51 protein-coding genes (1 of these 51 running past the window's edge) are annotated in these 57,671 nt (G+C 40.0%); 21 read left to right on the top strand and 30 right to left on the bottom strand.

Annotation, left to right across the window (positions count from 1 at the left end; genetic code table 11):
• The 7 genes from I6F54_RS16550 to I6F54_RS16520 all read right to left on the bottom strand — a co-directional run.
• Positions 1-181 carry the 5' portion of a CDP-alcohol phosphatidyltransferase family protein gene (locus tag I6F54_RS16550; RefSeq protein WP_197142356.1) on the bottom strand. 500 nt of this gene lie to the left of the window's left edge, so 181 of the gene's 681 nt are visible here — the first part of the coding sequence; the start codon lies at positions 179-181; the stop codon falls past the left edge of the window.
• Positions 182-225: 44 nt separating this feature from the next.
• Positions 226-864, bottom strand: a complete 639-nt coding sequence (locus tag I6F54_RS16545; RefSeq protein WP_165740875.1) for an ATP-binding cassette domain-containing protein — start codon at positions 862-864, stop codon at positions 226-228.
• Positions 865-936: 72 nt separating this feature from the next.
• The gene (locus I6F54_RS16540; protein WP_197142354.1) at positions 937-2,691 is read right to left on the bottom strand and encodes an ABC transporter permease; all 1,755 of its coding nucleotides are present in this window, start codon (positions 2,689-2,691) and stop codon (positions 937-939) included.
• Complete coding sequence (locus I6F54_RS16535; RefSeq protein WP_197142352.1) at positions 2,688-4,022, bottom strand: ABC transporter substrate-binding protein; 1,335 nt, start codon at positions 4,020-4,022, stop codon at positions 2,688-2,690. Before I6F54_RS16535 ends, I6F54_RS16540 begins: the two co-directional genes overlap by 4 nt.
• The gene (locus I6F54_RS16530) at positions 4,009-4,827 is read right to left on the bottom strand and encodes a DUF547 domain-containing protein (RefSeq protein WP_197142350.1); all 819 of its coding nucleotides are present in this window, start codon (positions 4,825-4,827) and stop codon (positions 4,009-4,011) included. The genes I6F54_RS16535 and I6F54_RS16530 overlap by 14 nt, the downstream gene beginning before the upstream one ends.
• 2 nt (positions 4,828-4,829) lie before the next feature.
• Complete coding sequence (locus I6F54_RS16525; RefSeq protein ID WP_197142348.1) at positions 4,830-6,983, bottom strand: FAD-dependent oxidoreductase; 2,154 nt, start codon at positions 6,981-6,983, stop codon at positions 4,830-4,832.
• Between the two features lie 10 nt (positions 6,984-6,993).
• Complete coding sequence (locus I6F54_RS16520; RefSeq protein ID WP_197142340.1) at positions 6,994-9,354, bottom strand: TonB-dependent receptor; 2,361 nt, start codon at positions 9,352-9,354, stop codon at positions 6,994-6,996.
• A gap of 425 nt (positions 9,355-9,779) precedes the next feature.
• Between I6F54_RS16520 and I6F54_RS16515 the strand changes: the two genes are divergently transcribed.
• Both I6F54_RS16515 and I6F54_RS16510 read left to right on the top strand, forming a co-directional pair.
• Entirely contained in the window at positions 9,780-10,193 is a 414-nt protein-coding gene (locus I6F54_RS16515) for a hypothetical protein (protein ID WP_007581772.1), read from the top strand.
• Between the two features lie 287 nt (positions 10,194-10,480).
• A complete protein-coding gene (locus I6F54_RS16510; protein ID WP_197119646.1) occupies positions 10,481-12,997 on the top strand; it encodes a plasma-membrane proton-efflux P-type ATPase in 2,517 nt (838 codons plus the stop codon).
• A gap of 117 nt (positions 12,998-13,114) precedes the next feature.
• Here the strand turns inward: I6F54_RS16510 and I6F54_RS16505 are convergent, their stop codons facing one another.
• Positions 13,115-13,540, bottom strand: coding sequence for a hemerythrin domain-containing protein (locus I6F54_RS16505; protein ID WP_007581776.1), 426 nt, complete (start codon positions 13,538-13,540; stop codon positions 13,115-13,117).
• 348 nt (positions 13,541-13,888) lie between these two features.
• On the opposite strand from I6F54_RS16505, the gene I6F54_RS16500 reads away from it, so the two are divergent.
• Genes I6F54_RS16500 through I6F54_RS16490 form a run of 3 tightly spaced genes read left to right on the top strand, consistent with a single transcriptional unit; the run spans position 13,889 to position 14,705 of the window.
• A complete protein-coding gene (locus I6F54_RS16500; RefSeq protein WP_197142332.1) occupies positions 13,889-14,143 on the top strand; it encodes a hypothetical protein in 255 nt (84 codons plus the stop codon).
• A 59-nt stretch (positions 14,144-14,202) separates the two neighbouring features.
• The gene (locus I6F54_RS16495) at positions 14,203-14,457 is read left to right on the top strand and encodes a hypothetical protein (RefSeq protein WP_197142330.1); all 255 of its coding nucleotides are present in this window, start codon (positions 14,203-14,205) and stop codon (positions 14,455-14,457) included.
• A gap of 29 nt (positions 14,458-14,486) precedes the next feature.
• Complete coding sequence (locus I6F54_RS16490) at positions 14,487-14,705, top strand: DUF6500 family protein (RefSeq protein ID WP_197142328.1); 219 nt, start codon at positions 14,487-14,489, stop codon at positions 14,703-14,705.
• A 36-nt stretch (positions 14,706-14,741) separates the two neighbouring features.
• Here I6F54_RS16490 and I6F54_RS16485 read toward each other — a convergent pair whose 3' ends face one another.
• Positions 14,742-16,661 carry a tetratricopeptide repeat-containing diguanylate cyclase gene (locus I6F54_RS16485; RefSeq protein WP_197142326.1) on the bottom strand — a complete coding sequence of 640 codons (1,920 nt, stop codon included), beginning with the start codon at positions 16,659-16,661 and terminating at the stop codon, positions 14,742-14,744.
• A gap of 178 nt (positions 16,662-16,839) precedes the next feature.
• Positions 16,840-18,495: an RluA family pseudouridine synthase gene (locus I6F54_RS16480; protein WP_165740159.1), complete on the bottom strand. Its 1,656-nt coding sequence runs from the start codon at positions 18,493-18,495 to the stop codon at positions 16,840-16,842.
• A 321-nt stretch (positions 18,496-18,816) separates the two neighbouring features.
• On the opposite strand from I6F54_RS16480, the gene poxB reads away from it, so the two are divergent.
• The 3 genes from poxB (at position 18,817) to I6F54_RS16465 (ending at position 21,640) form a co-directional block, all read left to right on the top strand.
• Positions 18,817-20,541 (top strand): ubiquinone-dependent pyruvate dehydrogenase, encoded by a 1,725-nt coding sequence (poxB, locus tag I6F54_RS16475; protein ID WP_165740157.1) that lies wholly within the window; start codon positions 18,817-18,819, stop codon positions 20,539-20,541.
• Between the two features lie 198 nt (positions 20,542-20,739).
• The gene (locus I6F54_RS16470; RefSeq protein WP_197142324.1) at positions 20,740-21,213 is read left to right on the top strand and encodes a hypothetical protein; all 474 of its coding nucleotides are present in this window, start codon (positions 20,740-20,742) and stop codon (positions 21,211-21,213) included.
• A 16-nt stretch (positions 21,214-21,229) separates the two neighbouring features.
• Positions 21,230-21,640, top strand: a complete 411-nt coding sequence (locus I6F54_RS16465) for a hypothetical protein (RefSeq protein WP_165740153.1) — start codon at positions 21,230-21,232, stop codon at positions 21,638-21,640.
• Between the two features lie 107 nt (positions 21,641-21,747).
• On the opposite strand, the gene I6F54_RS16460 is transcribed toward I6F54_RS16465, so the two are convergent.
• The 3 genes from I6F54_RS16460 to I6F54_RS16450 all read right to left on the bottom strand — a co-directional run bounded on the left by I6F54_RS16460 (position 21,748) and on the right by I6F54_RS16450 (position 25,312).
• Entirely contained in the window at positions 21,748-22,974 is a 1,227-nt protein-coding gene (locus I6F54_RS16460; protein ID WP_010553647.1) for a threonine/serine ThrE exporter family protein, read from the bottom strand.
• 116 nt (positions 22,975-23,090) lie between these two features.
• Entirely contained in the window at positions 23,091-24,320 is a 1,230-nt protein-coding gene (locus I6F54_RS16455; protein ID WP_165740151.1) for a glycosyltransferase, read from the bottom strand.
• On the bottom strand, positions 24,317-25,312 hold the full coding sequence (locus tag I6F54_RS16450; protein ID WP_010553649.1) for a LacI family DNA-binding transcriptional regulator: 996 nt from the start codon (positions 25,310-25,312) through the stop codon (positions 24,317-24,319). The genes I6F54_RS16455 and I6F54_RS16450 overlap by 4 nt, the downstream gene beginning before the upstream one ends.
• A 166-nt stretch (positions 25,313-25,478) precedes the next feature.
• Here I6F54_RS16450 and I6F54_RS16445 point away from each other — a divergent pair, with 166 nt between their 5' ends.
• The 4 genes from I6F54_RS16445 (at position 25,479) to I6F54_RS16430 (ending at position 29,464) form a co-directional block, all read left to right on the top strand.
• Entirely contained in the window at positions 25,479-27,941 is a 2,463-nt protein-coding gene (locus tag I6F54_RS16445) for a S9 family peptidase (RefSeq protein WP_197142322.1), read from the top strand.
• Between the two features lie 71 nt (positions 27,942-28,012).
• Positions 28,013-28,630 carry a LysE family translocator gene (locus I6F54_RS16440; RefSeq protein WP_197142321.1) on the top strand — a complete coding sequence of 206 codons (618 nt, stop codon included), beginning with the start codon at positions 28,013-28,015 and terminating at the stop codon, positions 28,628-28,630.
• 79 nt (positions 28,631-28,709) lie between these two features.
• Positions 28,710-28,982, top strand: coding sequence for a DUF2798 domain-containing protein (locus tag I6F54_RS16435; RefSeq protein WP_231609699.1), 273 nt, complete (start codon positions 28,710-28,712; stop codon positions 28,980-28,982).
• A 293-nt stretch (positions 28,983-29,275) separates the two neighbouring features.
• Positions 29,276-29,464: a DUF2798 domain-containing protein gene (locus tag I6F54_RS16430; RefSeq protein ID WP_231609700.1), complete on the top strand. Its 189-nt coding sequence runs from the start codon at positions 29,276-29,278 to the stop codon at positions 29,462-29,464.
• A 52-nt stretch (positions 29,465-29,516) separates the two neighbouring features.
• On the opposite strand, the gene uvrA is transcribed toward I6F54_RS16430, so the two are convergent.
• The gene (gene uvrA, locus I6F54_RS16425; RefSeq protein WP_197142320.1) at positions 29,517-32,081 is read right to left on the bottom strand and encodes an excinuclease ABC subunit UvrA; all 2,565 of its coding nucleotides are present in this window, start codon (positions 32,079-32,081) and stop codon (positions 29,517-29,519) included.
• Positions 32,082-32,282: 201 nt separating this feature from the next.
• Between uvrA and I6F54_RS16420 the strand changes: the two genes are divergently transcribed.
• Positions 32,283-32,699, top strand: coding sequence for a hypothetical protein (locus I6F54_RS16420; protein ID WP_165728956.1), 417 nt, complete (start codon positions 32,283-32,285; stop codon positions 32,697-32,699).
• A gap of 57 nt (positions 32,700-32,756) precedes the next feature.
• Entirely contained in the window at positions 32,757-33,302 is a 546-nt protein-coding gene (locus tag I6F54_RS16415) for a DUF7010 family protein (RefSeq protein WP_165728955.1), read from the top strand.
• 380 nt (positions 33,303-33,682) lie between these two features.
• Here I6F54_RS16415 and I6F54_RS16410 read toward each other — a convergent pair whose 3' ends face one another.
• The 7 genes from I6F54_RS16410 to I6F54_RS16380 all read right to left on the bottom strand — a co-directional run bounded on the left by I6F54_RS16410 (position 33,683) and on the right by I6F54_RS16380 (position 39,017).
• Positions 33,683-34,090, bottom strand: coding sequence for a hypothetical protein (locus tag I6F54_RS16410; RefSeq protein ID WP_165742160.1), 408 nt, complete (start codon positions 34,088-34,090; stop codon positions 33,683-33,685).
• A gap of 393 nt (positions 34,091-34,483) precedes the next feature.
• Positions 34,484-35,383: a haloalkane dehalogenase gene (locus I6F54_RS16405; RefSeq protein ID WP_165728953.1), complete on the bottom strand. Its 900-nt coding sequence runs from the start codon at positions 35,381-35,383 to the stop codon at positions 34,484-34,486.
• Positions 35,384-35,403: 20 nt separating this feature from the next.
• Entirely contained in the window at positions 35,404-36,102 is a 699-nt protein-coding gene (locus I6F54_RS16400) for a DNA alkylation repair protein (RefSeq protein WP_165728952.1), read from the bottom strand.
• 79 nt (positions 36,103-36,181) lie between these two features.
• Positions 36,182-36,826 (bottom strand): SDR family oxidoreductase, encoded by a 645-nt coding sequence (locus I6F54_RS16395; RefSeq protein ID WP_165741145.1) that lies wholly within the window; start codon positions 36,824-36,826, stop codon positions 36,182-36,184.
• An 80-nt stretch (positions 36,827-36,906) separates the two neighbouring features.
• Positions 36,907-37,647, bottom strand: a complete 741-nt coding sequence (locus tag I6F54_RS16390; RefSeq protein ID WP_165728950.1) for an SDR family oxidoreductase — start codon at positions 37,645-37,647, stop codon at positions 36,907-36,909.
• Between the two features lie 10 nt (positions 37,648-37,657).
• Entirely contained in the window at positions 37,658-38,569 is a 912-nt protein-coding gene (locus tag I6F54_RS16385) for a haloalkane dehalogenase (RefSeq protein WP_110924242.1), read from the bottom strand.
• Between the two features lie 67 nt (positions 38,570-38,636).
• Positions 38,637-39,017 carry a hypothetical protein gene (locus I6F54_RS16380; protein ID WP_165728949.1) on the bottom strand — a complete coding sequence of 127 codons (381 nt, stop codon included), beginning with the start codon at positions 39,015-39,017 and terminating at the stop codon, positions 38,637-38,639.
• Positions 39,018-39,170: 153 nt separating this feature from the next.
• On the opposite strand from I6F54_RS16380, the gene I6F54_RS16375 reads away from it, so the two are divergent.
• The 4 genes from I6F54_RS16375 to I6F54_RS16360 all read left to right on the top strand — a co-directional run bounded on the left by I6F54_RS16375 (position 39,171) and on the right by I6F54_RS16360 (position 42,063).
• A complete protein-coding gene (locus tag I6F54_RS16375) occupies positions 39,171-39,779 on the top strand; it encodes a TetR/AcrR family transcriptional regulator (protein ID WP_165728948.1) in 609 nt (202 codons plus the stop codon).
• Positions 39,780-39,859: 80 nt separating this feature from the next.
• Positions 39,860-40,291: a hypothetical protein gene (locus tag I6F54_RS16370; RefSeq protein ID WP_165728947.1), complete on the top strand. Its 432-nt coding sequence runs from the start codon at positions 39,860-39,862 to the stop codon at positions 40,289-40,291.
• Positions 40,292-40,372: 81 nt separating this feature from the next.
• Positions 40,373-40,753: an MmcQ/YjbR family DNA-binding protein gene (locus I6F54_RS16365; protein WP_197142319.1), complete on the top strand. Its 381-nt coding sequence runs from the start codon at positions 40,373-40,375 to the stop codon at positions 40,751-40,753.
• A 56-nt stretch (positions 40,754-40,809) separates the two neighbouring features.
• The gene (locus I6F54_RS16360; RefSeq protein ID WP_197142318.1) at positions 40,810-42,063 is read left to right on the top strand and encodes a winged helix-turn-helix domain-containing protein; all 1,254 of its coding nucleotides are present in this window, start codon (positions 40,810-40,812) and stop codon (positions 42,061-42,063) included.
• 469 nt (positions 42,064-42,532) lie between these two features.
• Here I6F54_RS16360 and I6F54_RS16355 read toward each other — a convergent pair whose 3' ends face one another.
• Positions 42,533-44,116 (bottom strand): tetratricopeptide repeat-containing sulfotransferase family protein, encoded by a 1,584-nt coding sequence (locus tag I6F54_RS16355; protein ID WP_165741147.1) that lies wholly within the window; start codon positions 44,114-44,116, stop codon positions 42,533-42,535.
• 87 nt (positions 44,117-44,203) lie between these two features.
• On the bottom strand, positions 44,204-46,621 hold the full coding sequence (locus tag I6F54_RS16350; RefSeq protein ID WP_165740024.1) for a TonB-dependent receptor: 2,418 nt from the start codon (positions 46,619-46,621) through the stop codon (positions 44,204-44,206).
• A 477-nt stretch (positions 46,622-47,098) separates the two neighbouring features.
• On the opposite strand from I6F54_RS16350, the gene I6F54_RS16345 reads away from it, so the two are divergent.
• On the top strand, positions 47,099-48,193 hold the full coding sequence (locus I6F54_RS16345) for an NADH:flavin oxidoreductase/NADH oxidase (protein ID WP_197142317.1): 1,095 nt from the start codon (positions 47,099-47,101) through the stop codon (positions 48,191-48,193).
• A gap of 74 nt (positions 48,194-48,267) precedes the next feature.
• The gene (locus tag I6F54_RS16340; protein ID WP_197142316.1) at positions 48,268-49,464 is read left to right on the top strand and encodes an MFS transporter; all 1,197 of its coding nucleotides are present in this window, start codon (positions 48,268-48,270) and stop codon (positions 49,462-49,464) included.
• 73 nt (positions 49,465-49,537) lie between these two features.
• Here I6F54_RS16340 and I6F54_RS16335 read toward each other — a convergent pair whose 3' ends face one another.
• The 4 genes from I6F54_RS16335 to I6F54_RS16320 form a co-directional block, all read right to left on the bottom strand.
• Complete coding sequence (locus I6F54_RS16335) at positions 49,538-50,401, bottom strand: EamA family transporter (RefSeq protein ID WP_197142315.1); 864 nt, start codon at positions 50,399-50,401, stop codon at positions 49,538-49,540.
• A gap of 255 nt (positions 50,402-50,656) precedes the next feature.
• A complete protein-coding gene (locus I6F54_RS16330; RefSeq protein WP_165729530.1) occupies positions 50,657-51,400 on the bottom strand; it encodes a FadR/GntR family transcriptional regulator in 744 nt (247 codons plus the stop codon).
• A 452-nt stretch (positions 51,401-51,852) separates the two neighbouring features.
• Positions 51,853-52,839 (bottom strand): Gfo/Idh/MocA family protein, encoded by a 987-nt coding sequence (locus I6F54_RS16325; RefSeq protein WP_197142313.1) that lies wholly within the window; start codon positions 52,837-52,839, stop codon positions 51,853-51,855.
• Positions 52,840-52,877: 38 nt separating this feature from the next.
• A complete protein-coding gene (locus I6F54_RS16320; protein WP_197142311.1) occupies positions 52,878-53,888 on the bottom strand; it encodes an AraC family transcriptional regulator in 1,011 nt (336 codons plus the stop codon).
• Positions 53,889-53,990: 102 nt separating this feature from the next.
• On the opposite strand from I6F54_RS16320, the gene I6F54_RS16315 reads away from it, so the two are divergent.
• The gene (locus I6F54_RS16315) at positions 53,991-55,595 is read left to right on the top strand and encodes a GMC family oxidoreductase (RefSeq protein WP_197142309.1); all 1,605 of its coding nucleotides are present in this window, start codon (positions 53,991-53,993) and stop codon (positions 55,593-55,595) included.
• Positions 55,596-55,622: 27 nt separating this feature from the next.
• Here the strand turns inward: I6F54_RS16315 and I6F54_RS16310 are convergent, their stop codons facing one another.
• The 3 genes from I6F54_RS16310 to I6F54_RS16300 form a co-directional block, all read right to left on the bottom strand.
• On the bottom strand, positions 55,623-56,438 hold the full coding sequence (locus tag I6F54_RS16310; protein WP_197142307.1) for a class I SAM-dependent methyltransferase: 816 nt from the start codon (positions 56,436-56,438) through the stop codon (positions 55,623-55,625).
• Between the two features lie 3 nt (positions 56,439-56,441).
• Positions 56,442-56,840, bottom strand: coding sequence for a hypothetical protein (locus tag I6F54_RS16305; RefSeq protein ID WP_197142305.1), 399 nt, complete (start codon positions 56,838-56,840; stop codon positions 56,442-56,444).
• A 67-nt stretch (positions 56,841-56,907) separates the two neighbouring features.
• Complete coding sequence (locus I6F54_RS16300; protein WP_165729525.1) at positions 56,908-57,327, bottom strand: DUF3429 domain-containing protein; 420 nt, start codon at positions 57,325-57,327, stop codon at positions 56,908-56,910.
• Positions 57,328-57,671 lie beyond the last annotated feature (344 nt).

The raw sequence follows: 57,671 nt of genomic DNA, 5'->3' as shown, positions 1-57,671 counted from the left end.
TTAAAGCAATGGCCACTAATGCGCCGTACCACATTTCAAACGCCAGTAATGGCACCGCTAATAATCCAACTAAAAAGCCAACTACGGTAAGCTGGTCGGGCGTTATACCGCGCTTGTGCATTAATGCTACAACCGGTGTTAACAGCGGCTTTATTACAGGGGTAATATATTTGTCTAACATGTTTGGTGCCTTATGCGTTTAAAGCTATGTATTAAAATCATGTATTAAAGTGCGCTACTTAGAGTAATGAGTGTGCCATTTGCAGCTTCTGCGTCGCTGTGGTCGTGGGTTACCATTATTGCGGGTAGTTTGTGATCCCGTATTTGGCTAAACACGAGCTCGCGTGTATCAACACGCAGTTGTGTGTCGAGTTTGCTAAAGGGTTCGTCGAGTAAAATGGCTTTAGGTTCGCTCAGCAGCATACGTAATAATGCAACACGGGCTTGTTGTCCGCCAGAGAGGTTATCGGGATGGCGATTGCCCATGTCTTTAAGACCTACTTGCTCAAGTGCGTGTTCTATTTTTTCAAGGCGTTGTTTTTTATTACCTTTGGGCATTGCAAAGGCAATGTTACCAGCAACCGTTAAATGCGAAAACAATAAAGCGTCTTGATAAAGCACTCCAATATGGCGCAAGTGTGGAGGGGTGTTATCGATATTTTGACCGTTAAGCCATACTTCACCATTGGCCTTAAAGCTACTTGGTAAAGTACCTGTAAGCCAATTTAATAAGCTTGATTTACCACTGCCTGAAGGGCCCATAATAGTTAGAATTTCACCGCCATTAACTTGCTCATTTAAGCTAAGTAGCAACTCATTTTGGCGATAAAGCTGACAATTTTTAATCTGTAATGATGACTGCATTAAAAAAACCTTAACCCTGATAATGTTAAACATGGGTGCTTTAAATATGTGCACTTTTAAACTTGCGTACTTTTAAACACGTGCACTTTTGAAAAAATATTTAGGTAAACCCCATGCCAGTATAAATCCACTAAGTGGCAACGCCATTTGCATAATAGCGTACACGGCACTGGTGCGTCTGCTTGCGCCATTGGCAAGCGTAACAGCTTCGGTTGTTATTGTGGCTATGCGCCCGCCGCCAGCTAAAAGCGTGGGGAGGTATTGTCCAAAACTAATTGCTAAGCCCAGTGCGGCTGCAATTAAAATAGGGGCAAACAACTGAGGTAGTTTTACTTTAAAAAACACCTTGCATGGCGCTGCGCCTAGGCTTGCTGCAACATGAGCAAAACGAGGATCTAAGCGCCTATAGCTGCTCGCAAGTGACAAAAACACATAAGGCAACACAAACAGTAAATGCGTAAGTACCACATTAAAAAATGCGGCTTGGTTATTTACCAATTGTTGTATCCATACTAGCCCAAACAAAAAGGCAATACTGGGTACTAATAACGGTAAGTAAATAATTAAACTGGTAAAACGAGAAATAGGTTTGTCATTCAACTGCTCTGATTCTAAACACAGTAAAGTAAGAATAATGGCAAATAGTGTGGTTACTAAACCGATTGCTAGCGTATTAAAAAGCGGGCTGCCCATTTGCATTAGCGCACTTTTAAAATGCAGTAGTGTAAATTGCTCAGGCATTGCATCTGGAAAACGCCAAAAACCTGCAACCGACCACATAACTAAACCAATAAGCGACAATAGTATAAAGCTAATTACTAATGCGGTGAGTACGACCGTTATTTTTTGCCAATAAAATCCGCCGTATTCGCGCACTCCATTAGTGAGAGAGTCGCTAAATAGCACTTTTACGGCCTTTTCCCCGCCAAGCCAAAGGGCTAACAAGCCGCCTGTAACAGCCAGTTGTAATAAAGCTCCTGCAGAGGCTTTAATACGCAGGTTTAAATCAACATCGTTAAACCAATGCATTATTGCAACGGCCAGCGTGGGTGGTGTATTTGGGCCTAAAATGAGTGGCATTTCGACACTGGCACTGGCATAAGCCAGCACTGCTAAAAGCGGTAAACGCAGTAGCGGATAAAGGCTGGGCAGTATTACTTTAAAAAAGGCGGTCATTGGGCAATAGCCCAAGTTAAGCGCAACCTTATGTTGTTGGCGTAATTTTTTGCCAAGCTCAGGTTGAGCAAGTACGCCCAGTGCCATTAATAATAAAAAGGGAAGCTCTTTGAGTGTTAAGCCTAAAATAATACTAATACCGAACGAATCATGCGGAAACATGCCGTTTGGCGCAAGTTCCCAGCCGCTTAACCAAGGCGACGCTAAGCGTGAAATCATACCAGAAGGGGCAATTAAAAACCCTACTGCAATAGCTGCGGCGGCATGAGGTATCACTAATATAGGGCTCAATAAACGCTGAATTCGGTTAAGCCAAGGGCTATTAAAAAACGCAGCTAAAATCATTAAGGTAATGATAAATGCAAGCAAAGTACTTATTAAGCCTGTTGCAACGCTTAGGGTAACCATTTGGGTAAGGCCTGGTGTTTGCCAAAGGGCATTAAAACCTTGCAAGCTAAACGTTGTTTGCTCAAGTACGGGCGCATAACCAAAGGCAGGCAGCAATACGCTAATTAAGCCACCAAGTACGGGTAGTATAAGTAAAGCGAGTAAAAATCGCGGGCTAAATTTTACAATGCGCGTAAACATATCGGTGCTGCACTGTGTTGTTGCTTTGGTATTTACCGGAACACTTTTTGAAATAACGCTCATTGGCTTACTCCATAACGGGTTTGCCAACCTTGCATTATGGCGTTTACCCAGCTTGGATGAGGTTCACTCAATGTGCGTTTAATACTGTTTAAAGGCAGTGCACTTGGATGCGGTTTAGCTGTTTTAAATAAGGCTTGCTGATCAGGCGTTAACATTGATTGAATAAGTACGCTTTTATCGCCCCATATATGCGCTTTTTGTTTTTCAGCTTGTGCCTCTGGGCTCATTAAAAAATTAGCCACTAATTGCGCACTTTGCTGGTGGGTTGCATTGTAAGGGATTGCCACAAAATGGGTATTACTTAAACTGCCATCACTCATTGCATAGCTGCGAATGCTGTTTGGTAAATCATAGCGTTTTACAGCTGCCGGTACTTCTGGTGCAGAAAAGGTAAAGGCTAAGCTCAGCTCTGTATCGTCTACTAAGCGGCGCATTTGAGCACCACTTTGCATAAAATGAGTGCCGCCGCGCCAAAGAGTTGGGTGTAGTTTATTTAAAAACTCCCACAAAGGGGTTAACACTTGCGCCGTGTTTTTAGTAGTAGCTGGTTGGTTTAGCTGCGCTTTAATGTTTTCGCTGCTTTGCTGATGAAGTACAACTAAGGCGTACTTTAAAAAGCTCATGCCTAAAAAGTCAGGCGGCTTTGGGTAACTAAAGCGACCAGGATTTTGCGCGCTCCAGTTTAATAATTCGTTTAATGTAGTCGGCAATTTGTTGTTTGCATTACCATTTATTGCAATGCTGTCGTAATAAAACGTAAGTGACGCTTGCCCCCATGGCGCTTCCATTCCATTGGTGGGTAGTCCAAAATCAAAGGTTACAGCAGGGTTGTTAGCCGGATCAGTTAATGCAAAGTTAGGTAATTTATTCGCCCATTCTTTTAAAAGAAGAGAGTGCTCGCTCATGGTGGCAAAGTTAGCCCCGTTGATCCACATTAAATCTACGCTGCCTTGGTTGTTATTGTTTGCTGATTTTTCGGCAAGTACACGGCTTACTGCTTCGCTGGTGTCACTTAATTTTACATGTACTAAGTTTATGTTGTACTTAGTTTTAACTTGTTTTGCAGCCCATTGAATATAGGCATTTATTTGCGCGTCGCCGCCCCATGCATAAAAGTATACATATTGATTGCTACCAAGTGTTTGAACTTGTTGCCAGCGAGATCCCTGTTGTGTGTTTATTACTAAATTACTTTTACTATTTGAGTTAATAACGGTATTAGCAAACGCAGTGCTCGAAAAAACAGCTAAATTTGCGATTGTACAAACGCAAAACGCGACACAGCAAAAGCTGTATCGCGTCAGTGTTTGCCAAAACTTAATGGCGAACATTTAAATCCCAGTTGTAGTCTAAAAATTCAACTTTCATGTCATCATTTTTAAGTGCTTTTTGCTGAGCGGGTATCAGTTTAAGAGCGTCAGGATACTGCAAGAAAAACTGCTGTAACGTATTTGCACCTCTAAAGCCATTTTCAAAGTCATCACCGTACCACTTAAATATTGAAGACACGCTTAGCGTATTTTCTTGAGCCATATTACGTGTCATATCTGATAAAAAGCGCACCGTTTGCTCTTGCAATTGGCTTTCTAAATCAGTGGCTGTATACGCTTCTTCTCGAAGCGCTGGGCAACCTATACTCGCGCAATTTACCGCAAAGTGAATGCGTGGGTCGTTGTATTTACCACTGCCACGGATTAAACCATGCTCTATATCATCAAGGCTGCGAGTTTTACCAAGTAATGGCACAAACTCTTTACTCCAAGGTGAGCTAAAAAAGCTCCCTAAGTCTTTAATTGATTTAAGATCTGGGTACTTAGTCAATATAAGCTCAACAGTCCACGCATTATAAGCATTGATTAAAAACGCAAGTTGCTTAGGCTTTTCCCACGCATCAAATTCGCTTTGCGTTACAGCCGTTAACGAATCTAAATACGTTTTTAGCTGTGCATGCTCACGTTTTATGGCAGCGTAATCAACCTCAGTACTGTGATTATGGTTAATAGCGACAACATGCTTATTTAACAATGCATTCCAGCTATCGTGCATGTTTTGGGCTTGGGCCGAAAATGATGTTGCAAACGATGTTACAACTAAAGCCGAACCAAGTAGCAATGCTTTTAGAGGTGTTTTAAACATAATTAACCTCTGCGCCAAGTGTGGTATTTTTCAAGTAAGTTAAGTACTTTTTCAGGAGCATGAGCGCGTTTCCACTCACCGGCTGCGTACTTATTGCCTTCAGCCCATGTAGGGTAACTATGAATAGTACCGAGTATTTTGTTAAGCCCTAAGCCGTGCTTCATTGCCAGTACAAACTCAGCAATTAAATCGCCAGCGTGTTCAGATACCACGGTAACGCCCAATATTTTATCTTTGCCTTTGGGTGTAATCACTTTAATAAAGCCTTTTGTAGCGCTGTCGGTAATTGCACGGTCTAGCTCTTCAAATTCAAAGCGAGTAATTTCGTAATCTATGCCTTTGTCTTTTGCGTCTTGCTCGTTTAAACCAACACGTGCAACTTCTGGGTCAATAAATGTAGTCCACGGGATAACACGGTAATCTACTTTAAACTTTTTAAGGTGACCAAATAAGCCATTTACCGCTGCGTACCAACCTTGATGGGCTGCCACGTGTGTAAACTGGTATGGACCTACAATATCGCCTGCTGCAAAAATATTTGGGTACAGTGTTTCTAGGTATTCGTTAGTTACTACTGTGCGGTTTGTTTCTATGCCTAGCTCTTCAAGACCGTAACCTTTAAGGCGCGCACTTCTACCAACGGCACATAATAGCTCGTCATATTCAATATCTATTTCTTTGTCGTTATGTTTAACAACAATATATTTTTTACCATCGCGCGTTTCACAACGAAGTGCTTGGTGCGATGTTAAAATATTAACGCCACTTTCGGTTAACGCTTCGTGAGCAAAAGTAGACACTTCAAGATCTTCTTTGATCATGATGCGTTCGCTCATTTCAATTTGCGTAACACTTGAACCTAAACGTGCAAAGCTTTGTGCTAATTCGCTACCAATTGGACCGCCACCTAGTACTACAAGTTTTTTAGGTGCCTCATCTAATTCTGCAAATTTATTCCACAATGTATCGCTTGTTACATAACCTGTTTCTTCAATACCAGGTAGTGGCGGTACAAATGGGCGTGCGCCAGTGGCAATCACAATAGTACGAGCGGTGAGTGTTTGCGTGCCGCCATCGTTAAGTTTAATTTCTACAGTCCACGGGTCTATTAATTTACCGTAACCTTTTACTACATCTACGCCTAGGTTGGTGTAACGCTCAACACTGTCGTGTGGTGCTACATCGGCAATAACTTTATGTACACGTGCCATTACTTTTTTGAACGAAAACTGTGGTGTTGCGTTTTCTAGACCGTAGTTTTCACCGTGGCGAATTTGCTCTGCAATTTTAGCGCTTTTAATGACTGCTTTACTTGGAACACAACCATAGTTTAAACAGTCGCCGCCCATTTCGCCCGCTTCAATAAGGGTTACTTTTGCTTTAACAGCAGCAGCAATATAACTTGTTACCAAACCACCTGCGCCTGCACCAATAACAATCATGTTACGGTCGAATTTTTTAGGCTTAGTGTAGTTTTTGTATACGCGACGTTTTTTAAACACGTTTAAGATTCCTTTTGCAATGAAAGGGAATATACCCAATAAAGCGAATGATAAAATTAAGTTGAATGATAAAATTCCAGATAAGCTCTCTATTTGTGCCAGTTGTGTACCTGCGTTAACAAATACAAATGTGCCTGCTAGCATGCCTGCTTGGCTTACCCAGTAATAAGTCCATGACTTTATTGAAGTAACACCCATTAGTAAGTTGATTAAAAAGAACGGAAACACCGGTACTAAACGAAGAGTAAATAAGTAAAATCCACCTTCTTTTTCAACGCCTGCGTCAATTGCAGCTAAGCGCTCAGGAAAACGTTGTTTAATAGTGTCACGTAGTAAGTAGCGCGATACTAAAAAGGCAAGTGTTGCGCCAATAGTTGATGCAAAAGAGGCAACCAATAAGCCTTCAACTAAACCAAACAATGCACCTGCTGCAAGTGTTAAAATAGCTGCGCCCGGTAAAGAGAGAGCCGTTACAACAACATATAATAAAAAGAATCCACCAATAACGAGTAGCGGCGATTGCTCTTTGTAATCGCTAAACTGATCCATTGACCCTTTTAAACCATCAAGCGTAAGTAGTTGGTGTAAGTCAAAATGAAAGAACAGGCCGACGGCGGCCGCTGCAATCAATAATAAAAATATTTTTTTAATCATGTTCTCTCTCTTAAAAATTATGGGTAAGCGTTAGCTTGGCGTTTATTGGCAACTCAGGAAAAGCCAATGTTGCACCAAAGTAACCGCCTTCAAACACAGGGCGCCAATTTTTTTGATTCGTTACATTGTTTACATCTAAGCGTAGTTTAGTACTAGGCGTAAAAGCATAGCTAGTATTAACGTTTAGTGTGTACTGATCACGAATTTTTACTGTCGCTAAAAAGTCTAAAGGATAACTCTTTGTATATAGACCCGAAAAACCCGTTTGCCATTTCGAATTAATTGAATAACTTCCGTTAAAACTGAACGACTGCTCAGGAATGCCTTGAACTTGGCGATTAGAGCGTGAAAATGGAGTAAAACTAGGTGCACCAACACTGGTGCCTACAATAATATCTGGGCGTGAGTTGTCAAATGCATCTGCTACTTGCGCTGAATCTTGGCTGCTTGCAGAGTTATCGTAGCGAGCATCAATATAGCTGTAGCCGGCACTTAACCAATAAGGGTAGGTATCGTAAAATACTTGGCTTTCAAAACCGGTAGTACGAATGCCGGTATTACTCCCATCGCGATTACGCAAACTACGGCGTTGGCTAAACACCGCTCCATCGGCGTACCAATCGCTGTTGGTTGGCGCGTATTTTAAGCCAAATTCAACAAGGGTATTTTCGGTTGAAAAGTTTTGCGCGCTAATCGTGTTGTCGCCACCAAGAGATGTACCGCCAGCCATACTATTTGATGTCGCTTCGTTGTAACTTGCCGCACCATAAGTGGTGTAATCAGCGTTTAATCGGTAGTTAAAGCTTACTTGCCCAGAATGTAGCTTGTCGTTAATGCTATCGCGAGCTGCAATTTCACCCTCTGGTGCTATTGGGTCGTGTGCGTTTACGTCATAAAAATCAATACGGTAGCCAACACTTGTATGAAATTTATCGCTCCAATCAGAGTCTTGCTGAATAGCAAAGCCTGTTTGCCATGAACGTGAATCGGTCGTGTCTGATAAGTTAAAGTCGCCGCTGCCATCGTTATTAATATCGTACTGGCCACCTGGAGATACAAATACACCTGGACTAATTTCAATTAAACGCGCTTGTTGTTCTGTTGTTAAAGGAATGCGACGGTTTGAAAGTGGACCTGTTAAGTCAATAGGTAAGTCGGCTTCGGTTGTAAATTGGCTGTAACCTAATACACGGTTGTAGCGTACATCAAATGCAAAAATGGTTTGCTGTTCGCTATTCCAAAGGTAAGTAAGCTCAGTACGGTTTTGCGCCGTGTCTGCACCGTCTATAATTTCAACAAAACTGTTTTGCGCAATTTCTTCACGTTGTAGGTGTTGAAAATAAGTAATGTTTTTAATCGATGCATTGCTAGAAAGCTCACGCTTATAAATACTGTGTAGTAAATACGTGGTGGCTTCGTTTTGATTATCAGGATCGGTAAGTACTGTGCTACGGTTAATTTTTACTTGCCCAGTAGGTGAAATAATTGAACCTGCTGCTGGTACCGTGCTGCCGTTTGCTTGCACGCCTTGGCCGGTAATATAAAGGCCACTATCTATTAGCGCTTGAGTAGGGCGGTTAATTCCGGCGTTATCGGTAAATTCAACTTGGTATAACTCAAAGTTAATATCCCAGCTGCTTTTGTCATCGGGTAATACACGTAATGATGCAAATAAGCTGTCGCTTTTAGTTCCCGAAAAATCGTAGTAACTGCCGTTATCAATATGTTCAGCGCTGACTCTAAAACCTACTTTGTCTTTTACAATGGGTGCACTGTAATCAACTAAGACACTGTATTGATCCCATCGACCTGCAGATACAGTTGCTTTGCCTTTGCTTTCATCCGTAGATGCTTTTTTAGAATGTAAGTTTACAAAACCACCGTTGCGTTGGCTTGAGCCAAATAATACTGGTGGCGCGCCTTTTACTACATCTATCTGTTCTATAGAGTTGAACGATAACGGCACACCAAAGCCATTATTACCAGCTTGACGGCGTGTACCATCTTGAAAAAGCTCACCCAGTTGCCCACGAATAGTAGGTAAACTGGGTGCCCCAAAACCACTGGCTGAATAGGTATTAGGGCTTACTGCGAGCACGTCTTGTAAAGTCGTAATATTGAGTTGCTCTATTAACTCGCTTGAAATTGGTGTTACTGATCGGGCTATATCTTGTAGGGCTAAGTTGTCGCCAAACGGGCCGTCTACAGTGGCGTTTTTAACCGAAAGACCTTGAGATTTAATAACTTGGCCTGCCACCTCAATGCGCTCTATTGCGCCATCTTTTGTTGTTTTTGATTCTTCGGCTGCAAAAGCATTAAGTGGTGTATTTAATATGGTGGCTAGGGAAAGTGCTAAATATGCGTGTTTCAAACGTTTTCTCTCTACGGTTAAAATGTTGTTGGCGATAAAGACCGAAAGGATTAAAAATAAATTTCAGTAAATTTCGATTCTTTTTGTTTTTTAGAACATAACAAAACGGATGCATTATAAAGGTGGTAATTAAGTACTATTGTTTTATTAGTTGATAAAATATTAATAGAGCGATTGTATTAGAGTGAATGTAAATATTTGCTTTTAATGGGCTTTTTTAATTATAGACTACTTTTTACCTGCTAACATTTTAAAATTGTTAACTTTTACGCAGCATTTTAAAATTCCTAAAATAAGCTTCACTTTTATTGCTACAAGGCTTAATTACTTTTTTATTTAAAATAATTAAATTTTTTTGAAATAAAAAATAACTTATACGGTCTAGGTTACTTCAACGTTTATTAATATTCATTTAAGGAAATTTTATGACAGGTTCAATGAGTTCTGATGTGCAAAACCGTTTGCAATGGTCACTTTTATCTTTGCGTTTAGGCGTATTTATTGTAATGGTTATGTGGACGTTCGATAAATTCGTAAACCCTGGTCATAGCGCACGTATTTTTGAACATTTTTACGGTATTAGTGGCTCATCTGACATAGTTGCTTATGTTATCGGTGCTCTACAACTTGTATTAGTATTGGCATTTTTAGCGGGTATTAAAAAGCGCATAACTTACGGTATCATTTTTGTAATGCATGGCTTATCTACGCTTTCTTCGTACAACCAGTATATAGATGGCTTTAACAACTTATTATTCTTCACTGCATGGCCAATGTGGGCTGCGTGTTTTGCACTTTACTTATTACGCGACCAAGACGTGAAATTTACTGTAAAGTAATAGAACAATAGCTATACCCTTAAGGTTGTAGCTAAAAATACATTGGGCTGAGTTATTTACTATTTCAGCCCAATGTATAGCCTTTGAGCACTTCTTCTAATAATCCAATCTCTTTGTCATCTTCTAAAAATAATCCTTTTTATATTATTTCATCTTAAATATTGCGTTAGATCAAAGTTAATATATTTGTAAGAACAATATCGACAGCTTTAGTTTATGTTAGCTATACGGTTAGTAGGTTTTAATTACCTCAAGTTATTCAACTCAATGTTGTATAGAAGGCTCGTATGGAAAAGGTTAAAATTTCGTCAGCGCATCAGTCATCAAATCGTTCAGTAAACAAGTCTTCACATAATCAAAATTGCGATGAATGGAGCAAGCTCGATTTAGCACAATTACAAGCAAAGCTAAAAACATCATCCGACGGGTTAAGCCAAACTGATGCCACACAAAGATTGGCACAATATGGACCTAACGAACTAGTTGAAGAAAAAACAAACCTACTACTCAAATTTTTATCTTACTTTTGGGGACCAATACCGTGGATGATCGAGGCTGCTATTATTTTATCTGCGCTTGCTAAGCACTGGGCTGATTTTTTTATTATTCTTGTATTATTGTTGTCCAACGTATTGGTTGGCTTTTGGGAAGAGCATCAAGCGGGTAATGCAATTGCCGCATTAAAAGCAAAATTAGCTAACAAAGCACGCGTTCGCCGCGATACTCAATGGCAAAATTTAAATGCCAGCGAGCTTGTACCAGGTGATGTTATTAGAATGCGGATGGGCGATATAGTGCCTGCAGATGCGCGTTTGCTCGATGGTGATTCAGTAGAAGTAGATCAATCATCACTTACGGGTGAGTCGTTACCGGTTGTAAAGTCGGCGGGTGAAACTGTTTATTCGGGCTCTATTATTCGCCAAGGTGAAATAGAGGCAATAGTATACGCAACCGGCGCTAATACCTTTTTTGGTAAAACAGCACAGTTAGTGCAAGGGGAGCGAACCGCAAGTCATTTTCAGCGTGCAGTGCTTAAAATTGGTAATTATTTAATAATGCTTGCTGCGGCTTTAGTACTGCTTATAGTTATTGTTGCTTTGTTTCGCGATGATCCAATGATCACCACATTACAGTTTGCACTCGTATTAACTGTTGCTGCAATACCAGTTGCAATGCCAACAGTGCTATCAGTTACTATGGCTGTAGGCGCTCGTTTATTGGCTAAAAAGCAAGTGGTTGTAACACGTTTAGCTGCAATTGAAGAGCTAGCGGGTGTTGATATTCTTTGTTCTGATAAAACCGGCACATTGACACAAAACCTATTAACGTTGGGTGACCCGTTTTATATCGAAAACTCAATAAATAAAGGCTCTGCTGAGCAAGTTATATTGTACGCGGCATTAGCATCTCGCTCAGAAAATAACGATCCGATTGACTTAGCAGTATTACAAAGTGTAAAAGCTGAGCAGCATCTAGATTCTTATCATATAGAGCATTTTCAGCCATTTGATCCTGTGAGCAAACGTACTGAAGCAATCGTTAAAAATGATGATGGCAAAACATTTAAAGTGACCAAAGGTGCACCGCAGGTTATTTTAGCTTTGTCGGCTAATATTGAGGCAGTTAAAACTCAAGTTGAGGCATCAATAGATGAATTTGCAGCACGTGGGTTTCGCTCTTTAGCGGTTGCTAAAACAGACGAGCAAGGTAAATGGCAATTTATAGGCGTATTGCCACTTTTTGATCCACCGCGTGAAGAAGCAATACAAACCATTGCCGATGCAAAAGAAATGGGTATGAGTGTTAAAATGGTCACGGGCGACCAAGTGGCCATTGCGCGCGAAACTGCAAGTAAACTGGGTTTAGGGACAAACATTCTTGATGCTAGTGGATTTGGTGCAACTGAGTATCATCAAGCCACACAGTTAGATGATTCTATCGAGAGTGCTGACGGATTCGCACAAGTATTCCCTGAGCATAAATACCATATTATTGATGTGCTTCAGCATAGAGGGCACATTGTTGGCATGACAGGAGATGGCGTAAATGATGCGCCAGCACTTAAAAAAGCTGACTGTGGCATCGCTGTATCGGGTGCTACAGATGCAGCGCGTTCAGCAGCATCAATTGTGTTAATGACCGATGGCTTGTCGGTTATTATTGATGCAGTTAAAGAAAGCCGAAAAATATTTCAACGCATGAACAGTTACGCTATTTACAGGGTTGCTGAAACACTGCGCGTACTACTCTTTATGACAATGGCGATATTAATTTTTAACTTTTATCCGTTAACAGCAGTCATGATTGTAATGCTTGCTTTACTTAACGATGCCGCCATTTTGTCTATTGCATACGACAATGTGCATTATCAAAATAAGCCCGAGACATGGAATATGCGGCTCGTTTTAGGTATTGCATCTGTGCTGGGAATTGTAGGGCCAATTGCAGCCTTTGGTTTATTTTACTTAGGAGATAAAGTATTTGAACTCGACCGTCCTCATCTTCAAACATTAATGTACTTATTACTTTCTGTAGCAGGGCATTTGACTATATTTTTAGCGCGTACCCGAGGTCCATTTTGGTCTATTAAACCGTCTGCTATATTAATGGTCGCCGTATTTGGCACGCAAGTTATAGCAACACTTATTGCTGTTTATGGTGTGTTTATGACCCCACTAGGATGGGGATGGGCACTTGCTGTGTGGGCATATGCTTTGGTGTGGTTTTTTATTAACGATGGTTTAAAGCTAGTGGCGTATCGAATTTTTGATCCGACAGAAGCACCCTTACTAGAGAAGAGTTAGCATATAGGCTTAAAAAAATGGTTATAAGCCAAGTGGCTTATAACCAATAGTACACAAGGGAGTGTATATAAGGTGGTTCAATTATTTGTGAGTAAAGTTACTCACAAATAAAAAGTATTAGTGCATTGCATCATTATACTGCTTTGCCAAGCTTTGTTTTTGCCCTTCGGTTAGTGCTTTACCCGCTAATTGAAATACTTCGTGTTCTTCTTCACTTAAATGATGATGTACTAAATGATGCAGTTTTTTAGCTGCAACTAACCATGCAGACGAGCTCATTTCGGTATCTTCAAGTTGTTCAATTAATTCATCAATTTCGTGATGTTCAGCTACGCTGTGGCGCGCTTTTTCATGAGTTAAGTCATCAAACATAAGTGGGTTGTAAAAGTAACGTTCTTCAAATTTTGCGTGTTGTTCTAGTTCTGTTTTTAGCTCGTCCATTAGCGTGTGGCGCTGCTCTGTGTCGCCGTGCGTTTGAATAAGCGCATCTACCAATTCTCGTTGTTTGTCATGGTCATGACGTAGTGCTTCAAAAATATTCATAACTAATCCTTTTACAATTTATTTGCTTATATCACTAACTAGCAAACTAAATGCCAAATATTAAGTTGATGTATTTTATTGCTTTTATTTTGATTTTTTATTTTTGGGCTGCTATCACTGTAAATTTTACAGTGATATGAATGCAATAATTTCAGGCTTTTACGTAGTTCAATTATAGAAGTGAGTATAAATCCCTACAGAACCTTACAAATATTTACTGGTTGTTTATTTTATTGCAGTGATAAAGTAGCAACATTATTTAGGTACAATCTATATGTATTACTCCCACATATAATACCAATCGGTATAAATGCAGGTAGCACGTTAACTTAATAGGATAGTTTAAGGATGAACACAAAAAGCCCCATCGCCGCATTATTGCTGTGCGCTTTATTAAGTGCATGTAGTACAGCCCCACGTTCTGACCCTAACTTATGCATTGAAGAGGCCGAAACGGTTGATCGAAATGGCGCTCAAACAAGCTCAGAAGTTTATAATCAATGCATTAGCGCACAAATTAAAAAGGATGAAAAAAACGACACTTTTTTTGATGCTATAGGTACGTTCTTTTTTGAATTTTTTGTAATGGTGGTAGAAAAGTAAATAGGCTAACTTGCAGCTGTAATTTAAAGTAAATAAGTTGCGTAAAAATAGGATTAGTTATGAAGCAATTATTGATAGCAATTCCACTTTTTTTATTACTAAGCGCTTGTGCGGCACAGCCTTACGCAGGCTCGGCAAAATGTATGGAACAAGCAGATATTGCATACGAAACCGATACACGTAAAAATGAGACATTAGATAATGAATGCAAAGCTGCAAAAGTAAATACGCCTAATAAAGAGCTTGAGAATCATGGCTTGGTTGATCGAAGCCTTTTACAGCTAATGGTTAGTTTTTTAAATAGCGTATTTTAATAGTAAAAATATAATTAAATAAGGTATGTATGAGGGAAGAACTAAGAGCAAAAATAATTACCGTATGCGATAAAAAAATAGCAGCTAAAGGCGAAAATGTAGGGCTTTCTTTTTATGCATTTTTTGCTAATAAAAACGACGACCCAGCGCTACTTATGGAAGCTGCTACTTGGTGGATACACACCCATAAATTAGATCATTTTGTAAAAGCAAAGACCATCAAAAAAATGATCTTAGATGGGCTTTAGTCAAGTAAATGAGCCAATACTTTTAGCTGTGTTCATTTAATCAACAACGACTTGGTTTCTTCCGTTTTCTTTTGCTTTATAAAGTAATTTATCTGCATGTTTAATAAGAACATCTAGTGTGCTTTTTAAAGGGCCACTTACAGAGGCCCCTGCACTAAAGGTGATTTTTGTATCACTAGGAAAGTCTTCTATATTACTGCAATGCTTGGCGAAGCTAATGGCGAGCTGGTCAAATATATCGCGAATTATTCGTTCATCAACCGTATTTAGTGCAAATAACCATTCTTCGCCGCCGTAACGACCAAACTGATGATCATTACATAGTGTTTCTTTTGCAGCTTTTGCAAAGGCAATAAGAACTAAATCTCCAACATCGTGACCAAAATGGTCGTTAACTTTTTTAAAGTAGTCTAAGTCAACAATTGCTATCGTCATTTTACCTTCACCAAGCTTTGCTTCTGCTGCGCGCATTATTCCTCTGCGATTAGGGCAATTTGTTAGATAATCTGTTAATGAAATATCGTGATATTTTTGACGTTGTCGGGCTTGCCGATAAAATAAAAATAATGAAGCAATCACTAAAATAAATGCAATAGCAGCGCTGAGTCGCCAAATTATTTTTTGTTGGTACTCTTCTTTAGCTTGTAGTTCACTAATGTCTTTTGCGTACTCTAGTTGCTGTATTTTTTCTTCTTTTTCTTTTACTTCAAACTGCACCTGTAGTGTTTTTATATTATTTTCACTAGTTGCTTCGTAGTGTTTTTTTGTATAAAGGAGCTTTTGTTCAATTGCTTCAAAAGCCTCGTCAGTGTAGTTAAGGCGTCGCTTTAGCTCATAGCGTTTACCTAAAAAATCGGCTTTATAAATACTGCGGCTGAATTTATTTAACTTTAAAAACACCTCATCGTTTGCTTCATTTGCTCTCTCGAGTAAATCTTGTTTTATATATATGTCAGCTAACAAAATGAGCGATGCGAGTTGCATGTCGTAAACACCTGCAGAACGAGCAAGCTCAATGTTTTCTTTAGTTAAAGTTAAAGCTTTATCGTAGTTTGCTTGTAAGTACTCAATATTTGCAATTGAGTACTGAGCAAAGGTTAAGCCTTTTTGCATATTAACTTTTTTAAAATAGAGCAATGCTTTATCTAGGTATATTAAGGCATCTTTAGGTTTTTCTACTTCAAGCAATACATTGCCTAAGCTCCAATATGCTTTTGCAGTAAAAAGCCCATCTTGTGTTTGCTCATATGCCGCAACCGCTTTTTTTGCATAATATACGGCTTTGTCTTTTTCGTTTAGATAATTATATGCATCGGCTATTTTTCTAAAAAAGTATCCTTGAGATGCTGAATCGTCATCTTTTAATGCTAATTCTAGCCCCTCTAGTGCAACATTTAGGGTCTTTTTCAATGAATCTGTATCGGTGTAATAGTAAGCAAGTGCTCGTAAAATAATGATTTTTTCTTTAGTTGAATGCTGTTGCAAGCTCTCTTCTAATTTTGTGGCTAGCGTTTGTGCTGGAGCTGGGTTTGGCTCCCTCGCTAGAGACTTGAGTTGTGATTCGAGAAATAATAAATATACACTTTTTTGATTTGGTAACTCTTTGTTCTTTAAGTAATAGGATAAGTGTGTGTTTAACGCTTCGTATTTTTCTTGTCTAAAAAGTAACTCCGCATACAAAGCGGCCGCTTCTAGATGAAGGTTTTCCCAATTTTGCTCTTTGCTTATTTTAAACGCTTGAGTGAGTTTGTCTTCATTTTGAAGATAGTCTAATTCATTCAGTTTTATGTTGTTGATCAGGACTTGAGTCGTGTCAAAGTCTAGCGCATGTAAAGTTGCACTTAATGAGTCGCCGTTAGCTGAGGCAAGCTTACTTAAAAGTAAAAATAAAAGGAGAACAATATACTTTGCCCATAAAGTATTACCTAAAACCTTTATTTGTGTATTGTTAGTCATGTTAATCCTTTGCTGACTTATTTTTATTATTGAAGTACTTATTAACATTACTTAATAAACTTGGGTTTGTACCGTTTTTTTATACTCATCATTGAATAGAAAGACCATAAACGATATCAATTTAATTAATAAAAACCAACACATTGTATAATATAGTGGTTGTAGCTATGTGTTTTTATTAAAAATCTGCGGCTACTTCAAACTCTAATCGTTTATCCGTAATTGGGTGAGTAAATGCTAAGTATTCTGCATGTAAATGTAATCTATCGGCTTTTTGTCCGTAATGTGTGTCGCCTATAATTGGCATGTTTAAACCTAAACTGTGCGCGCAATGTACTCTTAATTGATGAGTTCGCCCTGTTTTAGGATATAACTGTAATCGGGTAATATTGTTATTGCGCTCTAAAACCTGCCAGGTAGTAAGCGAAGGTTTTCCGTGTTTGTAACACACCATTTGGCGCGGTTTATCATCAAAGTCGAGCACTAAGGGTAAATCAATTACTCCGCTATCCTCAGCTACGTTACCATTAACTAATGCGACATAACGTTTATCTATGGTGCGTTCAATAAACTGCTTTTGCAGCGCTTTGTGCACGCGTTTATTAAGTGCAATCATCAATAAGCCGGAGGTCGACATATCTAATCTGTGCACAATTAGCGGGCCTGAAGCCTCTGGAAACTGCGTTTTAATACGCATATACACTGAGTCTTCAATATTAACGCCAGGTACTGATAAAAACTCAGCAGGCTTATTTACCACAAGTAAATCGTCATCTTTATAAACAATACTTAGATCTTTACCCTGAGCTGGGTTGATAAGTAGCGGGTTATCTTCAACATCTAAACCCTGTAGCATGTGCCCAAGTATTGGTTGGCATTTACTGTAACAAGAAGGGTAGTAGTTTTTATGCTGCCTAATTGCTGACTTAGGCGCGGCTCCCCACCAAAACTCTGCCATAGCAAGTGGCTTTAAGTCATGTTTATAGGCGTATTGTAATAATTTAGGCGCTGCGCAATCGCCAGCACCCGAAGGTGGAGTGTGCTCTGGTAGTGCTGCAAATATGGCATTTAAGTCTGTAACCTCAGCATTTGCATTTAAAAACTGGTACTGCGCAAATAACTTTTTTTGTAAGCTTTTAGAAAGCGTTTTACGGCGTTTTTTCAAATGAGCAATTTCATCAGAAATATTGATGTGTGTTTGCTGCAGTGACTCGATTATATTTTGCCAATAGGCTTTAAGTGCTAGCAGTTGCTTTTTTTCTACGATACTTTGCCCTGCAAGCTTATTTTTTAACTGCTCAAAATCACTTTCGCTAAGCTCTAATTCGCCTTCGGTACGTTGTATTTTACGTTGCTGGCGACCGGCTTGCATTACTGCCTGTTGGGCTAATAGTGCTTGTTGGTAGCTTTGTGTTGCATCATCAAGTTTGCTATTAACTTCATGCAGTTGTTCGCTATTTTCTAATTGCTCAATTTGAGCATTAATATCGTTAATTATTTTACTTTGAGCCAAATAGCTATCGTCCTGCAGCTGCATGCTAGAAACTGGCGGTACAAAGTTAATATTGGCTTTATCACCTTCAATTTGCCCCGAGTAAGCACTTAAAAAGCCTAATTGTTGCTTAGTATTTTGCACCACTAAAACCCCAAACATTTTACCGGCATTTTCTGCTTTTAAATGCGTTAACGTTTCAAGTTGTTGCTGTAATTGTTTTGTGGCTGCTACAGCTAAAGGTTGCGGCTCGTAATAAAAAGGGAAAGTAAACTTTTCAGGAAGCGCGAGAGAATCAATATTTTGAGAAAATAATGTAAAGCACAAAGCAGAATTTGACATAGAAGTAAGAGAAAAGCATTCAGTAAAATAATTGAGCGCATAATAACATATTCATAGTTAAGCCACTAAAAATCTCGCACTCGCATATTCATAAACACTTTAAAGCGGACATTCATGTTTTATGTATCAGTATGGGGGCGCAGCAAACCTAGGAGTATCGTTTGTTAGTAAAGTCTCAGTAGTAATATATCTATCATTATCAAAATACCTAAGCTTATCGATTCTCAATAATTGAGCGCATTTCGAAACGATGACTTACTTGATAGAGCAGAGGCGAAAAATCAATTTACAGAATAACTGAATATTTAGGAGTTCTATATTATGAGTCAAAATATCGCAAGTTTTATCACTAAAACCCTCGAACAAGCTGGCGTAAAACGTATTTGGGGAGTAACTGGCGATTCACTTAACGGCATTAGTGAAAGCCTGCGAAAAATGGGAACAATTGAATGGCTAGGAACGCGACATGAAGAAGTTGCCGCATTTGCAGCCGGTGGCGAAGCGCATTTATCAGGCGAGCTTGCAGTGTGCGCGGGTTCTTGCGGGCCGGGTAATCTTCATTTAATTAACGGCTTATTTGATTGTCAGCGTAATAATGTACCGGTATTAGCTATTGCCGCACACATTCCTTCATCTGAAATTGGCAGTAGTTATTTTCAAGAAACCCATCCGCAAGAATTATTTAAAGAATGCAGTGTATATTGTGAAATGGTTTCGAGCCCTGAGCAAATGCCGTACCTGCTAGAAACCGCAATGCGACAAGCAATACTAAACAAAGGCGTGAGTGTACTAGTGCTACCTGGCGACATTGCATTAAAAGATATGCCTAAAAACATTACACCAAAATGGAATGTACCAAAACCTGCGATTTATACGCCTGCTTTATCTGATATTGAAGCAATGGCGACTCATCTTAATAAAAGTAAAAAAGTAACCTTATTGTGTGGTGCTGGTTGTAAGGATGCTCACGACGAAATTGTTGCGCTAGCCAAAAAATTACAAGCACCGATTGTGCACGCCATGCGCGGTAAAGAATTTATTGAATACGACAATCCTTACGGTGTTGGTATGACTGGGTTTATTGGTTTTGCGTCGGGCTACCATGCAATGCAAGAAGCCGATACGTTACTTATGATTGGTACGAGCTTTCCTTATCGTGCTTTTTATCCTGAAAATACCACCATATTGCAAATTGATAATCAGGCAGCGTCACTTGGGCGACACGTTCAAATTGACTGTGGCGTGTTAGGGGATACTAAAAATTCAGTGACCACATTGCTTGATTATATTAAAGGTGAACGCACAAGTTCACACTTACAAAAGAGTGTTAAAAACTACAAAGAGTCGAGACAAGATCTCGATGAACTTGCCAGTGGCAAAACGTCGCAAAATTTAATTCACCCGCAATATCTAACGCGTTTACTAAACGATAAAGCAGCAGACGATGCTGTTTTTACTTGTGATGTAGGTACGCCAACAGTGTGGGCTGCGCGTTATTTATCAATGAACGGTAAGCGCCGTTTAATTGGCTCGTTTAATCATGGCTCTATGGCAAATGCGATGTCGCAGGCAATGGGCGTTCAATCTGTTAACAGAGACCGCCAAGTAATTGCAATGTGTGGTGATGGCGGATTTTCCATGTTAATGGGTGATTTAATCTCGCTTAAACAGCTTAATTTACCTATCAAAATTGTTGTTTATAATAATCGCTCACTTAGTTTTGTGGCTATGGAAATGAAAGCCAGTGGGTTTTTATCAAGCGATACTGATTTAGAAAACCCAAGTTTTGCTAAAATTGCAGAGGCCTGTGGATTAAAAGGGATTCATGTGGACGACCCTGAAAAATTACCATCGGCAATGAACGAAATGATGAATCACTCAGGACCTGTTGTTTTAGAAGTCGATACCGCGAAACAAGAGCTTTCAATGCCACCGCAAATCAAATTAGAGCAAGCAAAAGGCTTTAGTGTTTACATGATGAAAGCATTAATAAACGGCAAAGGAAACGAAATTGTAGAGCTTGCTAAAACTAACTGGTCACGCTAGTTAAGTTACTTCCCTGTTGAGTATTTTTGCTCAATAGGGAAGTGCCAAAGTAATAATCCCCACTGTCATTCTCGACCATTAATAAGTGATGGTTGTTTGTAAGTAATTGAACAAAAATAAAAAATCATATATGGTTTATCATTAAATTAATAAAAATACGCATAAAATGCCTCTGCTTCATAGAGGAGCGGAGCAATAATGAAATGGAAATCGGTTTTACTGTCGCTTGCTGTTTTATGGCTTATTCAAGCTCAGCAAAGCAGTTTACGCACCAGTGAATACGCAAATATAATTTCTGATTTAGATAAGGTTAATTCACTTGGCGAATGTGAGGTTTCGACCGAAATTGCAAGAGAGTGGCCATTATCTTGGGCTATAAGCGGCGCAGAAATTACCGTTAAGAACAAAAATACGTTTCTGACAGCAACAACCAGTAAGTTTAATAAACCAGATCGTAAATTTCTTAGTACACATAATACTCACTACCACTTTACGTGGACTGAAACCAAAAACAACACTATGTTTGCGTCATACATGGACGTAGAAATAGAACCCGCAGGTAAAGTTGCAGGCCTTATAATAGGCAATTGCTCTGACTACCCCGAAGGTCCAAAATTAATAGGGTATTTAGAGCGTTGTAATAGTGTTGTAGAGTCAATTAAGTGTTCGTAAAAGTAGGTATAGAGCGTTGATTAAAATTGAAGACTTTTCTTTAGCATGGCGATGGATTAGCGCATCCCATGGTGATTTTTCTAAAGATACATTAAACAAACTTATTCCGTTGAGTGAAGAGCAAGCAAGAGCATTAATTGCCGCCACACCCATTAACTTTCCGGTTGGCGCAAAAAGATTCGACTCCACAGAAGGAAGTGAATTAACACGGCAATGGTTAAAGGGCTTAGTAAATGATTCGCAAACAATAACAATTTGCTGGGATCAAGAAACAGCACTTACATTACCTTGGCTAATTTTTTGTGATCACTGGGATGATTTTTGCTATCCATCAAGTGATGATATAAATTTTTATTTAGAAAGCGGCGAACTGTTTTTACGCTGGAATCATTATGAGGTTTTTGAGTTTGACTCAAGTGCAATGTAATGAGCTAAAACACTTAGCATTGGTATAAATTGCTACTTGGCAGTTGTTTTTAGCTTAACGATTTACTCGCTTTACTCAATCAAAGTAAAGCGAGTGCTCAGTATAATTTACAAACTCTTTTTAGGCGGAAGAGCTACGTTTGCAAATATTAGTCCTGCAACAAGCGACATAAATATTAAAAACGTTTGTTGGCCTATGTGCTCTGCATATACAAAGTCTTGGCCTTCAATAAGTGAGTTTAAGCCAATATACGTTTTGCTTCCTGGTACTAATACAATTAAGCCTTGCATGGCAACAATAGAGGCCGGCGCATTAGCAACGCGGTTAAACAAGTTACTAAATATACCCACCGATAAAGCACCTACAAACGTACCTAACGTGTAATCAAGGTACATAGCCGAGCCAATACTGGTGCCGTACGCTATAAAGCCTGATGCAATAGACCAAACTGCGTGTTTAAGTTTGGTTCTAAAAATAACGATTAGGCTGCTACAAAGTAAAAATATAGCCAGCCATGCGGTCCACTTTGGTAATGGCTCAGGTTGTACAAAATCGGCTTGCCCAAAAAGTGCAAAGCCAATACCTATGCCAATAAAACCGCCAAAATACAATTTAAAGAGCAGCATAAACGAGTCCATGACTCGCGCAGTACCTGACACTAAATGCCGTGCTGCCAGCTCAGCTAAACCAAGCGCAAGTGCTAAACCGGGTATAAACACAATAATGGCCGAAAGTACCACCAAGCGTATATTTATCTCAGGTGTTATATACACACTTACTGCACAGGCAAGTATGGCTGATATTATGGCCACTAATGGCTCAAGCATATGTGCTACGCGTTTTGAGCGCCCAGACCAAAGCACAAACACATAAACAACTAAAGTAAGTAGCGATGACCAAATAACATCAGTCCAGCTAGTACCCATTAACATTGCAAACGCACCACCAGAAGTTGCAAACGCAACGCCCGTAACAAGTTTATTGTATGGGTTTGGCATTACAAAAATAGCGTCTAGTTGCGCATCAACTTCTTGTAAACTTAGCTTGTCGTCAAGCATTTGGTTTACAAGGTCGTCGGTGTCGGCAAGTGAGCCTAAATCGTGATCGCCAGGGTCTACACGTGCAACGTGGGTGTACTCGTCTTCGTGGCCATCGGTCCAAATAACAAACGTTACAGAGGTTGGCGACATAACAAACGACGATTTAAGTCCTAAGTATGTAGCCACTTCCATTAGGTGGGCTTCTAGGCGGTAAGCAGGCGTACCATACTTGTGAAGCATTTTACCCAATTTAACGATAAATTTGCGTTTTTCTGTAAAGGTTGCAGTTTTCAAATCTTTTTGGACCAAATATTGCGATAACTAAGCTAAAAATATAGACAATACAGCTAAAAATGCCCACGTTCGATGGGCGCGATTTTAAACACTAATTGGTGTGTGTCTAGTCATTTTTAATCTAATTTTTTATTTTTTTCGGCTATCCATTGCGACATGTATTGAGTGCTGCGCATTGTATGATGTTTGAGCATTTGGCCTGTGAAGTTTTTTTCGCGATGAGCGTTTAAATCACTACTTATTGAATCGACTTTTTGAATTAAAGCTGCGCTCAATTGTGCTTTATCGTACAGCGTATTAAGGAGCGTGTTGCCATCTTGCTGCGCTTGTTCAAAGTCACTTTGATTGGTGTACATTTCAATGGCAGCATTGGCAAAGTCATCGGCGGTGTTGGCTATTTTACCCGGCCATGATAAATCGTTATGCATGCCTTCTGCGCCAATATTGGTGGTAACGCTGGGTGTTTGCATAATCATGGCTTCAAGCAATTTACCTTTAATGCCTGCACCAAAACGCAGTGGTGCTAAACATACGCGTGCGCTTTGCATTACATCAAACGCATTATCGGCCCAACCTTTTATTAAAAACCCTGTTTTAGGGTTATTTAGTGCCGTGGCTTTTGGTGGTGGGTAAGAGCCATAAATATGTAGTTCTGCTTTTGGTAGCTGCTTGCGAATAAGTGGCCATATTTTTTGTAGGTAAAGTACAGCATCCCAGTTTGGCGCGTGTCTAAAGTTACCTATGGTCATAAAGTGCTGGCGCTGCTCAAACGTTTTTGTACTTGTAGGCAGTGAGCTTAAATCAACCATAAACGGTAAATGGTGTAATAGGCTTGGCTCTATTTTAAATACGCTGTTTAGCAGGCTCATTTCATAACTTGAAATAATTAAGCTCAGGTCGCAGCGTAAAATAGCGGCAATTTCGCGTTTTGCTATGTCTGAGTGTAAATCGCTGGTTGTAAACTCACGCTCACCTTTAAACGCTTCGTGGCGAGCGTTACGCAGACATTGTAAATCTTCGGTATCTAAAATTTTAATTGCGTGTGGGCAATGTTTATCGACGCGCCAGCCAAATTGTTCTTCCATCATAAAACGGTCAAACATGACTATATCTGGATTATAGGCTTTAACGTATTCGTCAAAGCTGTCGCAGTTTAGTGCAATGCTTTGACTGGTTATACCGAAGTCGTCAAGATTTACCATGTGATCGGTGCGCTGCGCGGGCGTTGCAAATTCAACGTCCCAGTTTTGCGCTCTAAATGCATTTAATAACGACATCATGTGCGTTCCCGCAGCAGACGAATTTGGCTCTGGCCATACGTAGCCAATTACCAGCACTTTTTTCATTGGCTAGAATCTCTAATTTGTAAGTTTACATTTACCAGTGTTTTTACTGGCGGGGCTGTATTTTGTAGTAGCTCTTGTAGTATTAAAAGGCACCGCTTGGCTATATCAGTTGTACTTATAGCCACAGTGGTTAAGTGATCATTTATAACCGCGCTATTAGGAATATGGTGGCAGCTCACCACTTTAATACAGTGATGTGTTAATGAGTTAATAGCAGCAATAACACCTTGAGCAATAATATCGTTTGCACACACCACAGCGTTTAATGTGGGGTTGTGTTTATATGCTTCTATAAATGCATTTTTAGCGCTAAGGGCTGTGTTTACTGCGCAGTGAATGGGTGCTAATGGTGTAATGCTGTGCTGCGCGCAAGCGGTATTAAAGCCACTTTGTAGTGCTTGTGAATCACTTAAAGTAAGTTCACTGCCTATAAATGCAATGTTTGTCACGCCTTGTGAGAGCAAATGCATACTGGCTACGTGGCTGGCTTTTTTATAGTCGGGTAATACACAAGGAGCTGCGCTAAAAGGCACTTCGCTCATTACGGTAATTACTTTGTGTTGCGCGCTGAGCGTATCAAGCCATTTGGGGCAAGTACTAGCAACGGGGCAAATAATAAATGCAGCAGCGTTGTATTCTTTTAAGTTTTTAACTGCGTTTGCTTGTAGTTCAAGACTATTATTACTGCTTACAATCATGGCTTGTAAGCCATTGTCGTTTAACAAAAGTTGTAGGCTGGTAGCAAGGTGTGCCATAGCTGGGTTAGTTAAATCGTTTATTACTATGGCCACTAAATTTGAGCGTTTTGAGCGCATAGCAGCGGCATCACGATTATAAACGTATCCTAGCTCATCAATCGCTTTGAGTATTTTTTGTTTACTTTTATTGCCCACTTTATCGCTTTGGGTAAGCACCAAGGATACGGTTGATTTTGATACACCAGCACGCTCTGCAACATCAAAAATAGTGACTGATTTGGCTTTGTTATGCATTGTATTTTAAGTACCGCAGTGGTGAATAAATAGCGCTGTAGTTTAGCTTAATCAGCACTATTAAGTCATCTTTTAGAGGTGTTTAACTTACCTTAATACTTTATGAACAAAGCAAAACGTGTTTATATACGCCTATAAGAGTAAAAAATAACAAAAGGATAAAAACATGAGCGCTTTTAGGCTGTTAGTTGCCTTTATTTGTTGTGCGGCATTAGTACCAACAAGTTACGCCGAGCAGGGCTATCAAACCCCATCACCTGAACTTGCAGCATTGGTTGACGCTAAGTTAGCACCCACTAGTTACTTATCGAGCGATGGCCAGTGGCTAGCGCTTTTTGAACGCAAACGTGTAGTAACCCTTGATGAACTTGCAAAAGAAGAGCTTAAGCTTGCTGGTATTAAGCTAAATCCCGCTAATTTTTCGCGCTCTCGTGTGAGTGCCAAATTTAGCGCTGTGGAGCTAAAGCATGTTCAAAGCGGGTCGGTTATTAGTATTAATAACTTACCTAATGGCATTATTCGCTCACCTAAATGGTCATCTAATAGTAAATATTTAGCCTTTGTTGTTGAGCAACCAACCCAAGCCAACTTATGGCTTTACAGCGTTGAAACCAAACAAGCAAAAGAGCTTTCAAGCGCTGCATTAAATTCGGTATTAACATCATCACCTTATAAATGGCTACCAGATAGCAGCGCCATAGTTGCAAACCTCGCTGTTAATTTTGGCAAGCCTAGGCTTGAAAATAACAGCCAAAGTGTAGTGCCAGTTATTCAACAAAGTACCGGCGAAAAAGCACCAGCACGTACTTACCAAAATTTATTAACAAGCCCGTTTGATGAAGCGCAATTTAAGTTTTACGGCCAAGGGCAATTAGCTTACGTAACACTTGATGGCAATACACAAGCAATAGGTAGCCCTTCTTTATTTAAATCGTTTTCGGTGTCACCTGATTCTACCAATATTTTAGTAGCCGGTATTAATGAGCCGTTTTCGTATCAAGTGCCTTACAGCCGATTTGCAAGCACATGGCAAATATGGGGCATGCGCGGCTATGCATTAGCAGAGCTGGCAAAACAGCCACTTGCCGATAATATTCCGCAAGGTTATGACAGTGTACGCACTGGCCGCCGAGACTTTAAATGGCGAGCCGATCAAGGCGCTGAAGTTATTTGGGCCGAGGCGCAAGATGGCGGCGACATGAAAACCGACGTTGAGCACCATGATTATATTTACAGCTTACGTGCACCTTTTAAACGCGAGCCTAAATTATTTGCCAAAGTAGAACGCCGTTACTCTGGTATTGAGTGGGGCAACGAAAACGTAGCCATGCTGACAGACTGGCGCTTTAGCGATCGCCAAGTTCGTACTTACATAGTGCAACCACGAGATGCCGACAGAAACCGCGTTTTATTTTCAGAGCGTAGTTATAACGATGCGTATAAAGACCCTGGTAATGCAATTTACGAGCGCAACGATTTAGGCGCGAACGTTATTAAAATTGTAGGTGGGCGTTATATTTACCTGCGTGGTAATGGCGCATCAGAGCAAGGCAATGTACCGTTTTTAGATAGGTACGATGTTAAAACAAATAGCAGCAAGCGATTATGGCAATCAGAAGCACCATATTACGAACGTGTACGTGCACTGCTTGACGACGAAGGTGAGCGATTTATTACTATTCGTGAATCTAAAACTGAGCAACCTAACTTTTTTATACGCGATTTAGGCAACGACACGCTAACACAGCTAACTACATTTGCTCACCCGTACCCTGCATTTAAAGGCGTAACTAAAGAGCAATTACGTTATAAACGCGACGACGGTGTTGAGCTTTCAGGCACGCTTTATTTACCACCAGGGTACGATAAAACACAAGGCCCGTTACCTGTACTTATGTGGGCTTACCCACTTGAATACAAAGATAAAGCCGTAGCATCGCAAGTACGCGAATCGCCTTATGCATTTACCTACATTGGCTATTGGGGCCCAATGCCTTACCTTGCCAAAGGGATTGCCGTGTTTGACGACCCTAAAATGCCAATTGTAGGTATTGATGGCAGCGAGCCAAACGATAACTTTAGAAAGCAGTTAGTATCAAGCGCGCAAGCCGCTGTTGATGTATTAGTTAAAAAAGGCATTGCTGATAAAAATAAAATAGCCATAGCAGGGCACTCATACGGTGCATTTATGGTTGCTAACTTGTTGGCTCACACTGATTTATTTAAAACGGGTATTGCCCGCAGCGGCGCGTATAACCGCACATTAACGCCGTTTGGTTTTCAAGGAGAAGAGCGTGATTTTTGGCAAGCACAAAGCGTGTACGCTAATATGTCGCCGTTTTTCCATGCTGAAAAAATTAACGAGCCAATGCTGATGATCCACGGTCAAGAGGATCCTAATTCGGGAACTTTCCCAATGCAAAGCGAGCGCATGTACGCTGCACTTAAAGGGCTAGGTAAAGACGTGCGTTTAGTAATGCTCCCTTATGAAGCACATGGTTACCGTGCGCGTAAAAGCTTGTTACATGTATTGTGGGAACAAGAACAGTGGTTAGATAAGTATTTGCTAAATGATACAGCAGAGCCAGTAGAGGTTATTACTGAACCCGTGATAAGTGTTGGGCAATAGTAATAAACATGAGTAAGTAACAGCGCGGCTACTTATAGCCGCGTTTTTGCTTTTAATATGAGAGTAAATTAATGATTGATGTAGCAGCACTTGCGGTTTTTATTCCTACGTTCTTTTTTGTGTCGATAACGCCTGGTATGTGTATGACCCTTGCCATGACACTCGGTATGAGCATTGGCGTGCGCCGCACATTATGGATGATGATAGGCGAGCTGTTAGGCGTAGCAACCGTTGCTATAGCTGCGGTATTAGGCGTTGCAAGCATCATGCTAAATTACCCAGATGCGTTCGCTATTTTAAAGTGGGTAGGCGGTGCGTACTTAATTTATATTGGCGTTAACATGTGGCGAGCCAAAGGCAAAATGTCGGTCGATACCTCAAAACCAAGTGACGTAAGTCGGAAGTCGTTATTTACGCAAGGTTTTGTAACCGCAATTGCTAACCCTAAAGGGTGGGCGTTTATGATCTCGTTATTACCGCCGTTTATTAGTGTTGAGCATGCTGTAGCCCCTCAGCTTTTAGTATTACTTGGCGTTATAATGACCACCGAGTTTTTAAGCATGTTGGCTTATGCAACAGGTGGCAAAAGCCTACGTTTATTTTTAGCCCGTGGCGATAATATTAAATGGATGAACCGAATAGCGGGCAGCTTAATGGTACTTGTAGGTATATGGTTGGCGATTGGGTAAAATAAATAATGGTTGATATTGTCAATTAATTTGACATGGTAGACTTTATCATCTAATTTAAAGTCTAAGGTATGCCTAAATGAGTACTCCTGTAACCGTAAATCCAGCACTAGTTGAGCCTAAAAAAACGCCTCTTATTTATAAGATACTGGTAATAATGAGTGTTATTACTTTAATTGGCGGGAGCTTAACAGGCGTGATGACCTATGTGAATGTGGGGATTACAGAACATTTTTATGCAGACTGGTTTACCTCGTTTATAAGTGCGGTATTAGTTATGGCACCTATTGGTTTTGTAATGATGACCTTAATGCATAAGCTAGTTGCTAAGTTATTACTTAGGGCGTATTGACCTTTGGTGGTTGAATTTGCAGCAGTGTGTTTGGTTTTTAGGCAAGGCAGAGCCTATGTAGTGTGGTTATTCCCCATAAATAGGCGATAACGCAGCATAAATACCAAACATGCGCTGCCCGAAGGGTTCTTTCTAGGGACTATTAACTCTTTGTTGCTCGGTTTTTACTTAGCCCACTAGGTTACAAACCTCGCGCCGTGATTTAATCGCCCCTAGATTGAACAAATTTCAATCCACAAAGATAAACACGCCCTAGCAGTGAGTTAAAACGTAATTTAGTGATTAGTGTTTTTATGGCGTTGATAATGGAGTCGGTGATGGCGTTTGTTACTGCTACTAACAATATCGGCTATGCAGATATGCGTGTATTTGTAACTGGATGGACTGAAGGGTTATTAGCCGCATTACCAATAGGTTTAACTATAATGCTGATAATGTCGGTTACAGTAAAACCTAAAATAGAACGTTTTTTAAAAAGCTAATAACAAAAAAGAGCCATTGGCTCTTTTTTATTATTTAGTGTTTAGTTGCTAGCTAAATTGCGCCATTCAAAAAGGGTGCTGTTCGGCTTATTTTAGATTGAGCCACATCGGTAGGTTTACCTTGCGCCACTATTAACCCGCCTTCATCGCCCGCACCAGGGCCTATATCAATAACCCAATCACTATTACTGGCTACTTGCATATCGTGCTCAACCATAATGACGGTGTTGCCGGCATCAACGAGCCCATTTAATTGCGCCATTAACATGGCCACATCTTTAGGATGCAAGCCTGTGGTTGGTTCATCTAAAATATAGAGGGTATCGCCGCGTTGTGTGCGCTGTAACTCTGTGGCAAGTTTAATGCGCTGCGCTTCACCGCCCGAGAGTTCTGTAGCTGGTTGGCCTAAACGTAAGTAACCAAGTCCCACTTGTAGCAACGCATTTAGCGCGCGTAAAATAGCGGGTTCATCGGCAAAAAATGTATGCGCCGACTCAACTGTTAAATTAAGCACATCGGCAATGGTTTTATCCTTGTAAGTAACCTCAAGTGTTTTTTCGTTATAGCGTTTGCCGTTACACACAGGGCAAGGCGAATACACACTAGGTAAAAATAAAAGCTCTACGCTTACAAAACCAGCACCTTCGCAGTTTTCGCAGCGACCTTTTTTTACGTTAAACGAAAAACGACCTGCATCGTACTTACGCGCTTTTGCCTCTTTGGTATTGGCAAACAGTTTACGAACATGATCGAATAACCCCGTGTAAGTTGCCAGGTTAGAGCGAGGTGTACGCCCAATCGCTTTTTGATCAACCGTAATAAGGCGTTTTATATGCTCAATGCCTTGAGTGATTTTACCCTCGGTTGTTATATCGAGCTCTTGGTCGAGCAATTCGGCTTCATCTGTAGGTATTTGTGGCAGCGATTTTTGCCCAAGTGCATAGTATACCAGCTCAACTAAAGCTTGGCTTACTAAACTCGATTTACCAGAGCCAGACACGCCCGTAACGCTTGTAATAACGCCCAGCGGAAATTCTACATCGAGTTTTTGTAAATTATTACGCTCAATACCGCTAAGCTTTAACCATGCTTTTGCGCTGCGTTGTGGTTTGTTACTTTGGCTTAAAAGCTTTTCATCATTTTTAAAAAGGTATTGGCTAGTGTGCGAGCTGGTCACTTTTTGCAAGCCTTCAACAGGGCCGCTATAAACAATATTACCGCCGTGAGTACCTGCATTTGGGCCTACATCAACCACCCAATCGGCGTGGCGAATAACACTTACGTCGTGCTCAACCACAAATACTGAGTTACCCGCTGCTATTAGCTCATCTAACGCGGCTAATAATGCTTGTGTATCTGCCGGGTGTAAACCTGCTGAAGGTTCATCTAATACATAAACCACCCCAAACAGTTTTGAGCGAATTTGCGTAGCAAGCCTTAGGCGCTGTAATTCACCAGGCGATAATGATGGGGTGGTGCGTTCAAGCGATAAATACCCTAAGCCAAGTTTGGTAAGTGCTTCAACTCGTTTAAGAATGTCGCTGGCTATACGCGTTGCTACTATGGCTTTTTCTGGGTTAGCAGCGTTGTTTTTAGGCTTTTTGTTAGCCGCAATACTAAGGGTTTGAGCCAGTTCACTTAATGTTAGCTGCGAGGTTTCGCCAATATCAAGCCCAGCAAATTTAACCGATAGCGACTCTTTTTTCAGTTTTTTGCCATTACACCGTGGGCATGGTGATATTTGCATATACTGCGACACGCGCTTTTTAGTACGTGGGCTTTGAGTGCTCGCAAACGATTGTAAAACAAAACGTTTAGCGCTCGAGAATGTACCCATGTAACTTGGGCTTTCTTCATTTTTAATAGCCGCTTGTGTTTGCTCAAGTGTGTACTCAGGAAATACCGGCACCGTAGGCGTATCGTCGGTAAATAAAATCCAATCGCGTGCTTTTTTAGGCAGAGTATTCCAAGGTTTATCAATATCGTAACCTAACGAGGTTAGTATGCGGCTTAGGTTTTTACCTTGCCATGCTGGTGGCCACGCGGCTATTGCGCGTTCTCTAATTGATTTAGTGGGGTCGGGCACTAGCAGCTCTTCGGTAACGTTAAATACACGGCCAATACCGTGGCATTCTGGGCACGCGCCTTGCGGGGTATTAGGCGAAAACGCATCGGCATAAAGTATACCTTGGCCTTTTGGGTATTCACCTGCGCGCGAGTACAACATACGTAGCGCGTTAGAAATAGTGGTTACACTGCCCACAGATGAGCGTACCGACGGCACACCCCGTTGTTGTTGCAGTGCAACAGCAGGTGGCAGCCCTTCAATTGAATCGACATCGGGCTCATCTACTTGATCTATTAATCTGCGTGCATAAGGCGAAACCGAATCAAGATATCGATGTTGCGATTCGGCAAATAATGTTCCAAAGGCTAGTGATGACTTACCCGAGCCCGATATACCGGTAAAAACAACAAGTGAATTACGGGGGAGATCTACATCCACATCTTTTAAGTTATGAACACGTGCGCCTCTTACTTGAATGCTGTGCTCAGGGTTTAATAAAGCCGATTGTGCATTATTAACCGCTTGGGGACTTTTAGGTGTGGTTGGCATGTAGTTTACTCCTGTTTAATAACCTTATGATTACGCGAGCTTTTCAAGGTATAAACCTTACAGTAGTCTCACTGAATGTGCGCTTATTCAAAATATACGTTAAATTATGATTATTGTGCGTTTACATAATAGGTAAAAACTGAGAGTATAAATTTCAACGATTGTTTTTAAAAACACAATTTAATAAAGGGAAGTTGCACTGTGTTTAAAGCCTTAGTTTTGATTTTTATCGTGTTTTCATCGGCAGTCGCTGCCAACACCTCAAACACTCTTAATAATGTATTAAATGTTGATCGTGCTATACCCCGCAGTATTCATTTATCGTTTCCAAACGATAACAAAATAACGCCTAAAAAATCTGACTTCACAATTTTAAATTACGTTCTTATGAGCAATAACGAAGGCGAGCGCTGGGCAGTTATTACGCTAACTAATTTATCGTCAGGCAACCGCGAGCTCAATCAAGAACATTTATTAGCATTGTTTGCAGATGGCAGCAGATTAACGCCAATAGAATTTAAGCTCGGTTTTAAAGGTAGTGAAACACAATCAGTCACCGTCTCGTTTGCCGAGCATAAGTTTCCTATTTTAAGTGTGTATTCGAGTAACGAGCTGTAATTATTATTAGTGCGATCATGCTGCCTTAGGTTCTTGTTTTAAAGTTAAGGAATTACTATGAAATTTGAAGATGCGCAACAAAATATGAACCTCGCATATTTTGGTGGTGGAACGGGCGTATTAGTGTCTGGCTTGGTTTGGTGTATAGCTGGCTTTGTCGCACTACTGCATTCAAATCAAGTAAGTATGCTTACTTTGTTTTTTGGTGGCATGTTTATACATCCTTTAGCCATATTACTTTCAAAAGCGCTTAAACGCTCTGGCAATCACGACCCTAAAAACCCATTAGGTAAATTGGCCTTAGAAAGCACTATTATTTTATTTGTTGGTTTGTTTTTAGCGTTTTACGTAGCAAAACTTCAAGCTGAATGGTTTTATCCAATAATGCTGATGATAATTGGTGTTCGTTATTTAATTTTTAACACCTTATATGGCATGAAAATCTATTGGATTTTGGGTGCTTTGCTTATGTTTTTTGGCATGTTATGTATTATATTAAATGCCAATTTTGTAATTGGCGCATTTATTGGCGGGATAACCGAAATACTATTTGCGCTAGTGATATTTGCCCAATCGAAAGGGCTGGTTTTAAAAACTGAATAACAAGCGGTCATAATGGTAAAAGTAGTGTGCTGTTGGCGGTGTTTGTCAAACTAGTTGTCGCGATCACTTCGTTATGCACTCTCCACTTTAACGGTTTCACGTTCAGGGTTTAGGTGCACTTCTTCTGGTAAATCACATTGCAAAAACGCCAGTAGATAAACCTTTTCAAAAATTTGCTTGGGAAAAGTAGTCTTTATTATAGCTAATTAATATTAGCTATAATTTTTTGGTTTTTTAGGCGCTTTGGAGCGACTGTGGATTAGCTTCCTAAGGCGGAAATGGGCATAAAGCGACTTGAAAATTCATCTCTAAATGAGTAGCCAGACCTATGATTTAATTCAAATGATACTATTTTAAAATTACACAAGTATCGTTTTTCTCTAGCCAAGTTCTAGTATTAAATTACGGAGCTTATCAGCTAGATCAGGTGACTTAATTAAAGCACCATGACAAGGAAGTAAAATTTTAGGCGGTGAAATTTCAATAAGTTGCATTACCGCGCTGGCAAAGACTTTTCGATCTTTAATACCAAAATTAGGAAATACTTTAACCATTTTTACAATGTCACATATTGGGCCTTCAGTATGTTTTTGGCCCGAAAAGGCATCCACAACATGCCAAATATAGCCAATCTGCGCTGACTCTATAAGCCAAACCTCACCATTTTTCAAACCACTGGGTTCTTCTAGGGTAAGTCCTTCTGGTAGTGCATTGGCTAGCGATGATAATTCTTTGAACGTTAGCCCTGTCCTGTCAGTCAAGCGTGCATGAGCACTCTCAGATGCCACTAAATGAGCTTTTGGGGTAGGCTTTTGAGTATTCTATCAAACCAGCATTATGGTAGGTATAGGGGCGAGTAGATATTGGACTTCGCCTAATTCGATTAGGCTATCTTTAGCCTCTTCACTGAGGCCTGACACTGGACTATATAAACAAACGCCACCTGTTCTCAGTTTAATAGCCGTGCATCTAAGGCTATTTTTGGTGGCGGTATATAATGTAGCAGAGCCATCAACTGCTTCAAACGTGGATAATTTAGCTGCCATCGGTACTTTCTTTGTCGTGGTCAAATTATAGTGTCAAATTATAGCGGTCAAATAAATCTGCTCATGGTTCCGTAGTCTACCCAATATAACGCTTAAGCATTTTTTCTATTTGACCACTAGCCCTATAATTAGTGTTTATTTAATAACTTTTTTATACCAATCGACAATACCTTCACCAATTTCGTGTGGATGCGACTCTTGTAGATAATGCTTTCCTTCACCTAAATCTACTGCAGTAATATTTTTCCACGTTTCAGCGATATGCTCACCTAATTCTCGATTAATAATTAGTCCTGGCTCTGCATAAAATAACAACTTAGGCACATCTGAATTTTTGTGGTATTCATTATATGAATTAACAATGTCAGTGGTAAATTTTGGGACGCCATCAAACGAAATTTGACCAGGCCACATAAGCAGTGGTTTACGGCTCTTTTCTTCCAAATAAGGCGCTCGGTAATGGTCCATTTCTTCTTGAGTTAATTCTCTGCCCGCCATCATGGGTAGCATAGCCTCAATAAAGAAGTTGTTTTTAACAATCATTTCATGCCCTTCTGCAGGGTCACGAAATTTTTTAAATAATGTTTCTGTCTCTTTAGTCGTATTTTTCCAATAAGAAACTTGAGACATAGCTTCAAAAAAAACAATCCCTTTTATATTTTCTCTATGCTGATTGGCATAGTTAAAACCTAAAGCAGAACCCCAATCTTGAATGACTATAATGATATTTTTTAAGGCTAACTTTTCAATAAACGCATCTAAATAGGTAATATGGTCTTCAAATGTATAGTCTATATCGGGCTTGTCAGACTTACCCATTCCAATAAGATCGGGAACAACTACACGACCTAACGGACTTACATGCGGAATGATGTTTCGCCATAAATAACTTGATGTAGGGTTTCCGTGTATGAGTAAAAAAGTATCTTTAGAACTTTTGTCTCCTTCATCGACATAATGCATTTTAGAATCTAATACAGCTTGAAATTTAGATTCAAAAGGAAACGCTGCTGATATTGGTTTGTTGTTTGACATATTTATTCCTTTTTAAATGTTTAAATTGAATTTTTGCGATTTAAAACTCTTGCTGCTTTTCTAATTTGCTTCAGTTTTTCCCGTTTTGTTTTATCCCATTTTTCTGTACCTGCACTATATCCATAAGCACATATTTTAGTTGCGTTTTCAAATAGAAATTCTTCCTGCTCTTTAGGGTATATATTTCCTATTTCTCTAAGTGTCCAACCCACTCCTTTTTCAACATAATAAGCGTGGTCAGAAATTAAAGGTGCTACCAAATCTATAAGTACTTGAAAAGGTAAATAGTGTTTTCTATGAGCGCTGTAATAAAGTAAACCCACTATGCTTTGTCTTCTATGCCATGGGTTTGTAGACGTATTCCATTTTTTATACGTTGGCAAAATTAATGCTGCATCATATTCTACTAATTGAGCATATATTTTTGAAATGCCATCGCTTGTTTCCCATCGATTAATTTTGTCTTGCCATAATTTAATCGTTGGCCAAGCGGCCAGCATTTCATCTTTGTTTTTAATATGCTCCTCCAAGAAATACAAACAAAACATTTCAGCTCTATACACTTTGGTGTTCGTCCAGATATAACTCCATATCGCTAGTTGTTCATAAAAAGACATGTGTTTAAAAGAAAAACCTCTTTCAAAAGCTTTTCTTTGTAAAGGAACGGTTTCACCTGCTTTAGAAGTGATTGTTTCTATTTCTTGAAGGTAGTTTTGCATATTATTTAAAACTCTAATATTAATAGCTTCTTTCGCTAATATATTATTTTATAGTGGTTAGCGAATCGTTGGTTATAAATTAATTGCTAGCGGTTAATGCCGAGCTAATTACTTCATTACCATGATAAAGTTCAAATATCTGGTTACTGACTTCGTCACGATTAATGTAATACTCTATTGATTTAGCGACATCTTCTCTGCTAATGAATAAATCATTCGTAGAAGTCGAACGCGTGGTTGTTATGAGCCCGTTGCCTTTATCATTAGTAAGGAGTCCCGGTCTAAGAATGGTGTAATTTAGGCCACTGGATAATAGGTACTGATCGGCAAAATACTTTGCCACCAAATAGGGTTTTATTTCTGATTCAAATTCGTCAGGGTCTTGTGCGCCTAAACCACTTACCATTACAAAATGTTGTATACCTTCCTTTAAAGAATAATCAACTGCTTTTTTTGCTGCCCATAAATCTATTAGAAGTGTTTTATCGTCGCCTGTATTACCGCCAGAACCTGCACTAAATACTACTTTATCGCAGTCCTTAAAAGCGTGTTCAAAATCAGTTTCAAGATCGCCAACAACAGCCTCTACACCCATATTTTCTAACTTCTCAGCTTGTTGTTTGCTACGAACCATTGCGAGCACTGGGCGATCCTGATTGTGAAGCAACTCAACCACTATTTTACCAATCTGGCCATTAGCGCCAATAATGAGTGTTTTTTTCATTTTTTATACCTTTTAAAGCAACTGTTTCACGTTGACCTGCCAAACAAAATACAAAAAAGGCAGGATCAACTCACATTAGATTAGAAGTCTTGAATTGTTGGTCTGATAATAATTTCGTTAATATCGACATCATCTGGTTGTTCAATCGCATAGGCGACAGCTTTAGCAATAGATAACGCTGGAATAGCGACTTTATAAATATCTTGAACAAATTGAGAGGTGGCTTCATCCGAACTACCGAATTTTAATTCAGAATCAATTAAGCCAGGTGATAATAGCGTTGTACGTATATTGCCACCCACTTCCGCTCTCAATCCTTCTGTTATCGCTTTAACCGCAAATTTTGTACCGCTATAGACAGCCGAACCCGGTGAAACTTTATGTGCAGCAACGGAAGCGAGATTAATAAAGTGACCACTATTTTGTTTGGTAAACACGGGAAGTGCAGCGGCGATACCGTAAAGTACCCCTTTGATATTAATGTCGACCATGCGATCCCATTCATCAACCTTAACCTCAGCCATCGGAGCAATTGACATCAAGCCGGCATTATTGACCATGACATCTAAGCGTCCAAAAGTCTCAATCGCCTTGTCGACAAGCATTTTAACCTGATCGGATTTGGTGACATCCATCGTGACATATTCAGCTTCGCCACCCTCAGCACGAATATCATTTACGATAGCTGCTAGTTTTTCACTACGACGCGCACCCAATACGACTTTAGCACCTTTTTGAGCCAGAAAACGCGCAGTTGCTTCACCTAAACCACTGCTTGCACCCGTTATAACAATCACTTTATTTTCTATATTTGTATTCATTGGATATAGCCTATTTATTATTCATTTCTAAGTGAACAAGCGCTTTTTCTGCAATTTCAACACCGTATTCTTGAACAAAGTGTCCTGCTTCTGCAATTTTTAAGGGCTCAGGGCAGCCTTTAATAAAGCTTCTTAAGTACTCCATTGGGCCTTCGCCTAAAGCTGTATCTTTCATGCCTATCGCCATGAAACTTTGACCGTTCCAGTCTTTTGACCAAAACTCTCTTGCGCGTTTTCCGTGCTCAACACCATCCATCGTTGGCTCGACAGGCACCATGGCGGGAAAGCGTCTTACGCCTGCTTTATAGCTGTTATCTGGAAATGGCGCATCGTAAGCTATAACATCCATCACAGATACGGCTGGCCCTGCGTCACAGGCAAATAAACCACCGACTGGTATTTCAGGGGCATTTGCGCAGAAATCTCGCCACTGATAAAACCCTTCAGGGGCGGTTTCACCCACCGATATTGCCGTGTTCATAACAATCAAATTTTTGAATCGATCTTGCATATCCATTGGGATTGTTAACCCTAGAATTCCGCCCCAGTCTTGACAGACCAACGTAATATTTTTCAGATCAAGGCGTTCAATTAATCGCATTAAACTATCACGGTGAAAATCAAAGGTATAAACCGATTCATCAACGGGTTTATCTGAACGACCAAAGCCAAACAAATCAGGCGCAACAACACGATGACCAGCGCCCGTAAATATAGGAAGCATTTTTCTATATAAGTAGCTCCATGAAGGCTCACCGTGTAAACATAAAAAAGTGTTTTCAGATGAGGAATCACCCTCGTCGATGTAGGCCATGCGTAAAGACTCAAAACCAGCTAAATCATCAATGTAGTTAGGTTGGTAAGGAAAGGCCGGTAATACAGAGAATCTTTCTTCTGGTGTTCTTAATGCTTTAATCGTCATAATATTTCTCCTGAAAAGTAGTTTATTTAAGTTAATGTTATCAATGCTAAAATTATTAATTTATAAGTTACTGAGTTTTGCCTAAAAATAGGGATTTAAAGGGCTGCTCGGATGCTCGCATACTGCCAATGATGTAAACAAAGGCGGTAATAAGATCCATGACAGAAATATAGACAAAGATCTTTGGTGCCAAGCCTAATGAAGCGGCATATGTAACAATGATAAAGCCGACCATTCTTACCAATCCGTTCCAAACAATAAGAGGGGCACGGGTTTTAATGTCTGAAGTAGCCCAAAGTAACGCAGCGCCCATAAGCATAAAAGATACGCCCAATACCACCGTGATAATTAACGTGTCTGCTTGAGGTGCCATCAGCGCTGAAATAATCATGCCTAGTGCGATTGGAAAGTTGAATAGAGCAGTAATTTGTACGAATTTTTTAAACATTTTTAGTTCACTTATTTTATACTTATGAAGCGATCGCTTCAGAATTGAGTTAATTGTGAAGCGATCACTTTGTAATGTCAATAGGGCGAATTGACATTTTGAAGTGACTGCTTCAAAATAGAGTTAATTAATATTATTTTTAAGGGCCACAGAGTGAAAGCAGGACGAAAAAGAGCGTTTGATAAAGAAGTCGTTTTAGATAAAGCGATGCGGTTATTTTGGGCCAATGGGTTCTCGGGTACTTCTGTTGCTAATCTTTCTTCTGAACTTGGCATTAATACGTCGAGTTTGTACGGAACGTTTGTCAATAAAGAGCAATTGTTCAAAGATGCTTTGGCACATTATCAAAAACAATATGTAGAAGTTAACTACAGACACCTAGTAGAGCCCTCAGATGCAACATTAAAAGCGCGGTTACAAGCTTGTTTCTATGGACTTATTGAGCTATTCACCAGCGATGAAACGCCCCGTGGATGTTTGCTTGTAAAGAGTGTTAATGAATCAGATAGTGTTGCGTTTCCAGAAGATGCGGTTGTTTATATGAAGAAATTAGGAACAGAAACTCAGCAAACATTGACAGGTTTATTCGCGTCTGGCATTGCGAAGACGGATATGCCCCAAGGCCAAACAGCTCAAAAACTGACTAACTATCTTTTATCAGTAAGTTATGGGCTGGCTGTTCAAGCAAAAGTAGGTCTGGTTGAAGATGAATTAAAGTCAGTCCTTGATCATGCTTTGAATTCTATTTTTGGTTACTCTTAGTTCAATAATTTAGATTGTTGCATGCATTACAGAATCTATCTTTTAATTAGCCATAAAAAATCAGAATAGACACGATATTTATGAATAACACATTAAAATTTAAGCAATTTATCGTCGTTATGTTACTAACGAGTATTTGGATCCACGTTGCCGAGGTAGCAAGAGCTATTTTAGTCGCGTTTCCTATGATGGAGGCCTTCTATGCCGGAAAGTTAGTCGTTGGACCAATGGCTGTCAGTAATGCATTGATATGGGGAATATGGGACACGATACTGGCGAGTACCTTGGTATTTATTTACTGGTTGTGCGCTCAAAGCTTTGGTCAGAATGTAAAATCGATCGTTATATCAGCCACTGTTACTTGCATGGCAACGCTGGGTGTTTTTTGGATAGGGTCTGTAAACTCAGGATTAGGAACGTGGGAAATGGCAGTTACTTTGGTCCCAATCGCATGGTTTGAAATGCTTATTGGCGTATTTTTAGCCAGTAGGTTATATGCGCGTTATCGCTAAAATATAAAGCGAGCTCATATATTTATAAGTCCATATAATGGGCTCTATAGCCAATAGACTATACAAACGAAGATCGACAATATGAACTATAAAGAATTTAATGATTTCTGTCGCGCATTAGAAGCAACCTCATATGTGGTCCAATGGCATAACTCTCATGTATGGAAAGTCGGCGGAAAGGTTTTTGCTATCGGCGGATTGGGAGGAGGGTTGGGAGGAGGTGATAAACCAGCCTTTATTTTTAAAACATCTGAACTGAATTTTCATTTTCTCAGTGAAATACCTGGCTATAAGCCTGCACCGTATTTTGCTTCTCGTGGAATGAAATGGATACAACACTACGAAAGCAACGATGATACTGATAACGACTTATCATATTACCTTAAAGAGTCTTATCGGCTTGTTTCATTGGGCCTGACAAAGAAAAAACAAAAAGAGCTCGGTTTAAACCAAACCCCTTAAAATAGGTTTAGGTTTACACGTTGCACGGATACTCGTTAATTATCTCTTAGGAAAATATGATTAAAATTAAACACCCTCAAGAGCTAGCGCGTTTACGCCGCCTTGCCCTGTCAGCACAAGGTTTGCTACAAACACAAGCTTTTGGCAGTGGTTTGGCTGGTGCGTGTAATGCAATTAACCATATTGGTTACGTACAGATTGATGCTATTTCGGTGGTAGAGCGTGCTCATCATCATATTCTTAACTCTAGAGTACCTAATTTCAAACCCGCTATGACCAATCAGTTATTACTCAATAAAGACATTTTTGAGTACTGGTCTCACGCTGCCGCTTTTTTACCGATTAAAGATTTTCGCTTCTCATTACCTTACAAACACGCGATTAAAAATGGTCAAATTCATTGGCATAAAGAGCGTGATAGCAAGCTGATGCAAGAATTATTAACTCGCATACGTATCGACGGTCCGTTGCGATCTCGAGATTTAGAGTCAAATGCTACAAAGCGTGCAGGTTGGTGGGATTGGAAACCTGCGAAAAAGGCACTTGAACAGTTGTATATGGAAGGTGACCTGATGGTTAGTAACCGAGAAGGTTTCCAAAAAACGTATGATCTAACTGAACGGGTATTACCTTCTGAGGTAAACTTAAAAATGCCCAGTATGGATGAGTTGGCCACGCACATTGTCGATCAACAGTTCCGCTGCTTGGGGGTTACCTCACTTAAAGGCTTGACTTATTTACGTCGAGATAACGAATTGCGCAACGCAGTGAAAAACTTGGTAGATGAACGATTAGTGCAAAACATTTTACAACAAGTGCAAATGAGTAGCGGTGAAATATTGTTAGTGGAAACCGAGGCGATTGAACGGCCCCTTCCCCGTCTGAATAACCGAATGTTGATCCTTTCGCCATTCGATAATAGTGTCATTCAACGTGATCGGCTCAAGTTGCTTTTTCAATATAACTATCAACTAGAATGTTATGTTCCTGCAGTGAAACGACAGTATGGTTACTTTTGCTTACCGCTACTTTATCGCGGTGAATTTGTTGGTCGTATGGATTGTAAAGTGCATAGAAAAACATCTCATTTAGAGATTAAATCACTACATTTTGAGCAACATAACTTTGAGCAGCATAACTTTGATCAAGCGTCAGTCATTACTGCCTTTGTAGACGCCATTATACCATTTTGTAGTTTTCAGAAATGTGACTCCGTTTCTTTAATTGAAGTCTACCCGAAACCGTTAAATGAAAAGTTACAAAGTGCATTAAAATCTATTATTAACGTTAATATAGGTCCCATAATATGAGTGCGCTGTTTGTCCTTGTTGTAAATCAACGTCTATCAAGGTTATAAGTGCAGTAACACTTTGTTCGTTTGACTCATTTACACTTTTAATCAAGCAGTGATAATGGGGTCGCGTCTTGCCTTTTGCCACTTTCAGTTTATGGCACTTTCTGGCCACTCGACAACATAAACGCGGTAAGTCGTGTTGTTGCTAGTCAATTCATCATTTTTGTCGGATGACGTAGCTTCGCCACTTATCCGACCTACGTCAAAAGGTAGGTTGGTTAAGCCGAAGGCGCCACCCAACAGAGTTTCAGATTTACGCCTTGAAGGTTCGCTATTGGCACTCTCTATTCACTCGACAACATAAAATATTGATAATAATTGGCCAGGTGTTTTACTGTGTCGGATGGCGCTTCGCTTATCCGACCTACACTTGCACAAGCGGGTTATTCTTGGTTCACACACCTAACTCCTAAGCTATAAAACCTTTACTCAAAACTGATATTTTGCTTTAAAAAGTAATCTTCAATTTCATCAGTATTCGGCTTAAACGCTTTCCAGCGGCCAATTGCTTTATTGTTAAGTGGTTGGCGTACTTGCACCTTGCTTGCGGTAGAAACCGGTGCGGTGTTTAAGTGAAAGTCTATACACTGTTCTTGCCATTCGAGGTTACAAAAGCTCACTAAGTCTTTTATTTGCTGCTCGGGCTGTGCGACTAACTCTTCGTATTTTACTAATTTTATATTGCTGTGCAGGGCGCTAAAGTGCTGCATTAGTTTGTAAAAACGGCTGTAAAATTTAGCGGTGTCGAGTAAATCGAGCGAGTACGCGTAGTAGGGGTTATTAATGGTGAATAACTGGCGATAGTTGCCAATACAGGTGTCCATTGGGTCGCGCAGCATACAAATTATTTTGGCGTTTGGCAGTGCTTTGGTTATTAAGTCGATATAAAAAAAGTTAAACGGGAGTTTATCTATAAAGTGCTTATGGCTGCCTGTTATTACGCGTGTTGCGTTTAAATAGGTTGACCCAAGTTGATTAAAATCAAGCTCGTAGGCTTTACTGAGCGTTTGAGTGTCGAGCACGTGAGGTGTTTGTGTTTGGCTTAGCTTTTTAACGCTTAGGCCAAAGTCTTGTAATTCACCGGCTGATTGCACGTCGCTGTGGCTCGATAAAATACGCTCAACTAATGTGGTGCCAGAGCGGGGCATACCTAATACAAAAATAGGTTCGGCCGTTGGGTTACCCTGTGTTAGCGCTTGTGTGTGCTGTTCACTTAAGCGTTTAATATGTTCAAATAACTCAGTTGAGCTTTTATGATCAAACGGCTGCACAGCACGTTTTGCTACTTTACCTTGCTCTAACGCGTTAAAAGCCTCTGAATATTCACCAGTATCTTGATACTCTTTTGCGAGTGCATGGCCTATATGCAATTTTGCATCGGGGTGTGTTACTTGCTCAAACACGTTTTTTAAGCGTTCAATATGGTTGTTTTGCTTACTTACTTTAGTTAAATCACTTAATGCAAAATGACTTTGATGATGCAGCGGGTTAAGCGCTATGGCATTTTCAAAAGCGTGTTGGGCTTTATCAAATAGCCCTAAAAACTTAGCGCTTACACCGTAGTTATAATAAAACGGGGATTGAGCTTTGTTAGCCGCTGTAGCCAGTTTAATAGCGCGCTCAAAGTAGTTAAGTGCGTGTTCGTGAATGCCTGCTTGAGTAAGTGCAACGCCAAGTGTGTCGGCATCAAGGGCTTTAGTTATTTGTTTTAATGGCACCGATAGTGCGGTGTTTTTTGCTTTTTGTAATTCGCCAGTAAGTGCGTAACATTTAGCAAGTTGCGCGGTGTATTCAATACTTTGGCCAAGGGTAAGAGCTTTTTCGATGAGCTTTATTGCTTTGTGTATTTGCCCAACAGTTAAATTAACCATAGCTAACAAAAAATACCCATCAGCAAAGTCTGGTTTGAGTGTAACTAACTCCACTAGGGCTTTGTGTGCTTGCTCTATTTTACCTTGGTTTAGGGAGTGTATTGCGCTTTGATGAAGTTGCTTTAAATTTGGCTGCATGGTTTTGGTAATTATTATTTTGTAAAAGAAAATAAAAAGGCTCAAATAAATTTGAGCCTTAAAACATTGTTTAAAAATTACTATAAATTATATTTCAAATTTGTAGTTAAATTTAACACCTACCGTAAGCGGGCGATTAATGTAATGGCCGTAGTTACGTTGTATGTCGGCGCCATTAGCTGATGTTATATCTGCATCTGAGCGACGAACGGATGTAACCGCGTATTTGTTGAATAGGTTATCAACATATAGCGTAGTTGACCATGCATCAGCCGTTAATTTAGCTGATATATTACTCAAACTGTAACCTGGTAGTGTTTCGCCGTTATCACGAAGTCCTACTCTTGAAAGCACGTCGCTTTGCGCGGTTAAACCGTAGTTAATATCAAGCGTTTTGTCGTTAAACACGTCTGTTTGATAGTTTACACCCATCGAAAATTGGTTTTCAGGCGAACCTGGCAAACGGTCGCCGTCTTCTGCGCCACCGGTACCATCGGCATTAAACAAAAATGGTGCGTCTGATGTTAGTTCTGCTTTTGTGTAAGCGTACGTAGCGTAAACCGAAAACGAGTCAGATAAAATAGCGCGGGTTGAAATTTCTACCCCTTTTGCATTAGCGCTACCTGCGTTTGAAAGGTACGTTAATTGACCTATATCTGTAGCGCCCGTAATTTGTGCATCATCCCAATCTACGTTAAATAACGCGGCGTTAAAGTGTAGTTGGCTTCTAAACCATGTACTTTTAAAGCCTAGCTCGTAGTTTGTTGTGGTGTCGGCTTCATACAATAATTCGTCAGGTTTACCACAACCTGTTTGTTGATCCTCAATAATTGGATCAGGGCAAGACACTAACCCATTTGAGCCGCCAATTCTAAAGCCTTCACTTACTGTTACATAACCCATTACTGAGTCAGTGAACTGGTATTTAGCATTAAATTTAAATAAGTTACCGTTATCGCCTGCTTCGTCTTTTTCGTATGCAACGGTGGTTACATCAGGATCTACTCCACCATACAATGTATTTGCTAGCGGGAAGTCAAAAGCCGCTTGCGACTCTATATCGTATTTGTAAAAACGGGCACCAATGGTCACATCTAATTTGTCGGTAACTTGGTAGCCAACTTCACCAAATAGTGCAGACTCAGTGACGGTACTTTTTGTAAGCTCTAAGTATTCTAATGAGTCAGGTCTTAGCTGCTCGCCACCAAAGTTATCGATAGCGAATTGGTCAAACCCAGGCGTAAACTCTCGGCTTGACGCTTCGGTTTCTGTTTTGTTGTAAAAGCCACCCACAATCCAGTTAAAGTCGCTGTCGCCTTGCGACACTAAGCGAATTTCTTGAGTGAAGGTATCTTCTTCGTCAATTTCACGGGTAAACGTTGAAAACGAAGGAAACTCTTCATAACCGTAATCAAGACGAATAAGTAAGTCTGTTTGGTCGCGTTGGCCGTCGGCATCAAAGCTCGAAATACCGGTTGCTGATACGAGCTCTGCAAAACCTAGGTCGGCTTTTAGTTCAAGGCTTAGTAATTGATCTTTTTTCTCGCGAGGCTCTTCAAAGCGATAAGCCGATTCGTATTTACCTATTACGTCGCTTAAGCCGTTGTTTGCATTAAGGCTGTTGTAATGAACAATCGAGCGACCTTCGCTGTCTTGGTTTTGGTAAAAGTAGTTAAGCGTACCTTCAAACGATTCATTTGGTTTAAAGCGAACAGAAATACGACCAGTAGTGGTGGTTTCGCCGTTGGCGTCTTTTACATTTTTAAGGTTGTTATTAACTGCTGAGCTATCGCTCCAATCTGGATCTGGCAACGATACGCCTGGCTCGCGTACTACGTAACCGTAATCGATAAAACCTGGATCTTCATATACGTTTAAGCTGGCGCGTACTGCTAATTTATCTTCGATAATAGGAAGGTTAAATATAAAACCGCCTTCGCCACCTAAAGAGTCACTTTCTTTTGTTTGAAATAGGTCGCCGTATACTTCAAGCGATGTAAAATCAAGCTCAGGCTGTTTAAGCATGTAGCGAATTGCACCGCCTAATGTGCCTGCACCATAAAGGGTGCCTTGTGGCCCAATTAATACTTCAACACGCTCAATATCTACTAGGCGCATATCTACCGAAACAGGAATTTCGTTAATGTAAGTAGATACTGTGCCGCCATCTGATGATGGACCAGATGAATTAGTATTTAAACCACGAACAATAATAGGCGAGCCTGAGCGGCCACCTTGATCAGTAATTGTTAAACCAGGTACCCAGCGTGCTACATCCGCAAGCTCATTGATATTTTGATCTTTCATAATATCTGCATCAAGGGCTGTAATATTTAGCGGTGCATTTTGCACAGAGCCGCTGCGCCTTGTTGCTGTAACTTCGATTACTTCGAGTGATTTGTTTTTAGCTGCAACTTCTTCTTGAGCAAGTGCGGCATTAGGCAATAAAAATACGCTAGAAACAGCGCTCGAAATAGCCAAGGTTAACAAGCTTGGTTTAAACATAAAAAGTGATCCCCAGTTCAAATGTTTTACATTAGTAAATTAAGTTAAGCAGTTTATCAGGGAGTGAAGTAGCTTGGAATATCTAAATTGAATTTTAATTCACTTTTGTAGAATAAATATGGTTTGTATGTGGGGTTTTTATTTAGTTAATAGGCAATATAAGCAATAGCTTAGTGCTATTAGGTACAGTTAGGTTAAAAATCACACCCTTGTTTAAAGGTAAATAGTCATTCATTTTTTAAAGATGGCTTTATGACGCGCTCGTTAAACAAATTATTACATTAAAATTGATAGTTTATAATGTCATTAGTTATGCTTTTATCAGCACTATTAAAGTGTGTTTTTATCCCCATTAAGAGTGGTAGTCGTATTTATAAGTAACTGTGTAAGTTATTGAGTGAGCGTGTTTGATTGCCGCTTCGTATACTCTTTTTTGTTTTGTCCGCACTTTTTTGTGCGTGTTTTTAAGGATTAACAATGAGCCAACTATTTTCGCCTTTATCACTTGGGCAAGTAACGTTAGATAACCGTATTATTATTGCACCCATGTGCCAGTACTCAGCAAACAATGGCGCTGCTAGCGATTGGCACACTATTCATTTGGGCCAATTGAGTTTGAGTGGTGCAGGATTGCTAATTTTAGAAGCAACAGCAGTAAACCCAGAAGGGCGTATTAGCTACGGCGATTTAGGGCTTTGGAATAACGAAACCCAGCAAGCCCTGGGCAAAAGCCTAAAAGCAGTAAGACAATATAGCCCTATGCCTATTGGTATTCAGTTGGCGCATGCTGGGCGCAAAGCATCAACTGAAAAACCATGGGACGGTGGCGATGCTATTGCACCTGATGACGTTAATGGCTGGCAAACGCTTGCACCTTCGGCAGTTGCGTACGACGATAAAAGCCCAGTACCAAAAGCAATGAGCCAAGACGACATAGACTCATTAATTAAAGACTTTGTAAGTGCAGCCAAACGCGCTGATGAACTCGGCCTTGATTTAATCGAGTTACATGGTGCGCACGGTTACTTGTTACATCAATTTTTGTCGCCACTTTCAAATAAGCGCGATGACAACTACGGTGGCAGCTTAGAAAACAGAATGCGTTTATTGCTTGACGTGTTTAAAGCGGTACGCGCGGTATTCCCTAGTGAAAAAGCGGTAGGTGTGCGTATTTCGGCAACCGATTGGGTTGAAGGTGGCTGGGATTTAGAGCAATCGATAGTGCTTAGTAAAGCGCTTGATGAACTCGGCTGTGATTTTATTCATGTAAGTACGGCGGGTTTAAGCCCTGAGCAACAAATACCAGTAAAACCTAATTTTCAGGTACCGTTTGCAACCGCTATAAAAGACGTTGTTAAAATGCCTGTAATAGCCGTGGGTTTAATCACTGAGGCGCAACAAGCTGAAGATATTATTAATGAGCAGCAAGCCGATGGCGTAGCACTTGCGCGTGGTATTTTATATAATCCGCACTGGCCGTGGCATGCAGCTGCAGAGCTTGGCGCTACAGTAACTGCACCTAAACAGTATTTACGCTCAAGCCCACATGGGCAGCCATCGCCAATAAAGTAAAGTTTAGTTTTTTGTAAAAACCCAACCCGCGTTTGCTGGTTGGGTTTTATTATTTTTATAAAGTAGAGACACACATGACTCAAACAGGCGTTTCACCACAACCACTTAGCAATACACTCGTCACTATTATTGCTTTGTGTTGTGGCCTTATTGTTGCCAATATTTACTACGCTCAACCTATTATTGAGTTACTAGCACCAGAGGTGGGATTAAGCTCGCATAGTGCCAGCCTTATCGTATCGCTTACACAAATAGGTTATGCCTTAGGTTTGTTTTTTTTAGTGCCTTTAGCTGACTTAATAGAAAACAAACGCTTAATGCTTATAACGCTCGCTGTGTCGTTTTTGAGTTTAATAGGCACAGCACTGGCTGACTCACCTAATGTAATGCTTATTTTATGTTTGATGATAGGTATAAGCTCGGTGTCTGTTCAGGTGCTTATTCCACTTGCTGCGCACCTATCGTCTGACGAGAAGCGCGGGCAGGTGCTTGGCAATATTATGGCGGGTCTCCTGCTAGGTATTTTGCTGGCAAGACCTATATCGAGCTTAATAGCCGATCACTTTGGTTGGCGCGCTGTATTTTACTTTGCAGCAGGGTGTATGGTGTTTATTGCGAGTGTAATTTACTTTGCTATTCCAAGTAGGCAGCCTACTCATAAAACCACGTACTTTAAGTTATTAAAATCGCTTAAACAGTTAATGATAAGCCAACCAGTGCTGCGCCAACGCTCTCTTTTTCAAGCGTTAATGTTTGCATCATTTAGCTTGTTTTGGACGAGCGTGCCGATAGTGCTTGCGCGTGAGTATGGTTTATCGCAATCAGAAATAGCACTGTTTGCACTTGTCGGTGCGGCAGGTGCTATAGCAGCCCCTATTGTTGGGCGTTTGGCCGACAAAGGCTATACACATCAGGTCTCTTTACTTGCAAAAGTTATAGCAGCTGGTTGCTTTTTACCCAGTTTGTTTGATTTACCTTACGGGATAGTAATTTTAGCGTTAACGGGTGTGTTTATTGATTTTGCTGTGCAAGCCAATATGGTACTTGGGCAACGCGCAGTTTACGCACTAGAGCCACAAAGCCGAGCACGTTTAAACGCTATTTACATGACCAGTATATTTGTAGGTGGTGCAGTGGGGTCGCTTATTGCCAGCCCGTTATATGAAGCAGGTGGTTGGACAGGTATTGCCCTGGTTGCTACGGGTATGCCGCTTATTTCGTTGATTGGGTATTTGGTTACAACTAACAAGCAAAGTAAGGCTGTAAGCTAATTACGTTGCTACAAAAAAGCCACTGCTTACGCGGTGGCTTTATTTTTTAGAATTAGTCGATTACAGTTTTTATTTAAGCAACCTGTTTTTTTGCGTTTGAAAACGAGCTACCAACAGATGCAACTCTCACAAGTAAAATAGCTAGCCACTGCCATAAAGTAAGTAACTCACTTAAAATAATAAACCCTGCGAGCGAAGCAATTGCAGGCTCTAAGCTCATCATTACGCTAAACCCTTGCGAGGGCATGTTACGTAGTGCAACCATTTCAAGAGTATAAGGTAATGCGCTTGATAAAATAGCAATACCAATACCCAGAGGAATAATTTCCCATGAAAACGCGGCACTTTGCATAATACCGCCGTAAGGTACAAGTACAATTGCTGCAACAGTCATACCCAATGCAACAGTGGCTCCACCAGAGCTTTGCGTACCCGTTTTTTTACCAAATAATATATAACCTGCCCAACATGCACCAGCACCAAGCGCAAGCGCTACACCCAATGGATCAAGGCTGTCTTGGCCGCTCATATCAGGAAGCAGAAGCAAAATACCGGCAATAGCACAGGCAACCCAAAATAAGTCACGTTTACGGCGCGATGAAAACAAGGCAACAGCAAGCGGGCCTGTAAATTCAAGCGCTACACCAATACCTAGCGGAATAAGTTCAATGGCGTAATAAAACAAAATGTTCATGCCGCCTAAACTTAAACCATACACAATTATAGGAATACGATTACCAGAAGTAGGTAAGTGTTTCCAAGGTTTAAACACTAAGCAAAGTATAAAGGCAGAAAAACCAAGCCTAAGGGCAGTTGTACCTTCAGGGCCAACAATAGGAAAAAGCTGCTTTGCAAATGACGCGCCCGTTTGAATGGTCATCATAGCAAGCAGTACACACACTATAGCCAGTAAATAACTTTTTGAAGATGCTTGCATTTTTATCCTTGAGTTGAGTAACTCTATCAATTGTATAAATAACCAGAGTTCGGGTTAAATAGTCATGCAGGTGAGTGTAATAACTAAACCCGCTCGATATTAATGGCGGCATAGTATCTTTTTTTAAATTTATAGGTAAGTGTTTGCGACCAAAAATAGCGCAATTAAAAGTATATTAATAGGGCGAGTAAATAAAGTAAGCGATAAAGTTAGCAAACAGGCGCTTGCTAACTTTAATAAGTTGGTTAAAAGGCCTTAGTGGGCTCTTTTATTAACTAAGCCGTCAAGCGAGTAAAGGCCTCGTTTTTCATCATTTTTGCGTTTAATTTCTTCAAGTGCGCGCGATTCTACGGCATCAAATAAAGCATTAATTAAGCGGTTAAAATGTTTGTGCATTGCGGTGCGCGCTGCATTTGCATCATGCGACTTTAGGGCTGTATAAATAGCGGTGTGTTCGTCCATAACGCACTCGTTATTGTTTTTACACACACTGCCATAGTCAGCAACAATTTGTGGGTTTGTTAAACGTAAATCCCACAAGTTAGACACTGCAAATTCAAGTGCTTTATTGCGCGTTGCTCTAGCTATAATTTCATGAAACTCACGGTCGGCTTGCTCAACATAAAGGCCTTTTTCCATGGCAATTAATGTTTTATTTAGTTGCTCTAGTTCTTCTTCTGTAATGCTTTGAGCAGCTAAAGCGGCAATTTCGCCTTCAATTAATGCGCGAGCTTGAGTAAGTTCAAATGCACTGATCTCTTTTGATTTTATAGATGCATTTTTTTGTTCTACTACGTAAACACCAGAGCCGGTTTTAACTTCAACTCGGCCACGTACTTCTAATGCGATAATAGCTTCTCTAATGGTAGGGCGACTTACATCAAACATTTCTGCAAGTTCACGTTCAGGTGGTAAACGACTCCCAGCAGAAAATTCGCCTTGATTTATTAAAGACTCAATTTTATCAACTATGCGCCAAAATAAGCGACGATTACCCATACTTTACCTTCATTACCTTAAGGAATAGTGGCCTCTGGGGCCTAAAAGTCAAAACCAACTGTGAATACCAGAGGTTACCTCAAAATTCACTATTATGTCAAAATTCTAACGCGATGTTATGGTTAAAAACCACTATACACCAATGGTTGCATTCTTGTATTACCAATTTAGTTTAAAATAATGCAATTGGCCAGCTTGATTGGTAATGTTTTTATGTGTTAGGTTAGTTTTAAGGTTATCAGATAATAAATATTGGTAATAAGTCAGTTTAAGTTGTTGGTGTTAAATTTGTTGCGGAAGTATTTTTATTTCTAAGACATCTTATTTGATTGCCCATGGATGGGGATCGTTATTTTTTAAACGTTTTTATAAAGGTGTGTAGTTGTACGAAAGCTTAAATAGCTTTTTTATGGGCGTTAACTGTCGTTGGTTAACGCCCATATTTTATTTAATTAGTCGTTAGGGTACACAACCCCAAGTTGTTTGCGGGCTTCATCAAGTACGCTCATTACGTTACTGGCTAAAATATGTGTATTAACAGGTGACTCAAGGATATTTTGCTTCACTAATGCCATAAAGTGTTCAACTTCGTATTTCATAAAGTGCTCATCAAACGGCTGGGATATAACCTCTACGTCACCATTATTAGCAATAAATTCCACCTTTTTAAGTTGCGATACGGCTTCTATACGTATGCGTCCAAGCTCGCCTTGTATTTCGGTTATGTTGTCGCCTTGCGATATTTTAGAGTAACTAATAACGGCTTGTTTATCTGCGTAGTTTAGTAATACATCGCCCGCGCCATCTACACCTGTATCAAGTAATACGCCACTGGCACTTACGCTTTTTGGCGCTCCCCACAGTGCAATTAATAAATACAGTGGGTAAATACCTAAGTCGACCAATGCGCCATTAGCAAACTCAGGTAAAAATGTATTTGGGCGTTCGCCATTTTTGTACTTATCGTAACGCGACGAATACTGACTGTACTGGCCAATATATTTACGTGGAGTGCCAATTTTTACCATTGCCTTTTGCAAAAGTGCAAAGTTTGGCAGGTGAGTGGTCATCATGGCTTCCATGTATAGGCGCTGATGTTTTTTTGCTGTAGTAATAATGCTTGCAAGTTCTTTAGAATTGGCTGCTGATGGTTTTTCGCCAAGGACATGTTTACCAGCTTGTAAACACATAACGGCATATTGTTTATGTAAGCTGTTAGGGGCGGCTATGTAGACAGCATCAACGTTTTGATCTTGGCATACTTGTTCGATTGAGGTAAAAATTTTTGCTTGTGTGTTTTGTGGGTGTTTGGCTAAAAATGTTTCGCCGCTTGATACAGCGCGCGAGCACACCCCGTATAAATTAAAATCGTTTAATGTATTTGCAGCGGCTAACAGTGTGTCGCTAATAAAATTGGTGCCAACAATAACCAAGTTCATGCTCACTCCCTAGCTTAAATAAAAAATAATAAGAGTGTTTAGTTTAACATTTTTTTAGTTCTATATGCTCGAGGTGAGCAACCAAACCAGCGCTTAACATTAACACTTAGCGTTGCTTGCTCCTGATACCCTAAAAGCTCAGATATGGTTGATATTGTAAATTGGTTTTGCGCTAAATAGTGTGCAGCTAAAGCGCGACGAGTGGCATCTTTAAGTTTTACAAAGCTCGTATTATGTTTGATAAGTTCTCGATGCAGAGTACGCGGGTGCATACCCAGCGCAGCTGAAATAGTTTGGTTACTACATTGATAAATAGGAAGCATAGGCCTAATTAATGCACTAACTTGGTTGGGGAATGGTTGTGTGTGTTCTTTGTTTTTTGCCAAGAAGCTTAGCGCTGCTTGTACTTTATTTAGTTCAGGGTGATCAAGCTCAAGAGTTAAATCACTTTTTGAGATTACAATGCCAGCGCTGTTGCGATGCTCTGTAACGTTACAACCAAAATAAGTGTTATAAGCACGAGTATTAGTACTTAATTTTTTTGGCAAAAATATAGTAATTGGTTTGCAGCGGTTATTGCTCAGCTTTTTAATAACAGCCAGTGCTAATCCAATGGTTAGCTCAATTACTTGGTTAATGTGCGGTAATGGTTTTAAATTAATTTCGAATGATAAAAACACGCTTTTATCACTCTCTAAAGGGTGCGAGTTTAAGCTAAGTGCAGGGCTGTGCAAGTAAAGGTATTTAATTACCCAATTAAGTGCATCACCTAAATTAGTACTGCTTTTGGCTGCTATTGCAATATGTCCTAAAATATCAAAATTTTGTCTACTTGCGAGCTTAAGGCCAAAACTAGAGCAATTGAACTCACAAGCACAGTATTCTAATAACTCAGCGTAATCTCGATAAGGCAAATAGTGGTTATCGAGATTTTTAAAGTCAACGTTATTAATATTACAGTTTTGCATTATTTGATGCGGATCGCCGCCAAATTCGCTAATTAGCGTGTCTATACCTTGTAATGACGTGGCTCTGATTAGGCTGCTCATGGTTAACCTCAAATAAAAGATGTCTAAAAATATCAAGTTTTGTTGAGTTTTTCTATGCACTATTACTGTTAAGGTCGTTTAACTCTTTTATTAAGGTACACCATGAACAATACAACATTTGATTACATTGTGATTGGCGCAGGTAGTGGTGGCTGCGTGATGGCATCGCGCTTGTCGGAGGATAAAAATGTAAGTGTGTGCTTAATTGAAGCAGGCGGCAGCGATAAAAGCGCATTTGTACAAATGCCAGCGGGTATAGCGGCAAGTGTGCCTTACGGTATTAATAGTTGGCATTACAATACAGTACCTCAAAAAGAGTTAAATAATCGGTGTGGATTTGTCCCGCGTGGCAAAGTGCTGGGTGGGTCGAGCTCTACCAATGCGATGGTTTATATTCGCGGTACTAAATACGATTACGACCAGTGGGCACAGCTTGGTAATACAGGCTGGGATTTTAATAGTCTACTCCCGTATTTTATTAAAGCTGAAAACAATAAAACCTTTATAAATAATGAGCTGCATGGCACTGATGGCCCCTTACATGTGCAAGATCTTAATAACCCAAGTGCAATTAACCAGTGTTTTTTAAACGGCTGTAAAGAGCAGGGCGTTAATTTAAGCGACGATATTAATGGTGCAGAGCAGCAAGGTGCACGGCTTTCACAAGTGACTCAACATAATGGCGAGCGTTGTAGCGCCGCTAAAGCGTATTTAACACCTAACTTAAATAGAGCTAACTTAACGGTACTGACTAAAAGTCACGTTAATAAAATTATAATTAATGATAAAACCGCCCAAGGTGTGCAAATAGAAAAAAACGGCAAAGTAATAGATTTACTTGCTAATAAAGAAGTGATTTTGAGCGCCGGTGCTATTAATTCACCGCAGGTATTAATGCTTTCGGGTATTGGCCCTAAAGCTCAGTTAAGCGCTCATAATATTAAAGCTCAACACGTACTAGAAGGTGTGGGTGCTAATTTACAAGATCACTTAACGGTAGTGCCACTTTATAAATCAAAAACAAACAAGGGTACATTCGGTATAAGCCCACTTGGTATTGCTAGCATTTTTAAAGGCTGCGTTAACTGGTTTAGTAAGCGAGAAGGGCGATTAACGAGTAATTTTGCAGAGTCGCATGCGTTTATTAAGTTATTTGAAAATTCACCTGCGCCCGATGTACAGCTAGAGTTTGTAATAGGGCTGGTGGACGATCATAGTCGTAAATTGCACGCTGGGCATGGTTACAGTATACACAGCAGTATTATGCGGCCTAAAAGCCGAGGAACTATTACATTAGCCGACAGCAACCCACGTAGTGCTCCACTTATTGACCCTAATTACTTAAGCCACTCAGATGACTTAGTTGCAATGCTTGCTGGCCTTAGAAAAACACTCACTATTATGCAAAGCAAAGCTTTTGATAACATACGCGGTAAAATGGTCTACCCGCTTGATATAAATAATGACGAGCAATTAATTGAGTTTATACGTCAAACTGCAGATACCGAATATCACCCAGTAGGGACATGTAAAATGGGGCAGGATCCAATGGCGGTAGTCGATACTAATTTGCGAGTACACGGGGTAAGTAACTTACGCGTAGTCGATGCGTCGATTATGCCTACCATTATTACCGGCAACACAAATGCACCGGTAATTGCGATTGCTGAAAAAGTGGCTGATTTAATTAAACACGAAAAGGTGTAATTAAATAAACTGTAGTAGGGCTATTAATTAGCTATAAAACTCATTTAGCCATTGTTGCCAATCGCTTTCAAGATGTAGCATTTGCTGATGCTTTTTAGCGTTTAGATGCTTGGTTTCGTCCTCGCTTGCCATATAAGGTCCAACGCGGCAAAGGGAGCAATGGTTAGGTGTTAAGTATGCAGGTTTGGTAAGACGTGAGCTTAACTCGCTAGTATGTGTATCAATACTTTTTGGGCTGAAAACGTAAGTTATGCCGCTGGTGTCTTTTACGTGTTTGTCGCGGTCAACATTACGAATTTTATAACCTTCAAAATGGCTAATATCAAATGGGATTTGGCCTAAATAATCAGCGTTTAAACCGTTATTTAAACTCCCCTCTATATTCCATTCTCGATAAGGTTTTACGTCTTTAGAGGTTATGTAACAAAGCATTGGGCCCTTTTTATCAAGCGCAAATTCGTTCGCGTATTTAATAAATTGGTGCAGTAAAGCGCGGTTAAGTACATTCATGCTGGTTTGGCGCGTGTTGTTTTCAAATGCTTCACGGCCAACAAACGCAGGTATAAGCGGAAACTGAAAAATAACCACGTCAAAGCTGTGCTGATTTGCACTTAGAGTTTGCCAACACGCAGGGTTTGTTACATCAAAGCTATTAAGTACGGCAACGTTTTGCGCTTTTAAATCGTTAAGCGCATTGTCTTGGTACTTTTGCTCAATAGTGATTGCATCATCGTAGGTAGAGGCCACTAATGTGTGCGGCTTTACGTTGTTATGTATGGCGCTCGAAAATGATAAGTCGCCATCGCCAACAGTGAGTATTCGCCAATCAGGATCTAAATACATAAATTAAAGCGGTTTAGTTGGTGTGTTATCAGCATCAGGCGTACTTTTTTGAGACTGTGCTGCAAGTAAACGATGAAACGCAAGTCTGGTTTTTAACCCTTCAATTGCGATTTGTTTAATAATAAGATTAAAGGTAATTAAAATAGCAAAGGCAATATGAATAGGGCCGTGGGTAAATCCTGCATCTGTATCGTACAGTGTTAAACCAAATAGCAAAAATAAGACGACTAAAAATATTTCGAGTAATTGACTTGAATAAAAGCTTAAACGACCTTCGCTTTTATGATCTTTTTTAATGCGTATAGCACAAAAAAATGGGATCACTTTGATTTTAAATGCCGCGTTTTTTTCTACGTAGTTTTCGCCAAGTTCATCAAGTTGTTGGCGTAATTGGTCAATCATGGTGTGTCCTCAAATAGCAGTGCGCGGATATTACCTTATTACCACGCAATATTTAAGTTTACAGCTGTTACTTAGGGTAAATACTCATACCAATAGTTAGGATGTGACAAACAAATACAACGGAGGTCAGCACAAAGCGCATTTTTTGATAATCTTTATGATAGGTTTTCCATTGTGGAGTGGCTTTTTCAAATATAAGTACTAACCAAAAACTAGCACCTAGCCACGCCAGTGCCCACTCTACAGGTAAAAATGATAAAAATGGAACTGGGATAACAGGTAATACCGCTTTAATTGCATTGCTATAGCTTTGCTCTCCGGCGCGCCACAAGTTACCTGCCATAAATGCTAAAATGGCGATACTGTAAAAAGTAAAAAATTCTAAGTTAACGCTGTTACTACCAAACACAAGCGGCCATGCCACGCAGCCTAAAAAAGGAAGTAGCCCTAGGTAGCCTAGTTGAATGTGATTAACAAATTTTTCCATAACAGTGTGCCTTGTGTTTGAACGTTTTTAAGCGCGGCTATTGTAGCAGTATTTTATAAGTAAAGTGGATTTACAATAAATGCGAGCTACTAAATAGTGTAGAGGTATTAATTGATTAAACGTTGTAGATAAAGCACTCGATCTTCATTGTTATTATTTCTTTAAATATAAAGTAATACAATATGTAGGGTAGGCTGATGATTAGCCTATTTTATTTTTACTGGGAGATGATACATATCGTTTTTATCAGATTAAAAAGCCTCTTAAAGCTGTCTCTTATACACAAATCCCTGCTAAGAAATTAGCGGGGATTTTTTTGAACTAAATCTCAATGTCATGATCAG

This window comes from Pseudoalteromonas sp. SWXJZ10B (assembly GCF_015864475.1).
Lineage (GTDB): Bacteria > Pseudomonadota > Gammaproteobacteria > Enterobacterales > Alteromonadaceae > Pseudoalteromonas > Pseudoalteromonas arctica.
Note: the sequence above shows the minus strand (reverse complement) of the source record. Positions and strands in the feature narration are given on the sequence as shown.

Excerpts from the sequence above, each read along its gene's own strand:
- I6F54_RS16545 (WP_165740875.1), bottom strand. The coding sequence starts at position 864 with ATGCAGTCATCATTACAGATTAAAAATTGTCAGCTTTATCGCCAAAAT.
- I6F54_RS16540 (WP_197142354.1), bottom strand. The coding sequence starts at position 2,691 with ATGAGCGTTATTTCAAAAAGTGTTCCGGTAAATACCAAAGCAACAACA.
- I6F54_RS16535 (WP_197142352.1), bottom strand. The coding sequence starts at position 4,022 with ATGTTCGCCATTAAGTTTTGGCAAACACTGACGCGATACAGCTTTTGC.
- I6F54_RS16530 (WP_197142350.1), bottom strand. The coding sequence starts at position 4,827 with ATGTTTAAAACACCTCTAAAAGCATTGCTACTTGGTTCGGCTTTAGTT.
- I6F54_RS16525 (WP_197142348.1), bottom strand. The coding sequence starts at position 6,983 with ATGATTAAAAAAATATTTTTATTATTGATTGCAGCGGCCGCCGTCGGC.
- I6F54_RS16515 (WP_007581772.1), top strand. The coding sequence starts at position 9,780 with ATGACAGGTTCAATGAGTTCTGATGTGCAAAACCGTTTGCAATGGTCA.
- I6F54_RS16510 (WP_197119646.1), top strand. The coding sequence starts at position 10,481 with ATGGAAAAGGTTAAAATTTCGTCAGCGCATCAGTCATCAAATCGTTCA.
- I6F54_RS16505 (WP_007581776.1), bottom strand. The coding sequence starts at position 13,540 with ATGAATATTTTTGAAGCACTACGTCATGACCATGACAAACAACGAGAA.
- I6F54_RS16500 (WP_197142332.1), top strand. The coding sequence starts at position 13,889 with ATGAACACAAAAAGCCCCATCGCCGCATTATTGCTGTGCGCTTTATTA.
- I6F54_RS16495 (WP_197142330.1), top strand. The coding sequence starts at position 14,203 with ATGAAGCAATTATTGATAGCAATTCCACTTTTTTTATTACTAAGCGCT.
- I6F54_RS16490 (WP_197142328.1), top strand. The coding sequence starts at position 14,487 with ATGAGGGAAGAACTAAGAGCAAAAATAATTACCGTATGCGATAAAAAA.
- I6F54_RS16485 (WP_197142326.1), bottom strand. The coding sequence starts at position 16,661 with ATGACTAACAATACACAAATAAAGGTTTTAGGTAATACTTTATGGGCA.
- I6F54_RS16480 (WP_165740159.1), bottom strand. The coding sequence starts at position 18,495 with ATGTCAAATTCTGCTTTGTGCTTTACATTATTTTCTCAAAATATTGAT.
- poxB (WP_165740157.1), top strand. The coding sequence starts at position 18,817 with ATGAGTCAAAATATCGCAAGTTTTATCACTAAAACCCTCGAACAAGCT.
- I6F54_RS16470 (WP_197142324.1), top strand. The coding sequence starts at position 20,740 with ATGAAATGGAAATCGGTTTTACTGTCGCTTGCTGTTTTATGGCTTATT.
- I6F54_RS16455 (WP_165740151.1), bottom strand. The coding sequence starts at position 24,320 with ATGAAAAAAGTGCTGGTAATTGGCTACGTATGGCCAGAGCCAAATTCG.
- I6F54_RS16450 (WP_010553649.1), bottom strand. The coding sequence starts at position 25,312 with ATGCATAACAAAGCCAAATCAGTCACTATTTTTGATGTTGCAGAGCGT.
- I6F54_RS16445 (WP_197142322.1), top strand. The coding sequence starts at position 25,479 with ATGAGCGCTTTTAGGCTGTTAGTTGCCTTTATTTGTTGTGCGGCATTA.
- I6F54_RS16440 (WP_197142321.1), top strand. The coding sequence starts at position 28,013 with ATGATTGATGTAGCAGCACTTGCGGTTTTTATTCCTACGTTCTTTTTT.
- I6F54_RS16435 (WP_231609699.1), top strand. The coding sequence starts at position 28,710 with ATGAGTACTCCTGTAACCGTAAATCCAGCACTAGTTGAGCCTAAAAAA.
- I6F54_RS16430 (WP_231609700.1), top strand. The coding sequence starts at position 29,276 with ATGGCGTTGATAATGGAGTCGGTGATGGCGTTTGTTACTGCTACTAAC.
- uvrA (WP_197142320.1), bottom strand. The coding sequence starts at position 32,081 with ATGCCAACCACACCTAAAAGTCCCCAAGCGGTTAATAATGCACAATCG.
- I6F54_RS16415 (WP_165728955.1), top strand. The coding sequence starts at position 32,757 with ATGAAATTTGAAGATGCGCAACAAAATATGAACCTCGCATATTTTGGT.
- I6F54_RS16405 (WP_165728953.1), bottom strand. The coding sequence starts at position 35,383 with ATGTCAAACAACAAACCAATATCAGCAGCGTTTCCTTTTGAATCTAAA.
- I6F54_RS16400 (WP_165728952.1), bottom strand. The coding sequence starts at position 36,102 with ATGCAAAACTACCTTCAAGAAATAGAAACAATCACTTCTAAAGCAGGT.
- I6F54_RS16395 (WP_165741145.1), bottom strand. The coding sequence starts at position 36,826 with ATGAAAAAAACACTCATTATTGGCGCTAATGGCCAGATTGGTAAAATA.
- I6F54_RS16390 (WP_165728950.1), bottom strand. The coding sequence starts at position 37,647 with ATGAATACAAATATAGAAAATAAAGTGATTGTTATAACGGGTGCAAGC.
- I6F54_RS16385 (WP_110924242.1), bottom strand. The coding sequence starts at position 38,569 with ATGACGATTAAAGCATTAAGAACACCAGAAGAAAGATTCTCTGTATTA.
- I6F54_RS16380 (WP_165728949.1), bottom strand. The coding sequence starts at position 39,017 with ATGTTTAAAAAATTCGTACAAATTACTGCTCTATTCAACTTTCCAATC.
- I6F54_RS16370 (WP_165728947.1), top strand. The coding sequence starts at position 39,860 with ATGAATAACACATTAAAATTTAAGCAATTTATCGTCGTTATGTTACTA.
- I6F54_RS16365 (WP_197142319.1), top strand. The coding sequence starts at position 40,373 with ATGAACTATAAAGAATTTAATGATTTCTGTCGCGCATTAGAAGCAACC.
- I6F54_RS16360 (WP_197142318.1), top strand. The coding sequence starts at position 40,810 with ATGATTAAAATTAAACACCCTCAAGAGCTAGCGCGTTTACGCCGCCTT.
- I6F54_RS16355 (WP_165741147.1), bottom strand. The coding sequence starts at position 44,116 with ATGCAGCCAAATTTAAAGCAACTTCATCAAAGCGCAATACACTCCCTA.
- I6F54_RS16350 (WP_165740024.1), bottom strand. The coding sequence starts at position 46,621 with ATGTTTAAACCAAGCTTGTTAACCTTGGCTATTTCGAGCGCTGTTTCT.
- I6F54_RS16345 (WP_197142317.1), top strand. The coding sequence starts at position 47,099 with ATGAGCCAACTATTTTCGCCTTTATCACTTGGGCAAGTAACGTTAGAT.
- I6F54_RS16340 (WP_197142316.1), top strand. The coding sequence starts at position 48,268 with ATGACTCAAACAGGCGTTTCACCACAACCACTTAGCAATACACTCGTC.
- I6F54_RS16335 (WP_197142315.1), bottom strand. The coding sequence starts at position 50,401 with ATGCAAGCATCTTCAAAAAGTTATTTACTGGCTATAGTGTGTGTACTG.
- I6F54_RS16330 (WP_165729530.1), bottom strand. The coding sequence starts at position 51,400 with ATGGGTAATCGTCGCTTATTTTGGCGCATAGTTGATAAAATTGAGTCT.
- I6F54_RS16325 (WP_197142313.1), bottom strand. The coding sequence starts at position 52,839 with ATGAACTTGGTTATTGTTGGCACCAATTTTATTAGCGACACACTGTTA.
- I6F54_RS16320 (WP_197142311.1), bottom strand. The coding sequence starts at position 53,888 with ATGAGCAGCCTAATCAGAGCCACGTCATTACAAGGTATAGACACGCTA.
- I6F54_RS16315 (WP_197142309.1), top strand. The coding sequence starts at position 53,991 with ATGAACAATACAACATTTGATTACATTGTGATTGGCGCAGGTAGTGGT.
- I6F54_RS16310 (WP_197142307.1), bottom strand. The coding sequence starts at position 56,438 with ATGTATTTAGATCCTGATTGGCGAATACTCACTGTTGGCGATGGCGAC.
- I6F54_RS16305 (WP_197142305.1), bottom strand. The coding sequence starts at position 56,840 with ATGATTGACCAATTACGCCAACAACTTGATGAACTTGGCGAAAACTAC.
- I6F54_RS16300 (WP_165729525.1), bottom strand. The coding sequence starts at position 57,327 with ATGGAAAAATTTGTTAATCACATTCAACTAGGCTACCTAGGGCTACTT.